We start from the raw sequence: 42,527 nt of genomic DNA, 5'->3' as shown, positions 1-42,527 counted from the left end.
CTTGCTGAGTAAGCGATTCACACCAAATCAGAGATTTGGGTTCTCTGCTCATCGGAAAATTGACCTAATAGCCCCACTATAAGGTCAATTTATCTCCTTGCCTGATGTAAAATATTCATGGCAACCTTGGACCTGTTATTTATTTTCATGTGCCTAAATTAATAATTAGCACTTCATAGATATACTTTTATATCTTAAATTAGTTATAAATAATTCTAATTTACGAATTATTTGTGCTTGCAGCGTTTTTATACTCCGATGGATTTTTTCCATAATATTTTTTAAACAGTTTTGAAAAATAATTTATATCCCTATATCCAATTTTATATCCAACTTCATAAGTCTTTAACTGAGTATTGATAAATAGGTACCTAGCTCTTGCCATTTTCACCATTGTTATATAGTCATTAAACCTCATTCCAGTTTTTATAGCAAAGGTATTACTTAAGTACGTGTTGTTTATATAAAACTTTTTAGCTATTATCTTTAATTTTAGATCAGAATCAGAATGGCTCAATATATATTCACTAATATTGTTTATCAATTCATCGGAAGCTTCAAGATAAAATTTCTTTAAGAAAGTCAAAAGATAGGATATTTTCCCACAATAATACTCTGTAAAACCGTTAATATTTTCTTTATTAGCATAGTCTACGGTTTCAAAAAATTCAATATTAATATAGTTATTCAGCCAGTTATACTCTTCATATACTGCTTTAATAACATTATGATATATTTTTTTTATTATGATATCTGCCTTAATTATATTATCTGATGATACATTATAAATACTTTCTGCTGTCTTATTAAATAGTTCAATTGCATGATCTTCTTTTTTAATTAGAGAATTAATAATTTGCTTTTCGTCAGCTTCAGAATATACCCATTCAGAATCGACTCCTATTACTAAAAGCTTACTTATAAGTAATAGCGTATCTTTGCAAATGTTTCTTATATTTTCTATAAGTATAACTCCTTCATTATCAACTTGTGCCCCATAGTCTTCAATAAAAATTCTAGCATATCCATCTATCGCACAAACAGGATCTTTGATTTCATGAGAAATTGTGTGATTGGAGACTCCAAAATGATCATTGGTACTTTGAAGTTTTTTTACTTTTTTCTTAATATCTTCTATATTATTGTTTGATATGTTAAATGTATTAATGACTATCACCCCAATACTATTAATTGCTTAAAATTTGTAAATACACGTTATTTGATTTAAGAATTTTTCTATAATAAATAGGTCATAATAGCATTTAAACTTTTGATAAATATGATTTATATTATTCCTTTATTATATTCTACAAATTCATATCCATACTAATCTAATATGATTACTATGGATTAAGTATATACTAATTTTTTTTGTTAGTCAAAAGTTATTTAATCAAAGATTTGTTACTATAATTGAATTCCAATAAAAATATCAGCATTCTAGATATAATTATTGGAATTTAGCTACCTATAGACAAAAAAACTTTCACTTGCTTTATTAAGCAAGTAAAAGTTTTGCGTACATAATATGTTCATAAAAAATAATTTAAATTATTACATACAACTAATGCTATTGCTATTTAAAAATTATTCTTCTATAGGTTTCAAATTTTGTCCATTTACTTAAGAAGTTCCCTTCTGTTTCTTCGCTAATATCTTTATATTCACTTAAAAATCTTATAACATCCTCACTGGAATTAATCTTTGCTCCAAATCCCTTACCGTTAATAATTGGTACCCCTTGATATTTATACTCATCAATAGATTTTATACTTGCAATTTTCTCATCACGTATTTCAATAGCCGCCCAATCCTGAAGAGCTAATAAATCAAAGTTTTCTGGATACCCATAGCTTTCACCTTTTGTTGGAATTTTATCGCCAACCGTATAAACTTGCTCTTCTGAGTTGTATTTTATAATAGATGCACTTTGTGAATTATAATAAAATTCATCAAAAATATCTCCTCTGGCCTTTAAATTATTATATTCAAAAGAGAATTTACTATTATTATGAATATCTTCAACAACTCCACAAGCTGATGTCATATTAGTAATACGATCTATTAAAATAAGCTCTCCTAATGCTTTGTGATGATTAAACTTATCAACTACAACTTTTTCAGAAAGTGCGATATCGCATGCTGCTATTTCATTTTTCTTCAAAAGTCCAACTGGTAAATGTTCTCCAGTATTCACGTCGATTTTATATTTCAAATCTGTAACAATACCGGTTAACATCTTAGTTCCTAATTTTACAAAATATTCCTTGCCTGCTGTTAACTCAGAATCATCCATCCAAAGAATTGTTGCACTAAATGACTTATTAGCTGCAAGTTTTGTTTCTTTCGTAAGCACACATCCACGAGATACATCAACTTCTTTATTCAATTGTATAGTAACAGCTTGGCCTTTTGTTGCACTCTGTGACTCCTTATCTGTAATATGAATACTTTTTACTAACGCCTTCTCATTACTTGGAAGAGTTGTTATTTCATCTCCTACAGCAATAGTTCCTGATTCAATCTCACCTTGAAATCCTCTAAAGGTATGATTAGGTCTACATACTCTTTGAATTGGCATGTAGAAGCCTTCCTCTACTTCACTTTCAACATCAACATTCTCAAGATATGGTAAGAGTGCTTCTCCTGTATACCATGGAATATTTTGAGATTTTTCTGTAACGTTATCTCCTTCTGTAGCCGATACTGGAATAATATAAATATTTTCTAAAGAAAGTTCTTCTTTCAATTCTTTAATCTGTTCTTCAATTTCTAGAAATCTTTCATGGCTATATCCTACTAAGTCCATTTTGTTAACAGCAAACACCAAATGTTTTATGCCCATTAGTGAGCAAATCCTAGCATGTCTTCTTGTTTGAACAAGTACTCCCTGCTTTGCATCTACTAATATAATTGCAAGCTCTGCAAAAGATGCTCCAACTGCCATGTTTCTAGTATATTCTTCATGTCCTGGGGTATCAGCAACGATGAAACTTCTATTATCAGTTGTAAAATAACGATATGCAACATCTATTGTAATTCCCTGCTCACGTTCTGCCATCAAACCATCTAATAATAGAGAATAATCTATTGCTCCGCCTCTGCTTCCAACTTTACTATCCAGTTCTAAGGCCTTTTCCTGATCTGCATATAAAAGTTTTGCATCATATAAGATATGTCCTATAAGAGTAGATTTCCCGTCATCTACGCTACCACATGTTATAAACTTCAATAAACTCTTCATCTTAGAAATACCCCTCCCTTTTTCTTCTTTCCATACTGCCTGCTGCTTCGCTATCTATAACTCTAGTTGTTCTCTCAGAAGAAACAGCACTAAGGGTTTCCTCAATAATTTCATCTAAAGTGATTGCATCAGATTCAAAGCCTCCTGTTAACGGATAACAGCCCAGTGTTCTAAATCGTATCTTTTTATGTTCTATTTTCTCACCTGGTAATAGCTTTAACCTATCATCATCTACCATTATGATATTTCCATCACGTGAAATGCATGGTCTTTCTTTTGCAAAATATAAAGGGACAATATCGATATTTTCACGCTTTATATATTGCCAAATATCATTTTCAGTCCAATTTGAAATAGGAAAAACTCTCATACTTTCACCTTTATTTATTTTGGTGTTATAAAGTTTCCACATCTCCGGCCTCTGATTTTTAGGATCCCAAGCCTGTGCCTCATTACGGAAGGAAAATATTCTTTCCTTTGCACGTGATTTTTCTTCATCACGACGTCCGCCACCAAAAGCTGCTGTAAAACCATACTTTGTTAATCCTTGTTTTAAGGCTTGTGTCTTCATGATATCAGTATATGCTGAACCATGATCAAAAGGATTGATTCCTTGCTTTATGCCCTCTTCATTTGAATGGACAATCATCTCAATTCCTAATTCCTTTACTTTTCTATCACGAAATTCAATCATTTCTCTAAACTTCCATGTTGTATCAATATGCATGAATGGAAATGGTGGTTTTTCAGGATAAAATGCCTTCATTGCCAGGTGCAGCATAACTGAGCTATCCTTGCCAATTGAATATAACATTACTGGTTTTTCACATTCCGCTGCTACTTCTCTAATAATATAAATTGCTTCTGCTTCTAATTTATCAAGATGTGATAATTCACTCATAATTAATTCCTCCTATTCTTGCCTATACAAATTTAATATTGATTGGAATCTTTACGATTTATATTGATTGAATGCTCTGTTCCACTGCTTTCTTCAACCTTCCAATGTGCTGTATTCTCTTGAAGCTTAACTGTAAGCTTACTGCCTCTTCCTCCAATATCTGCTCCTAGATATAGTGAAATTGCACTTTTAGGGCATTCTTTTATGCAGGAGCTGCATCCCCAGCAATCTCTAGGATATTTAATATACGTTTTTCCGTCATCACCTAATTTAATAAGGCTTCCTGGGCAAACATATAGACATTTCTTACATCCAATGCATTTTTGTTTATCAATTGCTATGCTCATAAACTTCGCCTCTTCCTACTAAATCTCTATGCAAAATTATAAGTTCTCCATTTACAAGTTTTGAATTTACATATTTAAGCCATTCATCACTCTTCTCTGGATAATCCAAATTCTCTGCAAAACTATGCCATCTAGTTTCTTTTCTCGCTTTTAAATGGGCAATAACAGATTTACAAATTGTAAGTCTTTCTTTTAGCTCATATATAAACATCAATTCATGCATATCTTCTGCATGTAGACTGTCACTTAATTTTTCAATTTGTTCAATTTTCTCAATTGCCAGTTTTAGCTGCCTTTCGTTAAACTGATAATTGCTTCCAATTCCACCTGCATAGGTGTCCATTACCTTCTGCATAGCTTCTTCTAACTGTTCTACATTGAATATCTGATTTTCGAAGTTTAATACTTTCTCAACTTCTTCTTTCTTTATCCCTATAAGGAAATCTTCTTCTCTTCTTGATAAAGTATTATTATTCTCATCATTATTTATTGCTTCTACCACTGCTTTTGCTGCAATCTCGCCTTCTACTAATGCACCTGTAACATATTTTTGAGGACATCCGCCAGCCACATCTCCTGCTGCAAAAAGTCCATTTATTGTTGTTTCACGCTTAGTATCTACCCAGTATCCGCTCGCAGTATGCCCGCCTACTATGTATGGCTCAGTTCCTTCAATTTCTACATTTTGTTCGCTTGGATTTTTACCAGCCTCTATCCACTTAAGTGTCTGGCTAGGTGCCATATTTAAATATGCTTTCTTAAGTTCTTCATCTTGTGCTGAGGTAATACCTTCTGTTCTTAAATAACAAGGTCCTCTTCCCTCTTGATTTTCTTTTACTGTTCCATAAACTCTCTCTGATGTAGTAATACCATACTTTGTCTCATATACTTCACCTTTTGAATTAACCTGCTTTGCTCCAACTCCCTGCGCAATTGTACCTGTAGGCGCTATAGTATCTTTGCATCTTAATGCTATAAATCTCATCTCGAAAGTAGTCATTTCTGCACCTGCTTTTATTCCCATAGCATATCCTGCTCCAGTATTAAATGGAGGATACCACATTTTATGTCTCGAAAAGCCTGGATTATTTGGTTTATATAATCCTGCTGCTCCTCCTGTTGCACATATAACTTTTTTAGCTCTGATTTCATAAAGAATTTCTTCTTCAACACCAACTGCAAATGCTCCAAATATCTGGTTATCCTTTACGATATAATCAATTACATTAATCTTATTCATAACTGTAACGTTAGGAAGTTTTTGAACTGCATCTGCTAAAATAGGCTTTATGTTTTCTCCATTAATTTTTATATTTCTATTTCCTCTAGCTACATACTCACCATTTTCATCTTTTAAAATGACAAGTCCTAAATCCTCTAGCCTTTTTGTCACTTTATTCAACCCTTGTGACATAGTAAGTAGCAAATCTTCCCTCACGATATTATCTGCATCCTTTTTCGCATAGTCCACATAATCTTCTGGAGTTCTACCTTTTACTATATAGGCATTAATTGCATTCACCCCAGCTGCTAAGCAGCCACTTCTTTTAATATTAGCTTTTTCAATAATCAATACGGCTGCATCTGAATGCTCTCTTATAGTAATAGCTGCATAGCATCCAGCTGTACCTCCACCAATTATCAACACGTCTGTTTCTAATTGTTTTACTTCAACTTTCTTATTCATACATATCTCCTTTTTCTAAGGTCAATATTTATTAAATAAATACAGAATTATTATCTTTAATTGCTGAATTTTCAAGTGCATAGGCTCTATTTTCATCAAATACATATAAACGGTAAATCAATACCTTTACTTTTTCTCCCTTTTCAACAGGCGCTTCTTCTAGAGAACGCGTTGCTGTTAAAATAACATCTTTCACATTTATCCTTAGTTCTAGATAGCTTCCTCTAAAAGATATTTCCTCTACTGTTCCTTCTTCTACTGCACTGTTATATTGAATAAATTCACCTTTCTTAATTACGTTTATAAACTCTGGACGAATTACAGCTTTCTTGATGGCATTTAACCCTTCAAAACCTTTTAGCTTTTCATAATTTTCTACTACTACAGATTTCCCAATAAATTGTGCAACAAAAGGCGTTGATGGATTCTTGTATATCTCCAGCGGCGAACCTTTTTGCTCAATAACTCCATGATTTGAAATTATAATCTCATCAGCTACTTCAATAGCTTCATCCTGGTCATGAGTAACAAATATACTTGTAACACCGACCTTTTCAATCATTTCTTTAAGCCAGCTTCTAAGCTCTTGTCTAACTTTTGCATCAATAGCTGCAAATGGCTCATCGAGCAATAAAAGCTGTGGATTTGGCGCTAAAGCTCTTGCAAAAGCCACCCTCTGTCTCTGACCTCCCGAAAGCTGGCTAGGATATCTTTTTTCCATTCCCTCTAATCCAATTAATTTAATCAACTCTAATACTTTATCTTTAATTTCTGCTTTGCTCTTCTTTTGGACTTTAAGACCAAAAGCTATATTATCAAATACAGTCATATAACGAAATAAAGCATAATTTTGAAACACAAAGCCTATACCTCTTTTAGACGCTGGAATGTCATTTACACGAACACCATCAATGATAATGTCTCCTGAATCAGGCTGTTCAAGCCCCGCAATCATACGAAGAATTGTTGTCTTTCCACTTCCACTTGGCCCAAGCAGTCCTATTAATTTTCCTTTTTCAATTCCAAAATTCACATTGTCAGATGCTTTAAAATTGCCAAAGGTTTTGTTTATATCTTTTAATTCTACATACATTAATTTTCACCAGCCCTTTTTGCTTTATACTCCACGATATTTCTTATAATAAGAATGATTACAGCTAGAATCATTAAGATTGATGATACTGCAAAAGCATCTGTTGTTTTAAATTGGTTATATAATATTTCAATATGGAGAGGAAGTGTATTGGTTTTACCCCTTAAATGACCAGATATAACAGATACAGCTCCAAATTCCCCCATAGCTCTTGCTGTGCATAACACAACTCCATAGATTAATGCCCATTTAATATGAGGCAAAGTTATTTTTCTAAATATATTAAAACCACTTGCTCCCATAATCGCTGCTGCTTCCTCTTCATCAGTTCCTTGTGCATTTAATACCGGAATTATTTCTCTTGATACAAATGGAAAAGTAACAAAAATTGTTGCTAAAATAATTCCTGGAACTGCAAAAACTATTTTTATATCATAAGCCTGCAAAAAACTATTAGCCCAGCCAATTCTTCCAAAAGTTAAAATAAACACCAACCCAGCAATAACTGGAGATATGGCAAATGGAATATCAATTAATGTTGTTAAGAACTGCTTTCCACGAAACTTAAACTTTGTAATCGCCCACGCTGCAAATACTCCAAAAAAAGTGTTTACAGCAACTGCTGATACAGTAGCTAAAACAGTTAAATATAATGCCTTCAAGGTATACTCATCAAAGATAGCATCTTTATAAGCTTCAAATCCATCCTTCAATGCATTTAAAACTAATACAGCCAGAGGTATTATAAGCATTACTACGATAAATAGAATACTAATCGTAATCAATATTATTTTGGTCGCATTTGTTTTTTTATTTTCCTGTAAATCTCTATTACTCATAAATTCCCTCCTCTAGTTGTTTGTAACTCTAGCTACGCGTGACTGTATTACATTAATCAAGAATAAAATAATAAAAGCTACCACTAACATAACTAATGCAATTGCTGTTGCATCAGCATACTTATATTGTTCTAACTTTGTCATAATAAGAAGTGGTGCAATCTGAGTTTCATATGGAATATTTCCTGCGATAAATACCACACTGCCATATTCTCCAATGCCTCTTGCTAATGCTAATCCAAAACCAGTGAGCAAACTTGGAAATATCTCTGGAAAAATAACTTTAAAAAAAGTTGTTGCTCCACTCGCTCCAAGCATAGCTGCTGCTTCTTCATATTGTTTATCCATTTTTTCTAATACAGGCTGTATAGCCCTCACTACAAAAGGTATTCCTATAAAAATCATTGCAATAATTATCCCTGTTTTTGTATAGGCAATTTTAATACCAATTTTCGCAAACTCACTTCCTATCCACCCCTTATCAGAATATAAATATGCTAAAGATATACCAGCTACTGCTGTAGGAAGTGCAAATGGAAGTTCGATTAAACCATCTAAAATTTTCTTACCTGGAAATTCATATCTTACTAATACCCATGCTAAAATAACTCCAAATATGCTATTGACTAATGCCGCTATTACCGCACAAGAAAAACTCACCTCATATCCTGCTACTACATCTTTTGCAGATATTATCTTCAAAAATTCACTAAAACTGAGCCCTGAAGCGCAAATTACTATAGATGCCATTGGTATTAATACAATAAAACTTAATAAAGTAAGGGCTATTCCAATAGAAATGCCAAAGCCTGGAATTACTCTTTTACTTTGCTTAATTCTAGTCGCATTTTTCTTTTTCTCCATTAAAACAAATCCTTCCATCTATCTTTGTATCTATTATTTCTTAGTATATATTTGGTCAAATATAGCTCCATCGTTGAAGAAATCTTCATAGGCCTTATCCCATCCACCAAAGTCATCAATAGTTACTAGATTCATATTTAAATTAAATTTATCTGCATATTGATTTAATATTTCTTTATTTCTAGGTCTGTAGAAATTATCCGCTGCAATTTTTTGACCCTCATCAGAATATAAATAGTCTAAATATGCCTTAGAAACTTCTTCTGTTCCATCTTTCTTTGCATTCTCATCAACTACTGCAACAGATGGTTCTGCTAAAATACTAATACTTGGTGTAACAATTTCATATTTGTCAGGATTTTCTTTCATAGCTAAATAAGCATCATTTTCCCAAGCAACTAATACATCGCCTTGTCCATTCTGAACAAAAGTATTTGTAGCACCCCTAGCTCCTGAATCCAATACTATTACATTGCTATACAGCTCAGTCATAAATTCCTTAATCTTGTTTTCATCTCCATTATATTTATTCTTTGCATATGCCCATGCCGCAAGAAAATTCCAGCAAGCTCCACCTGATGATTTAGGATTCGGATTAATAATTTGAACTCCCGGCTTCACCAAATCATCCCAATCTTTAATATTTTTTTCATTTCCTTTACGAACTAGAAATACAATTGTAGATGTATATGGCGAACTATTTTGGTCAAAATTATTTATCCAGCCCTTATCAATTAATCCTGCCTGCTCAATTGCTGTGATATCATGAGCTAAAGCTAAAGTTACTACATCTGCGTCGTTTCCTTCAATTACAGAACGTGCCTGAGCACCAGATCCACCATGAGATTGTGTAATCTCAACATCTTGGCCAGTTTTTTCCTTCCAATACTTTTCAAACGCTGGATTATATGCTTCATAAAGTTCCCTTGTTGGATCATATGAAACATTTGTTATCTCTATAGTTTTACTACTACTTGGATCTGTTTTTTTACTGCTACCGCAGCCAGCTAATGCCCCAACTAAAAATACTATTGTCAATCCTAGTGCTACTATCTTTTTTTTGTTCATAAATATCTCCCCAATCTCTTATTTTTATATAGAGAAATCTATATTTTTTATTATTGCTTTTGCATCACCTATTATTCATATCAATTTGCTATGATATTATAGTATTGTCAATTCTATGAAATGTCAATTAAGGATATATAACATATGTATTTTGACATGGTTAAATATAAATAATTTCATGTATTAGTTGTTTAATTAATATTGTCTGCACTATAGAAAATCATGTTTTGTTATAAAAATGTAAAAAGGCCTAATACTTTATAGTACTAGGCCCTTTTACATTTTTATATAAGTTTTGTTATCCTATTTCTATACACACGAATATTTTTTACATTAGATTTCACTTACCTATTCAAAAAAGCCCTTAACAATAACCTCCCCATCTTCCATCATTTTTCTTCCTTTTGCAATAACCGTATCTATATCCAAAGAGTTTTCATCAACCATTACAAAATCTGCATCTTTTCCATACTCTATAGTTCCTTTATTCTCAAACTTTAATACTTTTGCTATATTCGAGGTAACTACTCTAATTGCATCTTCTATTGGAACCTTTTCTTCCTCAATTGCAAATTTAACCTCTCTATATAAAGTTGATACGGAGCAAACCTTATAACCGATTAACTTTCCTTTGTCATCAAATTCTGGCATACTTCCATTTCCATCTGAAGAAAAGGTTATGTGTTCTATAGGCAAATTTTTATCTATATATTTTTTCAAACCCTCACCAGCTCTAAGCTCTCCTTCACTTAGGTTCTTTAGATCGCAGCTCGTCGTCAAATCTATAAAACCACCCTTTTTTACATACTTTATCCCTTGTTCAAAAAGTTTTCCGTTTCTGTTAATATGAGTTGGCAGCAATTGTGTTGCAGGAATTTCTGTTTTATCAACTAAATCAAAAACATAATCTAATCCTCTATCTCCTTCTCCTAAATGAACATTAACAATTCCAGCTTTATTTGACAATAATCCTCCAACTCTACTTTGCGCAGCTAAATTAGCAAAACTTTCAAAACTAGGCTGAGAACTTCTATTATCTGAGAGAGCAATTTCTCCAACACCAATTACTTCTTCAATTAACATTATATCTTCCTTTATTGAACCAGTTACTGTTTTCACTGGTACATCATAAGAACCTGTAAAACAATACGCTGAAACTCCATCTTGTCTCAAAGCTTTTACTTTGGCTATTAATGCTTTCCTGCTTCTACATACTCCATCTGTTCCAATACAACCAACCACTGTTGTTATTCCAGCTTTAATCAAGCTTGATAAAGAAACTTCAGGCGTTCTTGTATTATATCCTGCCTCACCTCCAGCTCCTATAATATGAACATGGCAATCAATAAATCCCGGAAAAATCAACTTATTTTTCCCATCAATAATTTCAATATCAATTAATTCATTTTCAATATTTAATTCATCATATATTCCGCCAATCTTATCTCCAACTATTAGTATATCTTTTACTCCAAGATACTTTGGTGCGTATATTTTACCGCCTTTAATTATTGAAATCATATTCTCACCTATCCTTTTATTTAAAATACTATTAACTTCATATTTATTTTATCCTAATATTTAAGTTAATATAAAAAGAATTATACTTTTAAATTGTTTTAAAAGCATAATTCAATTCACAAAAAATTACTATTAATTTTTTAGTATATCCCTAATTTTATCGTTCACATATATAGAGTTTGGAAAATCAGTCATTAATTTATTTGCATAAACTTTACTCTTTTCCTTATCTATAGAATTACTTATCAATGCTAATTCATATAATGCTTCCTCAGTATAGACTCCTTTGGGATACTGTTTGTAATACTCCTCCAGTTGAGCTATTGCACTCTCATTATCCGATAAATTATATGAAGTACTTCCTCTATAAAATAAAATATGTTCTTTTATACTACTTCCTTCACAATATGTATATGCTTTATCAAATGAAACCTTAGCAGCTGAATAATTGCCTTGATTAAAACTGCTTAATCCATCTTCATAAAACTTTCCTATTCCTTTATCCCTTATTAAATGGACAGCTTTATTATAGACATCCATATCATCAGTACTTAATGACTCTTTTTCAACATTTCTTAATTGCTCATATAATCCATCAAAATCATTACCGGCAATTAATATATTTAATTTTTCTCTATCAAAATTTGTATCTGGCTCACTCTTTGCTGAATCTACAATATTTTGTTCATTTTGTGTATCTTTTTCGTTATTTTCTTCTAGCGCTATACTGGGTTTATCTTCTTGCACAATACCAAATGAGTTTCTATTTTTATATTTTGATATAAATAAATATCCTCCAACCGAAATTATTAAAATAAAAAATATCATTATCCCTATGATAATACTTTTGGGGAACCCTCCTGAGTTCATATCTATTCCATCGTCTTTTAATTCTTTTCCAATAATTTTTGCTGTAACTTCATTTTTATCAACACTCAATGCCTTATCCAAGTATTCCTTTGCTTTTATAAATTCGCCCTTCTTCTGATAACACATTGCAATTGCAATATTCACCTTAATTAAGTTAAAATCACTTTCTGCACATATTTTAAATAACTCTAAGGCTTTATCAACTTTAAATTGTTCCAGCGCTTCTTCTCCTCTTTTATATAGCTCTAATCTATTCTCATCAGTTATACTATCCTCTATATAACTCCTTGCAATATCATCATTATTTAAATCAGTATTTATTTTCCATACTGTAACTGCATCACTTAAATTACCCATTTGATACAGTAACAGTCCCTTAAAATTTAATACTAATGGATTATCTAACCCTTCTGATAATATTTCCTCACATAATTCTAATGCCTTATCTATTCTCCCCTGCTCATAATAATTCATAGCCTTATCATAAGTTTTTCTAGATTTTTTTTCCATAAATATATCCTTACCCCTGTTAATATTAAATATTACTTACTTTCTAGTATATTACATTACATATATACTTTACAATTAAATATTAAAATAAAAGGCCATCTTAAATAATTAAGATAACCTTTTATTTTAACATTTACATTATTCTTGTTCTATCATTATTTTCTTAGCATTTAGGATTGATGTAGCACTCATTGAGAATTCATCTAATCCATATTCAACTAATGTAGCGATAGCTGCTTCATCTCCAGCCATTTCTCCACACATTCCAACCCATTTACCATGCTTATGTGCTCCATCTATAGTCATTTTTATTAATCTAAGTACAGCTGGGTGCATTGGGTTGTAAAGGTATGAAACCTTCTCACTCATTCTATCAGCTGCTAATGTATATTGAATTAAATCGTTTGTCCCTATTGAGAAGAAATCAACATGTTTAGCTAATTCATCAGCATAAACTGCCGCTGCTGGAATTTCAACCATGATACCCCATTGAATACTTTCTGAGTATTCTTTACCTTCTGCCTTTAATTCTGCTTTACATTCTTCAACAACTTCTTTTGCTTGTTCAAACTCTTGTAATCCAGAAATCATTGGGAACATAACTGCAAGATTTCCAAATACTGAAGCTCTAAGTAAAGCTCTTAACTGAACCTTAAATATGTCTTTTCTATCTAAACAAAGTCTAATTGCTCTATAACCTAAAAATGGATTCATTTCTTGTGGTAATGGTAAGTATGGAAGTGTTTTATCTCCGCCTATATCTAAAGTTCTTATAACAACTTGATTACCTTCCATTTTCTCTAAAACAAATTTATAAGATTCAAATTGTTCTTCTTCTGTTGGAGCACTGTCTCTATCCATATATAAGAATTCTGTTCTAAATAATCCTACACCGTCTCCACCATTTGCTAAAACTCCAAGAACATCTTCTGGTTTACCAATGTTACCACAAACTTCAATTCTTCTACCAGACTTTGTAGTTGTCTTAACATTTATTAATTTCTTTAATTCTTCTTGTTCTGCTTGGAATTTTTCTTTTTTAGTTTTATATTCTGCTAAAACTTCATCTGAAGGATTTATTATTACGTCTCCTGTTAACCCGTCAACTATAACTGTATCCCCTGTTTTTATAGAAGTTGTTATATCTCCTAATCCAAGTACAGCTGGAATTTCCAATGTTCTAGCCATTATAGCAGCATGTGAAGTTCTTCCACCTATGTCTGTTATAAATCCTACAACCTTAGTTCTATCTAATCCTGCAGTATCAGATGGTGTTAAATCGTGTGCTACAACTATTGTATTACTTTCAGTAATTGCAAAAGCATCTCCACCTTTACCTGCAAAGTTTGAAAGAATTCTCTTAGATACATCTTTAATATCTGCAGCTCTTTCTCTCATATATTCATTATCCATAGATTCAAATATAGCAACGAAAGTGTTTGTAACGCTTTCAATAGCTTTTAATCCGTTTACATTATTGTTTTCAATTTCAGTCATCATTGCTCCAGTAAACTCTGGATCATCTAATAGTGTTATATGTGCTTCAAACACAGCTGCCTTTTCCGCACCCATTTCTTTTTCTGCCTTAACCTTAATAGCTTCTAATTGATCTCTAGAACCGTCTAGTGCCTTTTGCATTTTTTCTTTTTCTGCACTTATATCACTAATTTTAACATCACTAATAACGATTTCTTCACTTTCTTGCAAAAATGCCTTTCCTATTGCATAACCTTTAGAAGCAGCAATACCTTTTTTCATAATATGGAACTCCTCCTTGATTGTAAATTTTATTATAAAATGATATTATTTACATTTTACTATGTTTATTATCATATTTTTAGTATTAACCTTTTATATTATAACATAATTAGTGAAAAATTTAACGTATTAAAATTATTTTTTTATGATTTTTACTAAAAAAATATAACCATATTTATTTTTCATCTGTTTTTCCCATTTTTTTAGCTTAAAGATCATCGACTAAACTTGCAACTTTTGCGTATGCAGTAGATCTTGCTTCAAAGAAATCTGTTTTAACAGAGTTTGCATTCGATGAAGCATCTACCCATAGAGCTGGATTCTCATTATATCCATCAAACAAAGGCTCTAAATTTATTTCTTTTAATCTCTTATTACCTAAATATTTTATATAATTTTCAATTGTTTTTTTATTTATTCCTCGTATAGCATCACCTATAACATAATGTCCCCATAATATTTCTTGCTCCACCCCAATTTTCATCATTTGTCTTAATTCATTTTTCATTTCCTGTGTAAATAATTCTGGGTTTTCACCTTGTAATTCCTTTATGATATTTCTAAACAACCAAAGATGGGTATTTTCATCCCTATTTATATATCTAATTTCCTGAGCTGACCCTGGCATCTTACCATTTCGCTCTAAGTTATAAAAGAACATAAAACCAGAATAAAAATAAATACCCTCCAAAATATAATTAGCCATCAATGATTTTAAAAAATTATGCTCTGTTGGATTATTTATAAATTCATTGTACAAATCTCCTATGAATCTGTTTCTGTTTAATAGCACTTTATCGTCCTTCCACTGATAAAGTATTTCATTTCTTTTTTCAGGAGCACATATGCTGTCAAGCATATAGCTATAGCTCTGTGAATGTACTGCTTCTTGAAAACTTTGTATTGTTAAACAAAGATTTATTTCACTTGCAGTAATGTAATTATTTATATTACTTAAATTCGCTGTTTGAATAGAATCTAAAAATATTAAGAAAGATAATATCTTATCATATGCAGTTCTCTCTTCGTCCAATAAATTTTTATAATCCTTTATATCCTGTGAAAGATTAACTTCTTCTGGTATCCAGAAATTATTCATTCCTTGTCTATACCAATCAGCTGCCCAGGTGTACTTCATATTATTAAAATCATTTAAATTTGTAGTATTTCCATTTATAAGTCTTTTTTTGCCGATTTCTCTATCCCCTAGTTCATTAAACAATGGTTTTTTATTTATACTCATATAGTTTCTCCTATTCTATATTTATTCAAAGAACTTATCTAATACGCTTATACTTTTTATAATTCTTAAATAAATCTGACTCGCATTCGCTCGCTGAGCAAGTTCGAGTTGCCAAATATAAAATTTGGACTCTATAAAGGAAACTCGACTCACATTTGCTCGCTGAGTAAGTTCGAGTTGCCAAATATAAAATTTGGACTCTCACTTATCACTTAGGCTGAACAAGTTTCACATTCTGTTACTTCAAGAGATTTTGATCTTACATAATAGATTGACTTAACGCCACTTTTGCAGGCCTCTATATATAAATTCATAATCTGTCTCATTGTATAATTACTTGTTATATATAAATTGAAGGATTGACCTTGATCTATATGCCTTTGACGTATTCCATTTATTTTAACTGACCATGTCTGTTCTATATTATATGCTGAATTATAGTACCAATAGTTATCTTCTGAAAGATTTGGCGCTGTTTTAGGAATTATGCTTCCTTTTTTCTCTTCTAAATAGAATCTGGCCATAATTGGATCTATTCCTTCTGATGTTCCTGCAATAGTTGCCGTTGATCCATTTGGTGCAACAGCAATTAAATAACCATTTCTTATGCCAAATTTTTTAACATCAGCTTTTAATTCATTCCATTTATCATCATTGTAGTTTCTAAGTTCAAAATAATCACCATTCTCCCAATCAGAACCTTCAAATACCTTATAGGCTCCCTTTTCCTTTGCTATTTTCATACTGGATTTTATTGCGTAATAATTAATTCTTTCATAAACTTGATCTACAAACTTTTTATGTTTTTCCTCTGTCCAATGTATCCTATTATTAACAAGCATATGATGATATCCGCTTGTTCCAAGACCTATAGCTCTATATTTCTTATTTGTAATTTCAGCAAAAGGAACTGAATAATAATTTAAATCAATAACATTATCCATTGCTCTTATCTGAGTTTCTATAACAAACTCCATCTCCTCATCGTTTAGTACATCAACATTACCGAGCACAATTGAAGAAAGATTGCATACAACAAAATCTCCAGGTATTATTTTCTCAACTACACTATATTCATCTTTTTCACTTAATATTTCACTTTTCTGTATTTGAGCTGGGCTCATATTTTGCATTATTTCAGAACACAGATTTGAAGAATATATCATGCCTTTATGTTTGTTAGGATTCATCCTATTTGCAGTGTCTCTATAAAAAGCAAATGGTGTTCCTGTTTCGGCAGCACTTTTTATTATTAGTCTTACTAGATCTTTTACTGATATTACTCTTTTTTCTATTCTATTATCATTTACACACTCATAATATTTCTCTTCCCACTCTGAGCCATAAAAATCTTCTAATGCATATCCTTTAACATTCTTAATTTCATGCGGACACATCATATACCAATCAGCATCTATATTATTTTCAGCAAGTCTCCAAAATAGATCTGGATAACATATACCTGGAAATACATCATGTGCTTTCTTTCTATCGTCTCCATTATTAGTTCTTATCTGAAGAAATTCTGGAATATCCTTATGCCATGCATCAAGCCATATGGCAACAGAGCCATTTCTAACTCCTAATTGATCTACAGCTATTGCCGTATCATTAAATAATTTCACCCATGGTATTATTCCTCCTGATGCTCCTTTGAATCCTCTAATTGGAGAGCCTAACGCTCTAATCTTTCCCATATAGATTCCCATTCCTCCACCAAACTTAGATACCTTTGCAAAGTTATCAAGAGATTTATATATGCCTTCTAAACTATCCTCTACAGAATCTATAAAACATGAACTTAATTGATAGAATGGTTTTCTTGCATTAGACATTGTTGGTGTTGCCATAGTTGCTTTAAGTAAACTCAACACATTATAAAACCTTTTTGCCCAATATACTCTATTTTCTTGCTCTTCTGGAATTGCAAGATGCATTGCTATCCCCATAAACATTTGCTGAGGGAGCTCTATAGGATTTCTATCATAATCTTGAATTAAATATCTCTTTGCCAAAAGACTTATTCCACTATAGTTAAACAAAACGTCTCTGTCCGGCTTAATTTCTTTTTCTAATTCTAAAATCTCAGCTTTAGAGTAATTCTCTAAAATATATTTTCCATAAAGCCCTTCATTCGTTAATTTCTTAATAAATTCATAGAAATTATTATATAATTCACTCTCATTAGCTAATTTTCTGGTACTTTTAACTCTTTCATAAAGAGTGTGAGTATACACTCTACTTGCTGCATACTGCCAGTCAGGCTCCATATCTGTAGTTAATTCCAATGAAACTTGAACTAATGCATCTCTTATTTCGTTAGTACTCATTTCCTCTTTTATAATATCACTTAAAGCTGTCATTAACCTCTTCTCAGTATAGATTCCATCCCTGTCTTCAATTTTACTTATAGCATCCTTACACAATTGTTCTAATGCCGACATTTTTCATTCCTCCACCACATATTGTATCCTTTGCATATAAAGCAAACCTTATACACAATATATTGTATATTATAATTCTTGAACTATTAATTTGTAAAACTCTAAAATTTATAGATATGCATAAAAAAAGCAGTTAATCTTAATTTTTCATAGATTAACTGCTTAATTGATATATTTTATTCATTAAGATTTATTATCCCTTATTCATAGGAAGTATTAAATAAATTTTAAACATATCTCCTTCTTTTTTTATGCTAACTTCCCCACCATGAAGTTCAACTATACTTTTTGTTATTGCTAGACCTAATCCAGAGCCTTCAACCTTTGAATTTCTTGACTTATCACCCCTTGCAAATCTTTCAAACATTTCATCTTCTTTAAAGTTCATTTCATAATTTGCAATATTTTTCACGCCAATCATAACATAATCCCCTTCCATGTCTACATCAATGTAGACTCGGGTATTATCCAATGAATATTTAATTGCATTAATTATTATGTTTTCTATAGCTCTAGACATCATCTTTCCATCCAGTTCCATATATACAGCATCTTCTTTGCTTGTCACTTTAAATGAAATATTTTTTTCTTCATATAATGTACTATATTCCCCTACCCCTTGATGTATTAATGATAATATATCTATCAGCTCTCTATTTAACTTAATCTTTCCGCTATTAATTTTGGACATCTCAAATAGATCTTCAATTAAAACTTTTAACTTCAAAGATTTTCTTTCTAATATTGATAGATATTCTTCCCTCTCCTCTTCTGTTATATGACCATTTTTTAATATATTTACGTAATTTATTATAGACGTCAATGGTGTTTTTAAATCGTGAGATACATTAGATATCAGCTCAGTCTTTAGTTTCTCATTATGTACACCATTTTCTAGAATTTCTTTATATCCTGCTTTTATTGAATTAATGTTTTCAGCTAATTCCTTTACTGCTGGAGATCCATCAAATTTAATATCCTCTTGCAAATTTCCTTCACTGACTTTTTTAAGCGCATCATTAACAACTATTATATCTAATGTCTTTTTTAATGCGTACATTATGGTAAAGAAAAGTATTATGATTACAAATACAGTTCCTTTGAAAGGATATGTCTGAAAAAATTTTACAAATATATTGTTCGTATAACCGCCAGTTGCAAGAAAATACAAATAAGTTATTAGTAATATTAATGCTACAGTTATAGATATTAGTAAAGCATTTCTAGTTTCTTTATAATGAAATCCATTTTTAATTACAAAAATCATATTTTTAGCAAAATTAGATTGGATTTTTGGTGACTTTGGATTCTTCTTTATTATAAAGACAATCTTAGTAATAAAACTTACATATACAATAAGTGATATTATTAAATTGGGTTGATTATTTCTAATCTCATTAACTGCTAACTCATGCTGCACTCTATTTATCTGTATATAGTCACCTAAAGCTGAAAATAAGATTAATGTTATTAATACTACAATTATTATATCAATGGAATAAATACCATTAAGATATTCCTTAATCTTCTTTTTCAATCTTGTATCCAATTCCCCACACCACCTTAATATATTCAGGCTCTTTTGTGTTTATTTCTATTTTTTCTCTTATTCTTCTAATATGCACTGTAACAGTATTTTCACTTTTATAAAATATCTCTTCCCATACATTTTCATATATTTCTTTTATGGAGAATACTTTTCCTAAATTTGAAGCTAATAAATGAAGTATTTTATATTCTGTAGCAGTCACTTTGATTTCTTCTCCACGTAAGGTGATTTTTTTAGCAATAGTATCAATAACTAAGTCCTTTACTTTAATTATATCTTTTCCTTCTTCAACGCTTAGTGGTTTTTCATATCTTCTTAATTGTGATTTTACTCTAGCAACTAATTCTAAATGATTAAATGGTTTTGTTATATAATCGTCCGCGCCAACATTTAACCCCAATATCTTATCCGAGTCTTCACCTTTTGCAGATAACATTATTATAGGAAGGTTTTGGCTTTCCCTAATTTTCAAACAAGTTCTTATTCCGTCAAGCTTAGGCATCATTATATCTAATATGATTAAATGTATTTTTTCTTGTTCAAGAATATCTAATGCTTCTAAACCATCTTCTGCTTTAAATACTTTTAAATTTTCTCCTCTTAAATATATTTCAATAGCATCTCGTATTTCCTTTTCATCATCAACTACCAATACGTTAAACATATCAATTCCTCCTAAAGTCCATAACCTTAATATTATAATCTATTATTTCTATGAACTTATCCTTTTAATTATATACTGCCTTTTTAAACTCTTCTGAATCTTTAACTGGATCAAAATCATGCTCAGTCTTTGCCACTTCTTTCACTCCCGCATCCATCTGTATCGCTTTATTTAAATAAGTCATTGTATTTATTACGTCACCTTTCCTCCCATAAATAGATGCAATACCATAATAAGTCCACTCATAATCCTCAACTTCCAAATCTTTATTATACCATTCTAATGCTTTATCAAAATTTTCATATAACTCATATGTAAGTGCTTTATTAAATCGTGCATAACCATAATTACTATCAATACTTAGGGATTTATCTATATCTTTCATCCCACCATCATAATCTCCATTATAGGCTTTTGCAATTCCTCTTATATTATATCCCATTGCATTGCTAGGGAACTCGTTTATAAGTAAATCTGCCTTATTAATTGCATCTGCGTAGGTATGAGAAAAAAATGAAGTATATGCTTCATTATATAATTCATTTTCTCTATCTGAATATTCTTCTTTTTCATCTGTTGCAGCATTATTATTTATTTTATCACTATCGTCACTAATTTTCTCAACATCATCATTAATTTTTGTTTCTCCCATATTAGAAGGTGATATTATTTCTTCTTGCTCTTCTTTTTTATTTCCTAAATTCTCTTTATTCATTTTTTCTAACTTATCATAGACTATTACTACTATTGCCAGTACTATCAAAACTGCCAATAGTATTCTCTTATATTTGTCTTTTCCTGGCAACTTAATTCCAAACATATAGTACTCCTTCTTTTTAGAAACTTTATCTGAACTTCCTATTTACTCGAGTCTAGATACTCCTGCTGTCCAATCTCATATAAATTGTTTCCTTCTGCATCTATAATAACAACTAATGGCATATCTTTTACTTCCATCTTTCTTATAGCTTCAGCACCTAAGTCCTCATATGCAATTACTTCAGACTTTACAATACTCTTCCCAATTAATGCAGCTGCTCCACCTATAGCACCAAAGTAAACTGCTTTATTTCTCTTTATTGCCTCTATTACCTCAGCATTTCTTGCACCTTTACCAATCATTCCTTTTAAACCTAAGTCCAGTAACGTTGGCGCATAAGCATCCATTCTATAACTAGTTGTAGGCCCTGCTGAGCCTATTACCTTTCCTGGTTTTGCTGGTGAAGGTCCAACATAATATATAGTCTCATCCTTTATATCTAAAGGTAGCTCTTTTCCATCATTCAATAATTCTATCAGTCTTTTATGTGCGGCATCTCTAGCAGAATAAATTACTCCACTTAATAGAACACTATCCCCTGCCTTTAAGTTTAATATCTTATCTTCTGTAATAGGTGTTTTTAACTTAATCTCCATTACTTTCTTCCTCCAATATTATAGTTATATTATCACTTCTTTATGTCGTGTAGCATGGCAATTTATATTTACTGCAACAGGTAATCCTGCTATATGTGTCGGGTAAGTTTCAATGTTTAATCCTAATGCGGTAGTTTTTCCTCCAAATCCTTGTGGTCCTATACCTAATTCATTTACTTTTTCTAATAATTCAACCTCTAAATTTTTATAAAACTCATCTTTATTTCTTATATTAATAGGTCTAAGTAATGCCTTTTTAGCAAGATAAGCAGCTTTATCAAAGGTTCCCCCTATTCCAACACCTATAACCATTGGCGGACATGGATTAGGTCCTGCTGCTCTAACTGTATCTATTATAAACTTTTTAACGCCATCTAATCCATCAGACGGCTTTAACATTCCTATTTTACTCATATTCTCTGATCCAAAACCTTTTGGCGCTAAAGTAATCTTAACTTTATCTCCATCTACTATATCATAATAGATTATAGCTGGTGTATTATCTTTTGTGTTTACTCTCCTTAGTGGATCTTCTACAACTGATTTTCTTAAAAAGCCTTCCTCGTATCCTCTTCGCACACCTTCGTTTATAGCATCTTCAAGTCTTCCTCCGATTAAATGTACATCTTGTCCTACTTCAATGAAAACACATGCCATTCCTGTATCTTGGCACATTGGCATTTCTTCATTACTTGCAATTTCGGAGTTAATAATTATTTTATCTAAAACTTCAGTTGCTAGTTTCCAAGTTTCTTCTTTCTTAGATTTCAATAATGCCTCTTTAATATCTGTCCCTAAAAAATAATTTGCTTCAATTGCTAATTTTTTCACTGCATCTCTAATAAGTTCAACATTAACTTCTCTCATCACTAACAGCTCCTCTTTCAATTACTTATCGTTATTTCTAGAGCTATTTTTATAAGATCATATTCTTATCGTAGCTCTACTCTTATTACTACATATAAGTTTAAAAGTATTCCTTGTTATTTACAACCCCAAATAAATTTATTTGCATTTAAAATATATATTGTAAGCTTAAAACTGAAATTATATGTTAATTCAAGCTATATGTAGATAAATATTACAATATAATTTCATATTAAATTATATTTTTATAATACCAGCTTTCATATTTACTCCTTCTTAATACTATACTTTAATATAAATATTTATATCGCAAAGAGGTGAAATTATGAATAATAATTATTTAAATAAAATCCTTACAACTATCATTTATTTCTTAACTATTATCCTAATATGTTTAATTTTATATAATCTATTTTTAATAATAGACAAACTTTATTATTCATCTCAATCACCTCGAAATAGCCTGCAGGTAAGCCCTATTCATATGAAATCAAGAGATTAAGAACTAAGAACTTTTACTTTCAAAGTACTTATTAACACCACTTGCTATACCTTTTGCAATTTTAATTTGATGCTCATCTGTTTTTAATCTCTGCTCCTCCTCATAATTAGATAAAAAACCACATTCAACAATGACGCAAGCTCCTTCATATCCATCTCTCAATATTCTATATTGTTTTTCAGCCGCCTTAGCAACTCTTTTGTTTTTATCATCTATTGTATCTTTCAATGAATTTTGAATATTTTCTGCTACAAGCTTACTATTATCATTAGCTGCATACCAAACTTGTGCTCCAAAGCAGCTACTTTGTGGAAACATATTCTGATGTATAGAAATAAATACATCACACTTAGTATCTTTCTTCATCTGACATCGTGCATTTAAATCCTTAACCTTTTTAGCATCTAACTCAGTATCTCCTTCCCTTGTTAAGTAAACTACGTATCCTGAATCTTCTAACTCTTTTTTTAATTTTTCAGATATCATCAAATTTATATTTTTTTCTATAGTTCCATTTTTAGATCTTGCGCCTCCGTCAATTCCTCCATGGCCTGGATCTATTAATATTATCTTTTGCTCTTTAGTTTCTTCTGAATTAGCTTTCATTGGAACTCCAAATATCAAACAACATATGCAAAATAATATAACTACTTTTTTAATTCTCATTAGTTTTCTCCTCCAGAATATTAACATCATTTACTCTATATTGTTTGCTATATAATTCTATTTATTCAGATTAATTTTTAATAATTCAACCTACTTCATTCTTTACTATTTTTTATATGAGCTAAGAAACATCCGCAAAAATGGTTGGTAGCTCTGCACATCTAATGTTCTGTTCTAATATTACTTTCTGTCTTTTCTGTAATTATTTCCATAATAAAAAGCCGCTAATTTTTACTTACTAGCAGCTTTAAAGTTATTCCTCTTTAATCTCATCTTCTAATTCTTGAACTAATTCTTTTTTATATTTATAGTATTATTTCTGGCAATGCTTTATTTAATACTATTGATATATATGATTTGAAATAGACTATCAGTAACTTTTAATTCTTTTTGTAACAGCATCATTTTTAATACCTATAATTTCATCTGCTATATATTTTAATTCTCCTAATGTAAATAACTTACATACAATATCACTTTCATTGGTACACGGAAATGTCTTTTTAAGTTTTGGATCTTTTAAATCTGGTTTTACTACACAATTAAATACTAATTCTTTAAATGCTGCCACCATGTCCTTTTTTACTAAAGCATCAATTTTACGTTTCACTTCTGAATTTGGTTCTATTATTGAAACATCTATTCCTAATCTAGATATATATATTTCTTCCACAATCTTTGCCCTCCTAAAGTCATACTAATCTATTCAATTTAATTATCCTATTTTCCAATTTATTCCACATTATTAAATTATATATACTTTTTTCACAGAATGCAACCTATATGTATACTTCAACAATATAGCATACTTTATTTCATTTTACAGATTCATCCATTCCCTATATTGTTTCTATTAGATCTAAAACAAAATGATTCAGTGTAAAACTTAGACTCAAACCATGGTTAATATTACATATGCATGTAAATTGAATAGTAAAAGAATAAAAAAATAAAGCTATAGACTTACAAAACAGTATTATGACAGGCTGAATAAACGCAGAATCGAAAAAATACAATAATACCTTTAAATAAAAAATAGTACGTACTCTTAATATAAAAAGGAATAAATAATAAGTTTTAATATATTTTTACATAAAAAAAATCCCACAAATACTTGATTTGTGGGATTTCTGAAACTCCAGATATTATCTCTTTGAGAATTGTGGAGCTCTTCTTGCTTTTTTAAGACCGTATTTCTTTCTTTCCTTCATTCTTGGGTCTCTTGTTAAGAATCCAGCCTTTTTTATTTCTGACTTTAAAGCTTCATCAGATTTAACTAATGCTCTAGCAATACCGTGTCTGATAGCTCCTGCTTGACCTGTAAATCCACCACCGTGAACATTTACTAAAACGTCAAACTTATCCTTAGTTCCTGTTAGAACTAATGGTTGGTTTACGATAACTCTTAATGTTTCTAAACCAAAAAATTCTTCTATTTCTCTTTTATTTACAACAACCTTACCATTTCCTGGTACAAGTCTTACTCTTGCAACTGATTTCTTTCTTCTTCCAGTTCCCATGTATTGAACTTTTGCCATTTCTTATTCCTCCTCCCGAGATCGTATTAGTATCTTAATTCTAGTACTTCTGGTTTTTGAGCTGCATGATTATGTTCAGCACCTCTATATACGTTTAATTTCTTTAACATTTGTCTTCCTAATACACCATTTGGAAGCATTCTTCTAACAGCTTCTTCAAAAGCGAATTCAGGTTTCTTATCTAATACTACTCTATATGGAGTTTCTTTTAATCCGCCTGGATAAAGACTATGCTTTCTCATTAATTTTTGATCTAATTTCTTACCAGTTAAAACTACTTTTTCTGCGTTAATTACGATAACGAAGTCTCCGCAGTCAACATTAGGTGTAAATATTGGTTTATTTTTACCTCTTAAAATTGAAGCAACTTGGCTAGCAACTCTACCTAGTGGCTTACCAGCAGCATCAACAACATACCATTTTCTTTCGATTTCACTTGCTTTAGCAATGTATGATTTCATCTGTTTCCCTCCCTGAACTTACATTAATTCTTTACTTCTTATAAGTAAAATTTTTTATGTCAAGACCCGGGGCTAGTGGATCTTATATACATAAATGATTTAACAAACAAACCTAATTATAATACACGGATGCGGGTGTGTCAACATCTTTTTGCCATTTAATAAAAAACTTTTTCTAGTATTAAGCCGTTTGGTGGCACGCACATTCCTGAACGTTTTCTATTTCCTTCTATTATTATATGTTCTATATCTTCTACTTGTAGTTTTTCATTTCCGACCTTTATTAAGGTTCCTACTATTATTCTTACCATATTATATAAAAAACCATCAGCTGTTATGAATATCTTTATTTTTTCTCCATCTTGTTCTATATACAGTTCTGTAATTGTTCTTATAGTAGTTTTTATAGAACTTCCAGGAGACATAAATGCCTTAAAATCATGCTTACCTATAAAATAATTACAGGCTTTTCTCATTCTATCTACATCTAATCTATACTTATAATGATATAAATATTGATGACCCAAAGATAATCTTTCACTTCTATTCACAATTGTATATGAATATGTTTTACCTTTTGATGAGTATCTAGCATGAAACTCTTGATCCACTTCTTCTGATTTTATTATAGATACATCCTCTGGTAACCTTGTATTTATAGCCTCTCTAAACTTATCTCCAGGTATTGTGCTATCAGTGAAGAAATTTGCAACCATTTCCCTTGCATGGACTCCTGCATCAGTTCTAGAACTTCCATTAATCTGAATTTCTTCACCTGTTGCTTTATATATAGCTGTTTCTATTACCTTCTGAACAGTTCTTCCCTTAGGCTGCCTTTGCCATCCACAAAAGTTACTCCCATCAAATTCAATTATTAATTTTATATTTCTCATTTATATCCCTTAATCCTATGTCAATATAAATCTAACTGTCAAGCACCATAAAAATAGCAATCCAGATATAGCAAATGCTATTGTATCCCTAGACGAAAACTTTAATACTTTCATTCTAGTTCTTCCTGTTCCGCCTCTATATCCTCTTGCTTCCATAGCCATAGCTAACTCATCAGCTCTTCTAAACGAACTTATAAATAACGGTACTAATAATGGTACTAAACTCTTAGCTTTCTTTATGATTCCACCTGATTCAAAATCAGCGCCTCTAGCCTTCTGTGCCTTCATTATCTTATCCGTTTCATCAATTAATGTAGGAATAAATCTTAATGCTATCGTCATCATCATAGCTAATTCATGGGCTATTTCTTTTCCAATTGGCTTAAGCAGCTTTTCAATTCCATCTGTTAATTCAATAGGAGATGTAGTTAATGTTAGTAATGATGTTCCTACTATTAATAAGACTAATCTTATAGCCATAAATATTGCTGTATTCAATCCTTCTGGATATACTTTTAAGAAACCCATACTAAATATTTCAGTTCCTTCTGCACCTCTAACCATAAATATATTTAAAATGGCAGTTAGAGCAATCAATAAAAAAACAGGTTTTAATCCATTAAAAATAAACCTAAATGGAATTTTTGCTACTAGAATTATCGCAAGCAAAAATACAACTATAGCCGTATATCCAATAAATTTGTCTATAATAAATAGGCACACAATAAAAAATATAGATATTAAAATCTTGGTTCTAGGATCTAACTTGTGAATAAATGATTCACCCGGCAAGTATTGCCCTATTGTGATATTCTTCAACATAGTCTTGTCTACTCCTCTCTTACCTTATTTTTATTTAGAATGGACAAGAGTTCTTTCTTAGCTTCTTCTATTGTAAATACATTATCTGAAATATTAAAGCCCTTCTTCCTTAACTCCCTAACCAAATATGTTACCTGCGGTACACCAAGACCTATTTCTTCAAGCATATCAATTTCTTTAAATACTTCTGCCGGTGTTCCTTGTAATGCTACTCCGCCATGATTCATTACAATAACTCTTTCCGCAATTTTTGCGACATCCTCCATACTATGGCTCACTATAATTATTGTCATATTATAGTCTTTATGTAACTTACTTATTTGATTTAAAATATCGTCTCTACCTTTAGGATCTAGCCCTGCTGTAGGCTCATCTAAAATTAAAGTTGTAGGTTTCATAGCTATTACACCAGCTATGGCAACTCTTCTTTTTTGACCTCCGCTCAAATCAAATGGAGATTTATCCTTATATGTTTCATAATCAAGACCAACCATTTCCATAGATTCAATCACTCTATCTTTAATTTCTTCATCAGAGAGTCCCAAATTTTTAGGTCCAAATTCTATGTCTTTAGCTATAGTCTCTTCAAAAATCTGATATTCTGGATATTGAAATACTAATCCAACTTTTTTCCTAATATCAATTAATTTAGCGCTCTTACTCGTAATATCTACTCCATCTACAATTATTTTTCCGCTAGTAGCTTCTAATAATCCATTAAAATGCTGAATTAATGTTGATTTACCTGAACCAGTGTGCCCAATTAGTGCCACAAATTCCCCATCTTTTATCTCCAAAGATACATCATTCAAGGCAATCTTTTCAAAAGGGCTTTTAGGCGCATATATATGTGTTAAATTTTCTACTTTAATTGACATAATTCATTCACCATCTCATCTACATTTAATATTTTTTCATTTATATTTATTCCTGCCTTTTTTAATTCATAAGCTAATTCTGTCACTTGCGGAACATCTAATCCTATCTTTTTCATGCGCTCTACCTGTGGGAATATTTCTCTTGGCGTACCTTCCATCATAACACTTCCACCATCCATTACTATGATTCTATCTGCTTGTGCAGCTTCATCCATATAATGAGTTATTAGAACTATAGTAATACCATGTTTCTCATTAAGATCTCTAATAGTTTTTAGAACCTCTTTTCTTCCTAGTGGATCTAACATAGCTGTTGGCTCATCAAAAATTATACATTCAGGTTGTATGGCAAGAATTCCTGCTATTGCAATTCTTTGCTTCTGTCCTCCAGATAAAAGATGTGGTGCGTGCTTTTTATACTTGCTCATCCCAACTTTTTCTAAACTTTCATCAACTCTTTTTCTTATTTCTGATGGCTCAACTCCTAGATTTTCTGGTCCAAAGGCTACATCCTCTTCCACTATTGTAGCAACTAATTGATTATCTGGATTCTGAAATACCATTCCAGCTTTAGACCGAATATTCCATACATTATCTGGATCAGTTGTATCAAGCCCATCGACAACTACTGTACCTTCTGTAGGTACTACCAATGCATTCATATGCTTAGCTATTGTTGATTTTCCTGATCCATTATGCCCTAATATAACTAAAAATTCACCTTTTTTTACACTTAAATTGACATCCTTTACTGCATACTTTTCTTCTTTAACTCCATCTGAGTCTTTTATATATTTAAAAGATACATTTGTGCATTTTACCATTGCATCACTCATAGTAACCCCTCCATGATGTTTTATTGTTAATATATTATACAAATGTCTTATACCAATGTATAAATTACTACATTAATAGTTTAATTATATATCAAAATTTCATACGTTCAATAAAAAGCGATTTTTTTAATAAACTAATAAAAAACCTCTCTATAATATATTAATCTCATTTTTATTTTTATATGTCAAAATAGGGATTAAGTCTAAACCTAATCCCTATTAGAAATTGTATTATACTAATTCAAGTATTACTATCTCAGCTCCGTCCCCTCTTCTAGGACCTTTTTTAATCATTCTTGTATATCCGCCATTTCTTTCAGTATACTTTGGAGCTACATTATCAAATAAATTCTTAACAACTAATTCTTCTTGAACATAAGATAAAACTTGTCTTCTAGCATGAAGATCTCCTCTTTTTCCAAGAGTAATCATTTTTTCTGCTATTGATCTAGTTTCTTTAGCTCTTGTTTCAGTTGTCTCGATTTTACCATGTTTTAATAGACTAGTAACAAGATTTCTTAGCATAGCTCTTCTTTGGTCTGTAGGAAGACCTAATTTACGATGACTTGCCATGGATTTACCTCCTTACTCCTCGGTTAGTTTTAGGGCTAAACCTAATTCTTTAAGCTTTCTTTCAACTTCTTCTAAAGATTTCTTTCCTAGATTCCTTACTTTCATCATATCATCCATAGATTTTGTAGCAAGTTCTTGGACTGTATTAATTCCGGCTCTCTTTAAACAGTTATATGATCTAACTGATAAGTCAAGTTCTTCTACAGTCATTTCTAGGACTTTTTCTTTCTTATCGTCTTCTTTTTCTATCATTATTTCAACATCATTGGTATTATCTGTTAATGACATGAATAATTTAAAGTGTTCAATAAGTATTTTTGCTGATAAACTAATGGCTTCATCTATTTTTATAGTTCCATTAGTCCAAATTTCTAAAGTTAATTTATCATAATCAGTAATTTGACCAACTCTTGTATTATCAACAGTAAAATTAACTCTTTTTACTGGTGTATAAATAGAATCAACTGCTATAGCTGAAATTGGTAATTCTTCACTCTTATTTTTATTTTGAGTGACATATCCTCTTCCCTTATTAACTGTCAATTCCATATAAAGTCTTCCATCGTTATCTAAAGTTGCAATATGTAAATTCTTATTAACAACTTCAACATCTCCATCAGTCTTTATATCAGCTCCAGTAACTTCACCTGGTCCTTTAGCATCAATATAAATAACTTTTGGACCTTCACCATTCATTCTTAGAGCTAATGATTTAATGTTAAGAATTAATTCAGTAACGTCTTCTTTAACTCCTTGAACGGTAGAAAACTCATGAAGTACTCCATCAATTTTGACAGAGGTTGCTGCAACTCCAGGAAGAGATGATAATAATATTCTTCTTAGGGCATTTCCTAATGTAATACCATATCCTCTTTCTAGTGGCTCAACAACATACTTACCATAAGTACCATCTTCATTAGCTTCTATACATTCTATTATTGGCTTTTCGATTTCTAACATTGACAAACCCTCCTTATATTATAAATGGCAACCTTATTATGAGGGCAACTGATTCTATATTTGCATATATTGTGATAAATTTCTCTAACAAATATAAATATATTATTTACTGTATAACTCAACAATAAGTGTTTCGTTAACAGGCACATCTATATCTTCTCTTGATGGCTCTGCAACTACCTTTCCTTCATAGTTATCAACATTAGCTTCTAACCATTTTGGTAAAGTCTTTGGATTTTCAACAAAAGTCTTGAACTTTTCACTTGATCTGCTCTTTTCGCATACAGTAATTACATCATTAACTGAAACATTGTATGAACAAATATCAACTTTCTTACCATTTACTAAGAAATGTCCATGAGTTACTAATTGTCTAGCCTCATTTCTTGATGCACCATAACCTAATCTATAAACTACGTTATCAAGTCTCATTTCTAGTAATCTAAGTAAGTTTTCACCTGTAATACCTTTTATATGCTCAGCTTTTTCATAATATGTTCTAAATTGGCCTTCTAATATGCCATAAATTCTTCTTGCTTTTTGCTTTTCTCTTAATTGAACACCATAGTTCGATACTTTCTTTTTGTTTGACCCATGTTGCCCTGGTGCATAGCTTCTTCTAACAAAAGCACATTTATCTGTAAAACATCTATCACCCTTAAGGAAAAGTTTCATACCTTCTCTTCTACATAATCTACATGTAGCGCCAGTATATCTTGCCATTAAATTACACCTCCTATTACTACGGTTATATTAGACTCTTCTTCTCTTTGGTGGTCTACAACCATTATGTGGTATTGGAGTAACATCTTTTATTAAAGTTACTTCTAATCCTGCTGCTTGTAAGGATCTTATAGCTGCTTCTCTTCCTGAACCAGGTCCTTTAACATAAACCTCTATACTTTTTAAGCCGTGTTCCATTGCTACTTTAGCTGCAGTTTCTGCTGCCATTTGAGCTGCAAATGGTGTGCTCTTTCTTGATCCTCTAAAGCCTAGTGCTCCTGCACTTGACCATGATAAAGCATTTCCTACTGCATCTGTTAAAGTAACTATTGAATTATTAAAAGTTGACTTAATGTGTGCAGCACCATGCTCAACATTTTTTCTTTCTTTTCTTCTTCTAGTCTTCTTTACTTTTTGAGCTGCCATTATCTTCCCTCCTTACTATTTCTTCTTATTAGCTATAGTTTTCTTAGGACCTTTTCTAGTTCTTGCATTAGTCTTAGTTTTTTGTCCTCTTACTGGAAGACCTCTTCTATGTCTAATTCCTCTATATGATCCTATTTCTACTAATCTCTTGATATTTAAAGCGACATCTCTTCTTAAGTCACCTTCAACCATTAAATTTTTGTTGATATAAGTTCTGATTTCGTTAACTTCATCTTCTGATAAATCCTTAACTCTTGTATCTGGATTAATTCCTGTTGTAGCTAAGATTTTTTGTGAAGTTGATAATCCTATACCATATATATAAGTTAAACCTATTTCAACTCTTTTTTCTCTTGGTAGGTCAATACCTGATATTCTTGCCATTAAAATTTACACCTCCTGATAATTGAAATGTATAACAGATTTTATATTTTTATATTTATAATAAAATTCTAGGTCAATAGAAACTTTCCATTGCCAGCCGCCCTAAAATTTATTTTTGATTAATTAAACGACTATATAATCATATTTGACTTTTGCTGAAATGTCAATATTATTTACATTTATTTTAATGCAGATAATATTGTAAGTTGATCATTAGCCTTGTTTTTGCTTGTGCTTAGGATTTTCACAGATTACCATTACTTTTCCTTTTCTTCTGATTACTTTGCACTTTTCACAAATAGGCTTAACTGATGGTCTTACTTTCATAGCTAACCCTCCTCATATTACTTTTGTGGTAGATATTAACTAAATCTACATATCTACCTTATTTTGCTCTCCATGTAATTCTACCTCTTGTTAAATCATAAGGAGAAAGTTCTACTGTAACTTTATCTCCAGGTAAAATTCTTATGAAGTTCATTCTTAACTTACCTGATATATGTGCTAGAATCTTATGGCCACTTTCAAGTTCAACTTGAAACATCGCATTTGGTAAAGATTCTAGGACTGTACCTTGCATTTCTATAACATCATCTTTTGACATAAGGTAATCAACCCTCCTTAACAATGCCTCTAAGTTTTAGGAATCTCTTAATCTTTAAATCAGTACTCTTATCGCATGATTGTATTAATGAAAACAATTCATTATCTACATCTTCTAAAATACTTAAGTGTTTAATCTTTTTCTTCTTAGGCATATCAATTAACTTTGTATCCCCATTTGCTAGTAATACATAATTATTATCTATCTGCCTAACAACAACATATAAGTAATCTCTATCTCTTCCTGCTTTTGAAAGTACTACTTTTCCAATCAAGTCATTGTTTTGCAAATTTTTCACCTCTATGATTACCTTAGTATAAATTAACACTACCACAATGGTATTATGCAAATTTATAACTAAGCAACACTCTTTTTTCTACTTAATCAGTGTTAATATTTCAGGTCCATCTGATAAAATTGCAACTGTATTTTCATAATGCGCTGATAAAGAAGAATCTGCGGTTACAACTGTCCATCCGTTTTTCAACGTTTTTACCTTATAGGTACCCGCATTAATCATAGGCTCTATTGCTAATACCATACCTTTAAGCAACTTTGGCCCCTTACCAGACTTACCGAAATTAGGTACATTAGGATCTTCATGAACCTTTCGTCCAATCCCATGCCCTACAAAATCTCTTACAACTGAGAAACCTGCTGCTTCTACGTAGCTTTGTATTTCATGTGATATATCAGTTAATTTATTTCCTTCTCTAGCGAATTTTATACCTTCAAAGAAACTTTCCCTTGTTATATCAATTAATTTTTGAGCATCTGCAGAGATATTTCCAACAGGAAATGTCCTTGCTGCATCCCCATGAAATCCATCAAAGAATGCCCCACAGTCGACACTAACTATGTCCCCTTCTTTAAGAACATACTCTCCTGGAAATCCATGTACTACCTGCTCATTTACTGAAATACACAGTGACGAAGGAAAACCATATAAGCCTTTAAATGAAGGTTTTGCTCCATGCTTAGTTATAAATTCTTCTGCTATTCTATCTAAATCTGCAGTTGTCACTCCGGGTTTTACTTCTTCTTCAAGCAATAGCAATGTTTCTCCTACTATTCTACCTGCTTTTTTCATTATGGCTATTTCATCATGATTTTTTATTATAATCATTACTTATTGTTCCCCAGTATTTCACATATGCCTCTGAAAACATCATTTATAGCTTTTGTGCCATCTACTTCTGAAAGCAATTGTTTTTCAGAGTAAAATTCAACTAATGGTTGTGTTTCTCTTTCATATACATCAAGTCTTTCTTTTACAGTATCAACCGTATCATCTTTTCTTTGTATAATCTCACTTCCACACAAGTCACATTTTCCTTCATTTGTTGGAGGATTGAATTTAACGTGATAACTTGCTCCACACGATGGGCAAACTCTTCTACCAGTCATTCTTTCTAAAATGAATTCATTAGGTACCTTTATTAGTAATGCAGTATCTAATTGTTCGTCTCTCTCTATAAGAAAGCTGTTAAGAGCATCAGCTTGAGCCACAGTTCTAGGAAAACCATCCAGTAAATATCCAACCTTACAATCTTCCTGTTGCAATCTATCCTTAACCATGTTAATTGTTACTTCATCAGGAACTAACTGTCCGTTATCCATGTAACTCTTTGCTTCTATTCCTAGAGGAGTGTTTTCAGAAATGTTTTTTCTAAAAATATCTCCCGTAGAAATATGTGGTATTGAATATTTATTACTGATTGACTTAGCCTGTGTTCCCTTTCCAGCTCCTGGAGGTCCTAGTAATACTATCTTCACTGGCTTCATCTCCATTTATTCTAATCTATTTAAGAAATCCTTTATAATGTCTAACTATCATTTGTGATTCTACTCTTCTCGTAAAATCTAATGCAACATTTATAACAATCAATAGTCCTGTTCCTGAAAAAGCTATATTTTGAAATTGTGTATAATTCTCTATGATCTTTGGAGTAACAGCTAAAATTGCAGCTAAAATTCCTCCAATAAAAGATACTCTATTCAAAACTCTTTCAAAAAATATTGTGGTCTCTTCTCCTGGTCTTACTCCTGGTACAAAACCTGCTGATTTATGAAGATTTTCAGACATTTCGTCAGGTTTAAAAGTAATTTGAGTATAGAACCAATTAAAAAATATTGTTAGTATTGCATATAATACCAAATACATCCAACTCTTAGAATTAAATATACTTGTATTATTAGTCAATATCCATTTTGCCCACTCTTTATCGCCACCGAACAGTGTTGCAATTGTCCTTGGAAAATCCATTACTGACATGGAAAATATAATTGCAAGAACGGCAGATCCTATTATACTTAATGGAATATGAGTCGATTGTGATTTTACCATATTACTATTTCCAGAGGAAAATTTACCTGCATATTGTACAGTAACTCTTCTCTCTGATAAAGAGAAATATAGGATGGTTCCAAGTAAAAGCACAATAAACGCTCCAAATAATATAATTTCTACAATACTTGCACTCCCAGCTTCCTGCATTGTCATCATTGACCCAATTGTCATTGGAACTCTTGAAATTATATTAATGAATATCAAAATAGATGTTCCATTACCAATACCTTTAACTGTAATTTGGTCTCCAAGCCACATACAGAATGTTGTTCCAACTACTAACGCAAACACAATAATAAGCTTTTGCATTAAGTTTATCCCATTTGTAGCACCACTACTTGAAATTGTAGCTAGAATTCCATAAGCTAATATAAATGAGATTCCAAGAGATACATAACGCGTAGCGTTCTGTATCTTTTTCCTTCCTGTATCTCCCTCTTTTTGAAGTTGCTCCATTTGAGGTATAGCAACAGTTAATAGCTGCATTATAATTGATGCATTAATATATGGCATAACTCCTAATGCTAATATACTAGATCTACTAAAAGCACCTCCAGAAAGCATATCATAAAATCCTAATAAACCACCAGAATTTGATAGGTTTTTCAAATAATCAGAGTTAATTCCAGGAAGAGGAATATGACTTCCTAACCTGAAAGCTGCAACTAATAATATTGTCCATAGAATCTTTTTTCTAAGTTCAGGAACCTTGAATGCATTACGTAGAGTTTGAAGCACTTTACATCACCTCAACTTTTCCCCCAGCTGCCTCAATCTTTTCTATAGCAGACTTAGAGAACTTACATCCTTTAACTGTTAAGCTTTTTTCTAATGTCCCGTTTCCAAGAATCTTAACTCCATCTAATACTTTACTTACTACTCTTCTTTCAAGTAATACTTCTGGAGTAATTTCTGTACCATCTTCAAAAATATTTAATCTGTCAAGATTTATACTAACAATCTTCTTTGCAAAAATGTTAGTAAAACCTCTCTTAGGAAGTCTTCTATATAAAGGCATTTGACCACCTTCGAAACCAGGTCTTACACCACCGCCTGATCTTGCATTTTGGCCTTTTTCACCTTTACCAGCATTTCTTCCTAAGCCAGAACCAGTACCTCTACCAATTCTTTTAGGTGCTTTTTTGCTACCTTCTGCTGGTTTTAATTCGTGAAGTTTCATATTCAGTGCACCTCCTTATTCTATACTTCTTCTACTTTTAGTAGATATTCAATCTTTTTTATCATACCTTGTACTTGAGGTGTTGCCTCAGGTTCTACTATTTTACCTATTTTTTTAAGTCCAAGAGCATTTGCAGTAGCGATATGGTCCTTCTTTCTACCGATTAAGCTCTTTACTAATGTAACTCTTAATTTAGCCATTGCAATGCCTCCTAACCTAATATTTCTTCTACAGATTTGCCTCTTAATTTAGCTATATCTTCAGCTGTTCTTAAACTAGCTAATCCGTTTATTGTAGCACTTACCATGTTATTTGGATTGTTTGAGCCTAATGATTTAGCTCTAACATCCTTTAATCCAGCTAATTCAAGTACTGCTCTAGCTGGGCCTCCAGCGATAACTCCTGTACCTTCTTTAGCTGGCATAATTAGAACATTTGCAGTTCCAAATTTACCATTCACTTGGTGAGGAATTGTTGTTCCTACCATTGCAACACTTACTAAGTTTTTCTTAGCATCTTCTATTCCTTTTTTAATTGCTTCTGGGATTTCGATTGACTTACCCATTCCAACTCCAACGTGTCCGTTCTCATCACCGACAACAACTAGAGCGCTGAATCTGAAGTTTCTACCACCCTTAACAACCTTAGTAACTCTGTTTATAAAAACAACCTTTTCTTTAAGGTCTAGTGTACTAGGATCGATTCTCATTTATTTCCCTCCTTGTTTATTAGAATTTCAAGCCTGCTTCTCTAGCTGCTTGTGCTAATTCTTGAATTCTTCCGTGATATATGTATCCGCCTCTATCAAATACCACTGCATCAATTCCTTTTTCTATAGCTCTCTTGGCAACAACTTCTCCAACAAGTTTAGCACCTTCTTTAGTTCCACCTTTAGCAGCAAAATCTTTGTCTAAACTTGAAGCAGCTACTAGTGTAACTCCATTTATATCATCAATAACTTGTGCATAAATATTCTTTTCACTCTTAAAAACTGAAAGTCTTGGTCTTTCTGCAGTACCAGAAACTTTTCTACGAACTCTAAGGTGACGCTTTTCTCTACCTGCTTTTTTGTCTACCTTTTTGAACATAAAACTCACTCCTTTCTATTATTTCTTACCAGTCTTACCTTCTTTACGTCTAATCACTTCGTTCTCATACTTAATACCTTTGCCCTTATATGGTTCTGGTACTCTCCATTTTCTTATATCTGCTGCTGCAAATCCAACTTTTTCTTTGTCGATTCCGCTAACTACTACTCTAGTTGCAGCTGGAGTTTCAAATGTGATTCCGTCAATAGGTTCAATTTCAACTGGATGTGAATATCCAAGGTTCATTACAAGTTTCTTTCCTTGTAATTGAGCTCTATAACCAACACCAACTAAATCTAAAGTTTTTTGGTAACCTTGCTTTACTCCAATTACCATATTATTAATTAATGCTCTTGTCAAACCGTGAAGAGCTCTGTGATCTTTTTGTTCACTATGTCTAGTAACAATTACTTCATTGTTTTCAACAGCTATACTAATATCTTTATGCATAGTCTTAACTAGCTCACCTTTTGGTCCCTTAACTGTAACAGCATTATCTGGTGTTACAGTTACAGTTACATCAGCAGGAATAGCTATTGGTAATCTACCTACTCTTGACATAATTGCACCTCCTGTATTATTTTAAAATTGCACTTTTCTACAATTCTACTTTGTTAAATTTATCTTAAATATTACCAAACGTAACAGATTACTTCTCCGCCTAATCCGTTCTTTCTTGCTTCTCTATCTACCATTATTCCATTTGAAGTTGAAACAACAGCAACACCTAATCCATTAAGAACCTTTGGTACTTCATCTTTCTTACAATAAACTCTTAATCCTGGCTTAGAAATTCTCTTAATACCAGTTATAACTCTTTCTTTGTTTGCTCCATATTTAAGAGATAATCTTAACATTGGAACAACTCCGTCATTATATTCATTTATTTCTTTTATATAACCCTCTTGTAATAATATATTTGCAATTTCCTTCTTTACATTTGAAGAAGGTACTTCTACCACTTCATGTCTTACAGCATTAGCATTTCTTACACGAGTTAATAAATCTGCTATAGGATCTGTCATAACCATTTAATGTGCCTCCTTTCGTTACATTGTATCTATTACCAACTTGCTTTTCTACAACCTGGAATTTCGCCCTTATAAGCAAGTTCTCTAAAACAAATACGGCATACTCCATATTTTTTTAACACAGCATGTGGTCTTCCACATATTCTGCATCTTGTATAAGCTCTTGTTTTATATTTAGGAGTTTTGCTCCACTTTTCAATAATAGCCTTACGTGCCAATGTGTTTCCCTCCTTATTATTGAGCGAATGGCATTCCAAGGAATCTTAATAATTCCCTAGCTTCTTCGTCAGTGTTTGCTGTAGTAACGAAGATTATATCCATTCCTCTTACCTTATCTATTTTATCATATTCTATTTCTGGGAATATTAATTGTTCTTTGATTCCTAATGAATAATTTCCTCTACCATCAAAAGCCTTACTAGAAACTCCTCTGAAATCTCTAACTCTTGGTAATGCAATACTCATTAGTTTATCTGCAAATTCAAACATTTGAGCTTTTCTTAGAGTAACCTTACATCCTAATGGCATGTTTTCTCTAATTTTAAAGTTAGCTACAGATTTCTTTGCTCTTGTCAATATAGGCTTTTGACCTGCTATTAAAGTCAAATCATTAACAGCTGATTCTAAGACCTTTTGATTTTCTTTAGCTTCTCCAACTCCCATATTGATTACGATCTTTTCTAACTTTGGAACTTCCATTATGTTTTTATATCCGAACTTTTCAATCATAGCTGGAATTACTTCTTTTTGATATTTTTCTTGAAGTCTTGTCATATTAGTTACCTCCTTTCAAAGTTTAGAATGTTTCTCCACACTTCTTGCATTTTCTAACTTTAGTGCCGTCAGCTAAAATCTCATTTTGGATTCTAGTTGCATTCTTACATTTGTTACAATATAACATAACTTTTGAGCTGCTGATAGCTGCTTCTTTTTCAATTATAGCGCTTTCAACTTGACCCTTATTAGCTTTTTGATGTTTCTTTACTATATTAACTCCTTGAACAAGAACCTTTCCTGTCTTTGGATATGCTTTTAATATTTCGCCAGTTTTGCCTTTATCTTTTCCTGATATAACAATAACTGTATCATTCTTTCTTACATGTATCTTCAAGTTGGCCACCTCCTCTTATAGAACTTCTGGTGCTAATGATAGAATTTTATTAAATTCTTTATCTCTTAGCTCCCTAGCAACAGGTCCAAAGATACGAGTTCCTTTTGGTTGCTTATCATCCTTGATTATAACTGCTGCGTTTTCATCAAATTTAATATATGAACCGTCTGCTCTTCTTACACCTTTTACTGATCTAACTACAACTGCCTTTACGACTTCACCTTTTTTAACAACTCCACCTGGTGTTGCACTTTTAACGCTAGCTACTATAATATCACCGATATTACCAAACTTTCTTTTAGATCCGCCTAAGACTCTGATACACATAATTTCTTTTGCACCTGAATTATCCGCAACCTTTAATAAGGTTTGTTGTTGTATCATTAAATTACCCTCCTTTCAGTTTTACAGCCTATTTAGCCTTTTCAACTATTTCAACAAGTCTCCATCTCTTATCTTTAGATAAAGGTCTAGTTTCCATTATTGATACTCTATCGTTAATTTTAGCTTCATTATTTTCATCATGTACTTTAAACTTTGTAGTTCTATTAACTGTTTTTCCATATAATGGATGTCTAACCTTAGTTTCAACAGCAACTACAATAGTTTTTTCCATTTTATCAGAAACAACCCTACCAATTCTTCTTTTTCTTAATGATCTTTCCATTAGGGCTTACCTCCTTCCAACTTTTATTGTTCCAATGCTTTTAATTCTTCTTCTCTTAAGATGGTTTTTATTTGGGCTATAGATTTCTTAACTTCTCTTATTCTCATTGGATTTTCTAATTGTCCTGTAGCTAATTGAAATCTTAAGTTAAATAATTCAGCTTTAAGATCTCCTAACTTAACTGTTAAGTCTTGAGGATTGCTTGATTTCAATTCTTTTAATTCTCTAGCCTTCATTATTCTTCACCACCCATTTCCTCAAAATCTCTTTTTGAAACAAATTTTGTCTTTACAGGAAGTTTGTGTGAAGCAAGTCTCATTGCTTCTCTTGCAGTTTCTTCAGCTACTCCTGATAATTCAAATAGTACCCTACCTGGCTTAACTACTGCAACCCAGTATTCTGGTGATCCTTTACCTGAACCCATTCTTGTTTCAGCTGGTTTTTCTGTAACTGGCTTATCTGGGAAAATCTTTATCCAAAGTTTTCCACCTCTTTTAATGTATCTATTGATAGCAATTCTGGCAGATTCAATTTGATTACTTGTTATCCATCCACAAGATAGTGCTTGAATTCCGTAATCGCCATAAGCTAAGAAATTACCTCTTGTTGCTTTACCTTTCATTCTGCCACGTTGCACCTTACGATGTTTTACCCTCTTAGGCATTAACATGATCTATTCCTCCTTTCCTATGCGTTAGCCTCTTCCTTTTCTACTTTCTTAGTTGGAAGAACTTCTCCATTATAAACCCAAACCTTAACTCCAATTTTTCCATATGTTGTATCTGCTTCTGCAAATCCATAATCGATATCAGCTCTTAATGTTTGTAGTGGAATTGTTCCTTCATGGTAGTGTTCAGTTCTTGCTATTTCAGCTCCACCTAATCTACCAGAACATGCAGTCTTTACACCTTTAATTCCATGCTTCATAGCTCTTTGCATTGTTTGCTTCATAGCTCTTCTGAATGAAATTCTCTTTTCTAATTGCGCAGCAATGTTTTCAGCCATTAATTGAGCATCTGCTTCTGCACTCTTTACTTCTACTATGTTTATTAAAACATTTTTACCTTCAATGAATTGAGTTAATTTATTTTTTAAGCTCTCAATCCCTGATCCACCTTTGCCTATGATGACACCTGGCTTTGCTGTATATATGTTTAATTTAACTCTCTTAGCAGCTCTTTCAATTTCTATTTTAGAAATACCTGCTGCAAAAAGTTCTTTTTTTACAAATTTTCTAATTCTGTTATCTTCAACAAGATTATCAGCAAAATTCTTCTTATTAGCATACCATTTTGCATCCCATCCCTTGATAACGCCTACTCTAAGGCCGTGAGGATTTACTTTTTGACCCACTTGCTTTTCCCTCCTTTATTTACTAAGCTCTTTCTTTAACAACTACTGTTATATTGCTTGTTTTCTTTAATATTTTGAATGCTCTACCTTGAGCATGAGGTTGGAATCTCTTTAATGTTGATCCTTGACCAACGAAGCATTCTGAAACATATAAGTTATCAGCATTTAATTCTAAATTATTTTCTGCATTTGCAACAGCTGATTTTAAAACCTTATTTATTACTACTGCTGCTTCTCTTGGAGTATATTGTAAAATAGCAAAAGCTTCATTAACTTGTTTTCCTCTTATTAAATCAAGAATTACTCCTACCTTTGTTGGAGACATTCTGATATATTTTGCTATAGCTCTAGCTTCCATTTATGATCCTCCTTTCCAGGCTATCTTTTTGATGTTTTATCTGCGTCATGACCTTTATAAGTTCTAGTTAATACAAATTCACCTAACTTATGGCCAACCATGTCTTCTGATATATATACTGGTACATGCTTTCTTCCATCATGAACAGCTATTGTGTGTCCAATGAATTGTGGGAAAATTGTTGAACTTCTTGACCAAGTTTTAACAACCTTTTTTTCTCCATTACCATTCATTTCTT

54 protein-coding genes are annotated in these 42,527 nt (G+C 31.7%); all 54 read right to left on the bottom strand.

All coding sequences use genetic code 11. From position 1 onward, the window contains the following. Nucleotides 1-220: 220 nt before the first annotated feature. Entirely contained in the window at nt 221-1,177 is a 957-nt protein-coding gene (locus CLOBL_RS17935) for a helix-turn-helix domain-containing protein (protein WP_242953871.1), read from the bottom strand. Nucleotides 1,178-1,576: 399 nt separating this feature from the next. Continuing rightward, nucleotides 1,577-3,244, bottom strand: coding sequence for a GTP-binding protein (locus CLOBL_RS17930; RefSeq protein WP_077860274.1), 1,668 nt, complete (start codon nt 3,242-3,244; stop codon nt 1,577-1,579). Between the two features lies 1 nt (nt 3,245). Further along, a complete protein-coding gene (gene cysD / locus CLOBL_RS17925; RefSeq protein ID WP_077860273.1) occupies nt 3,246-4,145 on the bottom strand; it encodes a sulfate adenylyltransferase subunit CysD in 900 nt (299 codons plus the stop codon). Between the two features lie 32 nt (nt 4,146-4,177). Continuing rightward, nucleotides 4,178-4,492 carry a ferredoxin family protein gene (locus CLOBL_RS17920; protein ID WP_077860272.1) on the bottom strand — a complete coding sequence of 105 codons (315 nt, stop codon included), beginning with the start codon at nt 4,490-4,492 and terminating at the stop codon, nt 4,178-4,180. Continuing rightward, nucleotides 4,476-6,179: an adenylyl-sulfate reductase subunit alpha gene (locus CLOBL_RS17915; protein ID WP_077860271.1), complete on the bottom strand. Its 1,704-nt coding sequence runs from the start codon at nt 6,177-6,179 to the stop codon at nt 4,476-4,478. Before CLOBL_RS17915 ends, CLOBL_RS17920 begins: the two co-directional genes overlap by 17 nt. A 31-nt stretch (nt 6,180-6,210) precedes the next feature. Beyond that, a complete protein-coding gene (cysA, locus tag CLOBL_RS17910) occupies nt 6,211-7,272 on the bottom strand; it encodes a sulfate ABC transporter ATP-binding protein (RefSeq protein WP_077860270.1) in 1,062 nt (353 codons plus the stop codon). Beyond that, nucleotides 7,272-8,111, bottom strand: a complete 840-nt coding sequence (gene cysW, locus CLOBL_RS17905) for a sulfate ABC transporter permease subunit CysW (RefSeq protein ID WP_077860269.1) — start codon at nt 8,109-8,111, stop codon at nt 7,272-7,274. Before cysW ends, cysA begins: the two co-directional genes overlap by 1 nt. A 12-nt stretch (nt 8,112-8,123) precedes the next feature. After that, nucleotides 8,124-8,975, bottom strand: coding sequence for a sulfate ABC transporter permease subunit CysT (cysT, locus tag CLOBL_RS17900; RefSeq protein ID WP_077860268.1), 852 nt, complete (start codon nt 8,973-8,975; stop codon nt 8,124-8,126). A gap of 33 nt (nt 8,976-9,008) precedes the next feature. Continuing rightward, the gene (locus CLOBL_RS17895) at nt 9,009-10,043 is read right to left on the bottom strand and encodes a sulfate ABC transporter substrate-binding protein (RefSeq protein WP_077860267.1); all 1,035 of its coding nucleotides are present in this window, start codon (nt 10,041-10,043) and stop codon (nt 9,009-9,011) included. 348 nt (nt 10,044-10,391) lie between these two features. Beyond that, nucleotides 10,392-11,564 carry a beta-aspartyl-peptidase gene (gene iadA / locus CLOBL_RS17890; protein ID WP_077860266.1) on the bottom strand — a complete coding sequence of 391 codons (1,173 nt, stop codon included), beginning with the start codon at nt 11,562-11,564 and terminating at the stop codon, nt 10,392-10,394. A 132-nt stretch (nt 11,565-11,696) separates the two neighbouring features. After that, the gene (locus CLOBL_RS17885; RefSeq protein ID WP_077860265.1) at nt 11,697-12,944 is read right to left on the bottom strand and encodes a tetratricopeptide repeat protein; all 1,248 of its coding nucleotides are present in this window, start codon (nt 12,942-12,944) and stop codon (nt 11,697-11,699) included. A 138-nt stretch (nt 12,945-13,082) separates the two neighbouring features. Continuing rightward, the gene (gene ptsP, locus CLOBL_RS17880) at nt 13,083-14,702 is read right to left on the bottom strand and encodes a phosphoenolpyruvate--protein phosphotransferase (RefSeq protein ID WP_077860264.1); all 1,620 of its coding nucleotides are present in this window, start codon (nt 14,700-14,702) and stop codon (nt 13,083-13,085) included. Nucleotides 14,703-14,910: 208 nt separating this feature from the next. Then, nucleotides 14,911-15,945, bottom strand: coding sequence for a ribonucleotide-diphosphate reductase subunit beta (locus CLOBL_RS17875; protein WP_077860263.1), 1,035 nt, complete (start codon nt 15,943-15,945; stop codon nt 14,911-14,913). 212 nt (nt 15,946-16,157) lie between these two features. Continuing rightward, nucleotides 16,158-18,389 (bottom strand): ribonucleoside-diphosphate reductase subunit alpha, encoded by a 2,232-nt coding sequence (locus tag CLOBL_RS17870; protein WP_077860262.1) that lies wholly within the window; start codon nt 18,387-18,389, stop codon nt 16,158-16,160. A 193-nt stretch (nt 18,390-18,582) separates the two neighbouring features. After that, nucleotides 18,583-19,938 (bottom strand): HAMP domain-containing sensor histidine kinase, encoded by a 1,356-nt coding sequence (locus CLOBL_RS17865; protein WP_077860261.1) that lies wholly within the window; start codon nt 19,936-19,938, stop codon nt 18,583-18,585. Continuing rightward, nucleotides 19,910-20,602 (bottom strand): response regulator transcription factor, encoded by a 693-nt coding sequence (locus CLOBL_RS17860; protein WP_009167852.1) that lies wholly within the window; start codon nt 20,600-20,602, stop codon nt 19,910-19,912. Before CLOBL_RS17860 ends, CLOBL_RS17865 begins: the two co-directional genes overlap by 29 nt. A 64-nt stretch (nt 20,603-20,666) precedes the next feature. Further along, nucleotides 20,667-21,422 carry a hypothetical protein gene (locus CLOBL_RS17855; RefSeq protein WP_077860260.1) on the bottom strand — a complete coding sequence of 252 codons (756 nt, stop codon included), beginning with the start codon at nt 21,420-21,422 and terminating at the stop codon, nt 20,667-20,669. 38 nt (nt 21,423-21,460) lie between these two features. Further along, nucleotides 21,461-22,018, bottom strand: a complete 558-nt coding sequence (locus CLOBL_RS17850) for a Fe-S-containing hydro-lyase (RefSeq protein WP_077860259.1) — start codon at nt 22,016-22,018, stop codon at nt 21,461-21,463. A gap of 24 nt (nt 22,019-22,042) precedes the next feature. Continuing rightward, nucleotides 22,043-22,885 carry a fumarate hydratase gene (locus tag CLOBL_RS17845; protein ID WP_077860258.1) on the bottom strand — a complete coding sequence of 281 codons (843 nt, stop codon included), beginning with the start codon at nt 22,883-22,885 and terminating at the stop codon, nt 22,043-22,045. 505 nt (nt 22,886-23,390) lie between these two features. Beyond that, nucleotides 23,391-24,053, bottom strand: a complete 663-nt coding sequence (gene cwlD, locus CLOBL_RS17840; RefSeq protein ID WP_077860257.1) for an N-acetylmuramoyl-L-alanine amidase CwlD — start codon at nt 24,051-24,053, stop codon at nt 23,391-23,393. 370 nt (nt 24,054-24,423) lie between these two features. Then, the gene (locus tag CLOBL_RS17835) at nt 24,424-24,726 is read right to left on the bottom strand and encodes a hypothetical protein (protein WP_077860256.1); all 303 of its coding nucleotides are present in this window, start codon (nt 24,724-24,726) and stop codon (nt 24,424-24,426) included. Nucleotides 24,727-25,198: 472 nt separating this feature from the next. After that, the gene (gene rpsI / locus CLOBL_RS17830) at nt 25,199-25,591 is read right to left on the bottom strand and encodes a 30S ribosomal protein S9 (protein ID WP_077860255.1); all 393 of its coding nucleotides are present in this window, start codon (nt 25,589-25,591) and stop codon (nt 25,199-25,201) included. A gap of 26 nt (nt 25,592-25,617) precedes the next feature. Further along, nucleotides 25,618-26,052 carry a 50S ribosomal protein L13 gene (gene rplM / locus CLOBL_RS17825; protein ID WP_009167845.1) on the bottom strand — a complete coding sequence of 145 codons (435 nt, stop codon included), beginning with the start codon at nt 26,050-26,052 and terminating at the stop codon, nt 25,618-25,620. Nucleotides 26,053-26,210: 158 nt separating this feature from the next. Then, nucleotides 26,211-26,945 (bottom strand): tRNA pseudouridine(38-40) synthase TruA, encoded by a 735-nt coding sequence (gene truA, locus CLOBL_RS17820; RefSeq protein ID WP_077860254.1) that lies wholly within the window; start codon nt 26,943-26,945, stop codon nt 26,211-26,213. Between the two features lie 15 nt (nt 26,946-26,960). Next, nucleotides 26,961-27,767 carry an energy-coupling factor transporter transmembrane component T gene (locus CLOBL_RS17815; protein WP_077860253.1) on the bottom strand — a complete coding sequence of 269 codons (807 nt, stop codon included), beginning with the start codon at nt 27,765-27,767 and terminating at the stop codon, nt 26,961-26,963. 8 nt (nt 27,768-27,775) lie between these two features. Next, nucleotides 27,776-28,645 carry an energy-coupling factor transporter ATPase gene (locus CLOBL_RS17810; protein WP_077860252.1) on the bottom strand — a complete coding sequence of 290 codons (870 nt, stop codon included), beginning with the start codon at nt 28,643-28,645 and terminating at the stop codon, nt 27,776-27,778. Further along, nucleotides 28,630-29,481 carry an energy-coupling factor transporter ATPase gene (locus tag CLOBL_RS17805; RefSeq protein ID WP_009167841.1) on the bottom strand — a complete coding sequence of 284 codons (852 nt, stop codon included), beginning with the start codon at nt 29,479-29,481 and terminating at the stop codon, nt 28,630-28,632. Before CLOBL_RS17805 ends, CLOBL_RS17810 begins: the two co-directional genes overlap by 16 nt. A 231-nt stretch (nt 29,482-29,712) precedes the next feature. Further along, on the bottom strand, nt 29,713-30,054 hold the full coding sequence (gene rplQ / locus CLOBL_RS17800) for a 50S ribosomal protein L17 (RefSeq protein ID WP_009167840.1): 342 nt from the start codon (nt 30,052-30,054) through the stop codon (nt 29,713-29,715). Nucleotides 30,055-30,066: 12 nt separating this feature from the next. Next, nucleotides 30,067-31,014 (bottom strand): DNA-directed RNA polymerase subunit alpha, encoded by a 948-nt coding sequence (locus CLOBL_RS17795; RefSeq protein WP_077860251.1) that lies wholly within the window; start codon nt 31,012-31,014, stop codon nt 30,067-30,069. A gap of 102 nt (nt 31,015-31,116) precedes the next feature. After that, nucleotides 31,117-31,737 carry a 30S ribosomal protein S4 gene (rpsD, locus tag CLOBL_RS17790; protein WP_009167838.1) on the bottom strand — a complete coding sequence of 207 codons (621 nt, stop codon included), beginning with the start codon at nt 31,735-31,737 and terminating at the stop codon, nt 31,117-31,119. A 30-nt stretch (nt 31,738-31,767) separates the two neighbouring features. Continuing rightward, complete coding sequence (gene rpsK, locus CLOBL_RS17785) at nt 31,768-32,163, bottom strand: 30S ribosomal protein S11 (protein WP_009167837.1); 396 nt, start codon at nt 32,161-32,163, stop codon at nt 31,768-31,770. Between the two features lie 15 nt (nt 32,164-32,178). Then, the gene (gene rpsM / locus CLOBL_RS17780) at nt 32,179-32,547 is read right to left on the bottom strand and encodes a 30S ribosomal protein S13 (RefSeq protein WP_009167836.1); all 369 of its coding nucleotides are present in this window, start codon (nt 32,545-32,547) and stop codon (nt 32,179-32,181) included. 213 nt (nt 32,548-32,760) lie between these two features. Further along, nucleotides 32,761-32,874 (bottom strand): 50S ribosomal protein L36, encoded by a 114-nt coding sequence (gene rpmJ, locus CLOBL_RS17775; RefSeq protein WP_003156543.1) that lies wholly within the window; start codon nt 32,872-32,874, stop codon nt 32,761-32,763. A gap of 58 nt (nt 32,875-32,932) precedes the next feature. After that, entirely contained in the window at nt 32,933-33,151 is a 219-nt protein-coding gene (infA, locus tag CLOBL_RS17770; protein WP_002582630.1) for a translation initiation factor IF-1, read from the bottom strand. 7 nt (nt 33,152-33,158) lie between these two features. After that, on the bottom strand, nt 33,159-33,440 hold the full coding sequence (locus CLOBL_RS17765) for a KOW domain-containing RNA-binding protein (protein WP_077860250.1): 282 nt from the start codon (nt 33,438-33,440) through the stop codon (nt 33,159-33,161). A gap of 87 nt (nt 33,441-33,527) precedes the next feature. Further along, nucleotides 33,528-34,277: a type I methionyl aminopeptidase gene (gene map / locus CLOBL_RS17760; protein ID WP_009167834.1), complete on the bottom strand. Its 750-nt coding sequence runs from the start codon at nt 34,275-34,277 to the stop codon at nt 33,528-33,530. Further along, nucleotides 34,277-34,927 carry an adenylate kinase gene (locus CLOBL_RS17755; RefSeq protein WP_009167833.1) on the bottom strand — a complete coding sequence of 217 codons (651 nt, stop codon included), beginning with the start codon at nt 34,925-34,927 and terminating at the stop codon, nt 34,277-34,279. Before CLOBL_RS17755 ends, map begins: the two co-directional genes overlap by 1 nt. 25 nt (nt 34,928-34,952) lie before the next feature. Next, complete coding sequence (gene secY, locus CLOBL_RS17750; RefSeq protein WP_077860249.1) at nt 34,953-36,239, bottom strand: preprotein translocase subunit SecY; 1,287 nt, start codon at nt 36,237-36,239, stop codon at nt 34,953-34,955. 1 nt (nt 36,240) lies between these two features. Then, nucleotides 36,241-36,681 (bottom strand): 50S ribosomal protein L15, encoded by a 441-nt coding sequence (gene rplO, locus CLOBL_RS17745; RefSeq protein WP_009167831.1) that lies wholly within the window; start codon nt 36,679-36,681, stop codon nt 36,241-36,243. A gap of 20 nt (nt 36,682-36,701) precedes the next feature. After that, nucleotides 36,702-36,881, bottom strand: a complete 180-nt coding sequence (gene rpmD, locus CLOBL_RS17740) for a 50S ribosomal protein L30 (RefSeq protein ID WP_009167830.1) — start codon at nt 36,879-36,881, stop codon at nt 36,702-36,704. Nucleotides 36,882-36,892: 11 nt separating this feature from the next. Further along, on the bottom strand, nt 36,893-37,390 hold the full coding sequence (rpsE, locus tag CLOBL_RS17735) for a 30S ribosomal protein S5 (protein ID WP_009167829.1): 498 nt from the start codon (nt 37,388-37,390) through the stop codon (nt 36,893-36,895). Between the two features lie 19 nt (nt 37,391-37,409). After that, on the bottom strand, nt 37,410-37,769 hold the full coding sequence (gene rplR / locus CLOBL_RS17730) for a 50S ribosomal protein L18 (protein WP_009167828.1): 360 nt from the start codon (nt 37,767-37,769) through the stop codon (nt 37,410-37,412). Between the two features lie 18 nt (nt 37,770-37,787). Then, nucleotides 37,788-38,330: a 50S ribosomal protein L6 gene (gene rplF / locus CLOBL_RS17725; RefSeq protein WP_009167827.1), complete on the bottom strand. Its 543-nt coding sequence runs from the start codon at nt 38,328-38,330 to the stop codon at nt 37,788-37,790. 71 nt (nt 38,331-38,401) lie between these two features. Further along, nucleotides 38,402-38,800: a 30S ribosomal protein S8 gene (gene rpsH, locus CLOBL_RS17720; RefSeq protein WP_009167826.1), complete on the bottom strand. Its 399-nt coding sequence runs from the start codon at nt 38,798-38,800 to the stop codon at nt 38,402-38,404. A gap of 32 nt (nt 38,801-38,832) precedes the next feature. Next, nucleotides 38,833-39,018 (bottom strand): type Z 30S ribosomal protein S14, encoded by a 186-nt coding sequence (locus tag CLOBL_RS17715; RefSeq protein ID WP_009167825.1) that lies wholly within the window; start codon nt 39,016-39,018, stop codon nt 38,833-38,835. A gap of 16 nt (nt 39,019-39,034) precedes the next feature. Then, nucleotides 39,035-39,574, bottom strand: a complete 540-nt coding sequence (gene rplE / locus CLOBL_RS17710; protein ID WP_009167824.1) for a 50S ribosomal protein L5 — start codon at nt 39,572-39,574, stop codon at nt 39,035-39,037. Between the two features lie 22 nt (nt 39,575-39,596). Next, the gene (gene rplX, locus CLOBL_RS17705; RefSeq protein ID WP_009167823.1) at nt 39,597-39,911 is read right to left on the bottom strand and encodes a 50S ribosomal protein L24; all 315 of its coding nucleotides are present in this window, start codon (nt 39,909-39,911) and stop codon (nt 39,597-39,599) included. Nucleotides 39,912-39,926: 15 nt separating this feature from the next. Next, the gene (rplN, locus tag CLOBL_RS17700) at nt 39,927-40,295 is read right to left on the bottom strand and encodes a 50S ribosomal protein L14 (protein WP_009167822.1); all 369 of its coding nucleotides are present in this window, start codon (nt 40,293-40,295) and stop codon (nt 39,927-39,929) included. A gap of 28 nt (nt 40,296-40,323) precedes the next feature. Further along, nucleotides 40,324-40,578 carry a 30S ribosomal protein S17 gene (gene rpsQ, locus CLOBL_RS17695; RefSeq protein WP_009167821.1) on the bottom strand — a complete coding sequence of 85 codons (255 nt, stop codon included), beginning with the start codon at nt 40,576-40,578 and terminating at the stop codon, nt 40,324-40,326. A 23-nt stretch (nt 40,579-40,601) separates the two neighbouring features. Next, on the bottom strand, nt 40,602-40,814 hold the full coding sequence (gene rpmC, locus CLOBL_RS17690; protein WP_009167820.1) for a 50S ribosomal protein L29: 213 nt from the start codon (nt 40,812-40,814) through the stop codon (nt 40,602-40,604). Next, the gene (rplP, locus tag CLOBL_RS17685; RefSeq protein ID WP_077860248.1) at nt 40,814-41,248 is read right to left on the bottom strand and encodes a 50S ribosomal protein L16; all 435 of its coding nucleotides are present in this window, start codon (nt 41,246-41,248) and stop codon (nt 40,814-40,816) included. Before rplP ends, rpmC begins: the two co-directional genes overlap by 1 nt. Before the next feature lie 17 nt (nt 41,249-41,265). Next, nucleotides 41,266-41,931 (bottom strand): 30S ribosomal protein S3, encoded by a 666-nt coding sequence (gene rpsC / locus CLOBL_RS17680; protein WP_009167818.1) that lies wholly within the window; start codon nt 41,929-41,931, stop codon nt 41,266-41,268. 22 nt (nt 41,932-41,953) lie between these two features. Continuing rightward, nucleotides 41,954-42,289 carry a 50S ribosomal protein L22 gene (gene rplV, locus CLOBL_RS17675; RefSeq protein WP_009167817.1) on the bottom strand — a complete coding sequence of 112 codons (336 nt, stop codon included), beginning with the start codon at nt 42,287-42,289 and terminating at the stop codon, nt 41,954-41,956. A 20-nt stretch (nt 42,290-42,309) separates the two neighbouring features. Next, a partial coding sequence (rpsS, locus tag CLOBL_RS17670) for a 30S ribosomal protein S19 (protein WP_077860247.1) occupies nt 42,310-42,527 on the bottom strand: 218 nt, incomplete at its 5' end.

Origin of the sequence: Clostridium sp. BL-8 (assembly GCF_002006495.1) — a bacterium.
In the GTDB taxonomy this organism is placed as follows: domain Bacteria; phylum Bacillota; class Clostridia; order Clostridiales; family Clostridiaceae; genus Clostridium.
This window is presented reverse-complemented; position numbering and strand designations above follow the sequence as displayed.

Coding starts and splice junctions, on each gene's coding strand:
- CLOBL_RS17845 (WP_077860258.1), bottom strand. CDS start 22,885: ATGAGAGAAGTTAATGTTGAACTTATTAGAGATGCAGTGAAAAAATTA.
- CLOBL_RS17860 (WP_009167852.1), bottom strand. CDS start 20,602: ATGTTTAACGTATTGGTAGTTGATGATGAAAAGGAAATACGAGATGCT.
- rpsI (WP_077860255.1), bottom strand. CDS start 25,591: ATGGCAAAAGTTCAATACATGGGAACTGGAAGAAGAAAGAAATCAGTT.
- rplQ (WP_009167840.1), bottom strand. CDS start 30,054: ATGGCAAGTCATCGTAAATTAGGTCTTCCTACAGACCAAAGAAGAGCT.
- rplF (WP_009167827.1), bottom strand. CDS start 38,330: ATGTCAAGAGTAGGTAGATTACCAATAGCTATTCCTGCTGATGTAACT.
- rplV (WP_009167817.1), bottom strand. CDS start 42,289: ATGGAAGCTAGAGCTATAGCAAAATATATCAGAATGTCTCCAACAAAG.
- rpsM (WP_009167836.1), bottom strand. CDS start 32,547: ATGGCAAGAATATCAGGTATTGACCTACCAAGAGAAAAAAGAGTTGAA.
- CLOBL_RS17870 (WP_077860262.1), bottom strand. CDS start 18,389: ATGTCGGCATTAGAACAATTGTGTAAGGATGCTATAAGTAAAATTGAA.
- rpmJ (WP_003156543.1), bottom strand. CDS start 32,874: ATGAAAGTAAGACCATCAGTTAAGCCTATTTGTGAAAAGTGCAAAGTA.
- rpsQ (WP_009167821.1), bottom strand. CDS start 40,578: ATGGAAAGATCATTAAGAAAAAGAAGAATTGGTAGGGTTGTTTCTGAT.
- rplR (WP_009167828.1), bottom strand. CDS start 37,769: ATGTTCAAAAAGGTAGACAAAAAAGCAGGTAGAGAAAAGCGTCACCTT.
- rplP (WP_077860248.1), bottom strand. CDS start 41,248: ATGTTAATGCCTAAGAGGGTAAAACATCGTAAGGTGCAACGTGGCAGA.
- CLOBL_RS17930 (WP_077860274.1), bottom strand. CDS start 3,244: ATGAAGAGTTTATTGAAGTTTATAACATGTGGTAGCGTAGATGACGGG.
- cysW (WP_077860269.1), bottom strand. CDS start 8,111: ATGAGTAATAGAGATTTACAGGAAAATAAAAAAACAAATGCGACCAAA.
- CLOBL_RS17885 (WP_077860265.1), bottom strand. CDS start 12,944: ATGGAAAAAAAATCTAGAAAAACTTATGATAAGGCTATGAATTATTAT.
- CLOBL_RS17920 (WP_077860272.1), bottom strand. CDS start 4,492: ATGAGCATAGCAATTGATAAACAAAAATGCATTGGATGTAAGAAATGT.
- map (WP_009167834.1), bottom strand. CDS start 34,277: ATGATTATAATAAAAAATCATGATGAAATAGCCATAATGAAAAAAGCA.
- rpsH (WP_009167826.1), bottom strand. CDS start 38,800: ATGGTTATGACAGATCCTATAGCAGATTTATTAACTCGTGTAAGAAAT.
- rpsE (WP_009167829.1), bottom strand. CDS start 37,390: ATGAGAATCGATCCTAGTACACTAGACCTTAAAGAAAAGGTTGTTTTT.
- CLOBL_RS17875 (WP_077860263.1), bottom strand. CDS start 15,945: ATGAGTATAAATAAAAAACCATTGTTTAATGAACTAGGGGATAGAGAA.
- infA (WP_002582630.1), bottom strand. CDS start 33,151: ATGTCAAAAGATGATGTTATAGAAATGCAAGGTACAGTCCTAGAATCT.
- ptsP (WP_077860264.1), bottom strand. CDS start 14,702: ATGAAAAAAGGTATTGCTGCTTCTAAAGGTTATGCAATAGGAAAGGCA.
- rplM (WP_009167845.1), bottom strand. CDS start 26,052: ATGAAATCATACATTGCTAAAGCAAGTGAAATCGAAAGAAAATGGTAT.
- CLOBL_RS17810 (WP_077860252.1), bottom strand. CDS start 28,645: ATGTCAATTAAAGTAGAAAATTTAACACATATATATGCGCCTAAAAGC.
- rpmC (WP_009167820.1), bottom strand. CDS start 40,814: ATGAAGGCTAGAGAATTAAAAGAATTGAAATCAAGCAATCCTCAAGAC.
- CLOBL_RS17795 (WP_077860251.1), bottom strand. CDS start 31,014: ATGTTAGAAATCGAAAAGCCAATAATAGAATGTATAGAAGCTAATGAA.
- cwlD (WP_077860257.1), bottom strand. CDS start 24,053: ATGAGAATTAAAAAAGTAGTTATATTATTTTGCATATGTTGTTTGATA.
- CLOBL_RS17895 (WP_077860267.1), bottom strand. CDS start 10,043: ATGAACAAAAAAAAGATAGTAGCACTAGGATTGACAATAGTATTTTTA.
- rpsK (WP_009167837.1), bottom strand. CDS start 32,163: ATGGCAGCTCAAAAAGTAAAGAAGACTAGAAGAAGAAAAGAAAGAAAA.
- rpsD (WP_009167838.1), bottom strand. CDS start 31,737: ATGGCAAGATATACTGGCGCTACATGTAGATTATGTAGAAGAGAAGGT.
- rplE (WP_009167824.1), bottom strand. CDS start 39,574: ATGACAAGACTTCAAGAAAAATATCAAAAAGAAGTAATTCCAGCTATG.
- CLOBL_RS17855 (WP_077860260.1), bottom strand. CDS start 21,422: ATGTTTGGAATTAAGTTGCCAGGAAAAGACAAATATAAGAGAATACTA.
- iadA (WP_077860266.1), bottom strand. CDS start 11,564: ATGATTTCAATAATTAAAGGCGGTAAAATATACGCACCAAAGTATCTT.
- CLOBL_RS17815 (WP_077860253.1), bottom strand. CDS start 27,767: ATGTTGAAGAATATCACAATAGGGCAATACTTGCCGGGTGAATCATTT.
- cysT (WP_077860268.1), bottom strand. CDS start 8,975: ATGGAGAAAAAGAAAAATGCGACTAGAATTAAGCAAAGTAAAAGAGTA.
- cysD (WP_077860273.1), bottom strand. CDS start 4,145: ATGAGTGAATTATCACATCTTGATAAATTAGAAGCAGAAGCAATTTAT.
- cysA (WP_077860270.1), bottom strand. CDS start 7,272: ATGTATGTAGAATTAAAAGATATAAACAAAACCTTTGGCAATTTTAAA.
- truA (WP_077860254.1), bottom strand. CDS start 26,945: ATGAGAAATATAAAATTAATAATTGAATTTGATGGGAGTAACTTTTGT.
- rplN (WP_009167822.1), bottom strand. CDS start 40,295: ATGATACAACAACAAACCTTATTAAAGGTTGCGGATAATTCAGGTGCA.
- rplO (WP_009167831.1), bottom strand. CDS start 36,681: ATGAAACTTCACGAATTAAAACCAGCAGAAGGTAGCAAAAAAGCACCT.
- rpmD (WP_009167830.1), bottom strand. CDS start 36,881: ATGGCTAAATTAAGAGTTACATTAGTAAAGAGCTTAATCGGTAGAAAG.
- CLOBL_RS17915 (WP_077860271.1), bottom strand. CDS start 6,179: ATGAATAAGAAAGTTGAAGTAAAACAATTAGAAACAGACGTGTTGATA.
- CLOBL_RS17850 (WP_077860259.1), bottom strand. CDS start 22,018: ATGGAGATTAAGTTAAAAACACCTATTACAGAAGATAAGATATTAAAC.
- CLOBL_RS17805 (WP_009167841.1), bottom strand. CDS start 29,481: ATGAGTGATGCAATGGTAAAATGCACAAATGTATCTTTTAAATATATA.